Annotated in this window: 46 protein-coding genes and 2 pseudogenes (1 of these 48 running past the window's edge); 26 read left to right on the top strand and 22 right to left on the bottom strand. The window is 40.6% G+C overall.

What is annotated here, in order from left to right:
* The 3 genes from mltB to FTU66_RS06345 form a co-directional block, all read left to right on the top strand.
* On the top strand, positions 1-679 hold the 3' portion of the coding sequence (mltB, locus tag FTU66_RS06355) for a lytic murein transglycosylase B (RefSeq protein WP_096902392.1). 323 nt of this gene lie to the left of the window's left edge; only the last 679 of its 1,002 coding nucleotides appear in the window; its start codon lies off the left edge, out of view; the stop codon is at positions 677-679.
* A 294-nt stretch (positions 680-973) separates the two neighbouring features.
* Positions 974-1,582, top strand: coding sequence for a septal ring lytic transglycosylase RlpA family protein (locus tag FTU66_RS06350; protein WP_004972798.1), 609 nt, complete (start codon positions 974-976; stop codon positions 1,580-1,582).
* A gap of 231 nt (positions 1,583-1,813) precedes the next feature.
* Positions 1,814-2,269 carry a DUF962 domain-containing protein gene (locus tag FTU66_RS06345; protein WP_154320516.1) on the top strand — a complete coding sequence of 152 codons (456 nt, stop codon included), beginning with the start codon at positions 1,814-1,816 and terminating at the stop codon, positions 2,267-2,269.
* Between the two features lie 34 nt (positions 2,270-2,303).
* Here the strand turns inward: FTU66_RS06345 and FTU66_RS06340 are convergent, their stop codons facing one another.
* The 3 genes from FTU66_RS06340 to rpsB form a co-directional block, all read right to left on the bottom strand.
* Positions 2,304-2,825 carry a DUF3465 domain-containing protein gene (locus FTU66_RS06340; protein WP_180112492.1) on the bottom strand — a complete coding sequence of 174 codons (522 nt, stop codon included), beginning with the start codon at positions 2,823-2,825 and terminating at the stop codon, positions 2,304-2,306.
* A 192-nt stretch (positions 2,826-3,017) separates the two neighbouring features.
* The gene (tsf, locus tag FTU66_RS06335) at positions 3,018-3,893 is read right to left on the bottom strand and encodes a translation elongation factor Ts (RefSeq protein WP_004972793.1); all 876 of its coding nucleotides are present in this window, start codon (positions 3,891-3,893) and stop codon (positions 3,018-3,020) included.
* Between the two features lie 143 nt (positions 3,894-4,036).
* The gene (gene rpsB, locus FTU66_RS06330; RefSeq protein WP_004972791.1) at positions 4,037-4,783 is read right to left on the bottom strand and encodes a 30S ribosomal protein S2; all 747 of its coding nucleotides are present in this window, start codon (positions 4,781-4,783) and stop codon (positions 4,037-4,039) included.
* A gap of 208 nt (positions 4,784-4,991) precedes the next feature.
* On the opposite strand from rpsB, the gene map reads away from it, so the two are divergent.
* From map to FTU66_RS06310, 5 genes are all read left to right on the top strand, one after another.
* Positions 4,992-5,819 (top strand): type I methionyl aminopeptidase, encoded by an 828-nt coding sequence (gene map, locus FTU66_RS06325; RefSeq protein WP_004972787.1) that lies wholly within the window; start codon positions 4,992-4,994, stop codon positions 5,817-5,819.
* A 341-nt stretch (positions 5,820-6,160) separates the two neighbouring features.
* The gene (locus FTU66_RS06320) at positions 6,161-7,213 is read left to right on the top strand and encodes an OmpW family protein (RefSeq protein WP_180112491.1); all 1,053 of its coding nucleotides are present in this window, start codon (positions 6,161-6,163) and stop codon (positions 7,211-7,213) included.
* A 241-nt stretch (positions 7,214-7,454) separates the two neighbouring features.
* Positions 7,455-8,666, top strand: a complete 1,212-nt coding sequence (locus tag FTU66_RS06315) for an MFS transporter (protein WP_104852269.1) — start codon at positions 7,455-7,457, stop codon at positions 8,664-8,666.
* On the top strand, positions 8,659-8,793 hold the full coding sequence (locus tag FTU66_RS13645) for a hypothetical protein (protein ID WP_019836563.1): 135 nt from the start codon (positions 8,659-8,661) through the stop codon (positions 8,791-8,793). The genes FTU66_RS06315 and FTU66_RS13645 overlap by 8 nt, the downstream gene beginning before the upstream one ends.
* Before the next feature lie 67 nt (positions 8,794-8,860).
* A complete protein-coding gene (locus FTU66_RS06310) occupies positions 8,861-9,286 on the top strand; it encodes a VOC family protein (RefSeq protein WP_180112490.1) in 426 nt (141 codons plus the stop codon).
* Between the two features lie 134 nt (positions 9,287-9,420).
* Here FTU66_RS06310 and sthA read toward each other — a convergent pair whose 3' ends face one another.
* Positions 9,421-10,836 carry a Si-specific NAD(P)(+) transhydrogenase gene (gene sthA, locus FTU66_RS06305; RefSeq protein WP_042068765.1) on the bottom strand — a complete coding sequence of 472 codons (1,416 nt, stop codon included), beginning with the start codon at positions 10,834-10,836 and terminating at the stop codon, positions 9,421-9,423.
* 287 nt (positions 10,837-11,123) lie between these two features.
* Here sthA and lipA point away from each other — a divergent pair, with 287 nt between their 5' ends.
* Together lipA and FTU66_RS06295 are read left to right on the top strand one after the other, a co-directional pair.
* Positions 11,124-12,137, top strand: a complete 1,014-nt coding sequence (lipA, locus tag FTU66_RS06300) for a lipoyl synthase (protein WP_180112489.1) — start codon at positions 11,124-11,126, stop codon at positions 12,135-12,137.
* A 211-nt stretch (positions 12,138-12,348) separates the two neighbouring features.
* Positions 12,349-12,735 (top strand): carboxymuconolactone decarboxylase family protein, encoded by a 387-nt coding sequence (locus tag FTU66_RS06295; RefSeq protein WP_004972770.1) that lies wholly within the window; start codon positions 12,349-12,351, stop codon positions 12,733-12,735.
* Between the two features lie 77 nt (positions 12,736-12,812).
* On the opposite strand, the gene FTU66_RS06290 is transcribed toward FTU66_RS06295, so the two are convergent.
* A complete protein-coding gene (locus FTU66_RS06290; protein WP_180112488.1) occupies positions 12,813-13,073 on the bottom strand; it encodes a hypothetical protein in 261 nt (86 codons plus the stop codon).
* Between the two features lie 206 nt (positions 13,074-13,279).
* Between FTU66_RS06290 and FTU66_RS06285 the strand changes: the two genes are divergently transcribed.
* Positions 13,280-13,792: a tetratricopeptide repeat protein gene (locus tag FTU66_RS06285; protein WP_131261573.1), complete on the top strand. Its 513-nt coding sequence runs from the start codon at positions 13,280-13,282 to the stop codon at positions 13,790-13,792.
* A gap of 90 nt (positions 13,793-13,882) precedes the next feature.
* Here the strand turns inward: FTU66_RS06285 and FTU66_RS06280 are convergent, their stop codons facing one another.
* Complete coding sequence (locus FTU66_RS06280) at positions 13,883-14,389, bottom strand: cysteine peptidase family C39 domain-containing protein (RefSeq protein WP_096902396.1); 507 nt, start codon at positions 14,387-14,389, stop codon at positions 13,883-13,885.
* 220 nt (positions 14,390-14,609) lie between these two features.
* On the opposite strand from FTU66_RS06280, the gene ahcY reads away from it, so the two are divergent.
* The 6 genes from ahcY to FTU66_RS06250 all read left to right on the top strand — a co-directional run bounded on the left by ahcY (position 14,610) and on the right by FTU66_RS06250 (position 24,580).
* Positions 14,610-15,992 carry an adenosylhomocysteinase gene (gene ahcY, locus FTU66_RS06275; RefSeq protein WP_004972762.1) on the top strand — a complete coding sequence of 461 codons (1,383 nt, stop codon included), beginning with the start codon at positions 14,610-14,612 and terminating at the stop codon, positions 15,990-15,992.
* Positions 15,993-16,175: 183 nt separating this feature from the next.
* Complete coding sequence (gene metF / locus FTU66_RS06270; protein ID WP_180112487.1) at positions 16,176-17,012, top strand: methylenetetrahydrofolate reductase [NAD(P)H]; 837 nt, start codon at positions 16,176-16,178, stop codon at positions 17,010-17,012.
* Between the two features lie 41 nt (positions 17,013-17,053).
* Entirely contained in the window at positions 17,054-17,770 is a 717-nt protein-coding gene (locus FTU66_RS06265) for a 16S rRNA (uracil(1498)-N(3))-methyltransferase (protein ID WP_004972758.1), read from the top strand.
* A 188-nt stretch (positions 17,771-17,958) separates the two neighbouring features.
* Entirely contained in the window at positions 17,959-20,835 is a 2,877-nt protein-coding gene (locus tag FTU66_RS06260) for an EAL domain-containing protein (RefSeq protein ID WP_180112486.1), read from the top strand.
* Between the two features lie 139 nt (positions 20,836-20,974).
* Complete coding sequence (locus FTU66_RS06255; RefSeq protein WP_004972754.1) at positions 20,975-23,254, top strand: NADP-dependent malic enzyme; 2,280 nt, start codon at positions 20,975-20,977, stop codon at positions 23,252-23,254.
* 90 nt (positions 23,255-23,344) lie between these two features.
* Positions 23,345-24,580: a multifunctional CCA addition/repair protein gene (locus FTU66_RS06250; protein ID WP_004972751.1), complete on the top strand. Its 1,236-nt coding sequence runs from the start codon at positions 23,345-23,347 to the stop codon at positions 24,578-24,580.
* 170 nt (positions 24,581-24,750) lie between these two features.
* On the opposite strand, the gene epmA is transcribed toward FTU66_RS06250, so the two are convergent.
* Together epmA and FTU66_RS06240 are read right to left on the bottom strand one after the other, a co-directional pair.
* On the bottom strand, positions 24,751-25,731 hold the full coding sequence (epmA, locus tag FTU66_RS06245; RefSeq protein WP_096902381.1) for an EF-P lysine aminoacylase EpmA: 981 nt from the start codon (positions 25,729-25,731) through the stop codon (positions 24,751-24,753).
* On the bottom strand, positions 25,728-26,795 hold the full coding sequence (locus tag FTU66_RS06240) for a 4-phosphoerythronate dehydrogenase (RefSeq protein ID WP_004972744.1): 1,068 nt from the start codon (positions 26,793-26,795) through the stop codon (positions 25,728-25,730). The genes epmA and FTU66_RS06240 overlap by 4 nt, the downstream gene beginning before the upstream one ends.
* Before the next feature lie 57 nt (positions 26,796-26,852).
* On the opposite strand from FTU66_RS06240, the gene FTU66_RS13640 reads away from it, so the two are divergent.
* The gene (locus FTU66_RS13640) at positions 26,853-26,978 is read left to right on the top strand and encodes a hypothetical protein (protein ID WP_004972740.1); all 126 of its coding nucleotides are present in this window, start codon (positions 26,853-26,855) and stop codon (positions 26,976-26,978) included.
* A 26-nt stretch (positions 26,979-27,004) separates the two neighbouring features.
* Here the strand turns inward: FTU66_RS13640 and purL are convergent, their stop codons facing one another.
* From purL to FTU66_RS06180, 12 genes and pseudogenes are all read right to left on the bottom strand, one after another.
* Positions 27,005-30,841: a phosphoribosylformylglycinamidine synthase gene (gene purL, locus FTU66_RS06235; protein ID WP_179988931.1), complete on the bottom strand. Its 3,837-nt coding sequence runs from the start codon at positions 30,839-30,841 to the stop codon at positions 27,005-27,007.
* 331 nt (positions 30,842-31,172) lie between these two features.
* Positions 31,173-31,940: an OmpA family protein gene (locus tag FTU66_RS06230; RefSeq protein WP_180008701.1), complete on the bottom strand. Its 768-nt coding sequence runs from the start codon at positions 31,938-31,940 to the stop codon at positions 31,173-31,175.
* Positions 31,941-31,942: 2 nt separating this feature from the next.
* The gene (tagF, locus tag FTU66_RS06225; protein ID WP_180008699.1) at positions 31,943-32,902 is read right to left on the bottom strand and encodes a type VI secretion system-associated protein TagF; all 960 of its coding nucleotides are present in this window, start codon (positions 32,900-32,902) and stop codon (positions 31,943-31,945) included.
* Between the two features lie 37 nt (positions 32,903-32,939).
* A pseudogene (tssM, locus tag FTU66_RS06220) lies at positions 32,940-36,764 on the bottom strand (type VI secretion system membrane subunit TssM).
* Positions 36,765-36,789: 25 nt separating this feature from the next.
* Positions 36,790-38,217: a hypothetical protein gene (locus FTU66_RS06215; RefSeq protein WP_136144007.1), complete on the bottom strand. Its 1,428-nt coding sequence runs from the start codon at positions 38,215-38,217 to the stop codon at positions 36,790-36,792.
* Positions 38,211-39,212, bottom strand: a complete 1,002-nt coding sequence (gene tssG, locus FTU66_RS06210) for a type VI secretion system baseplate subunit TssG (protein ID WP_004972723.1) — start codon at positions 39,210-39,212, stop codon at positions 38,211-38,213. Before tssG ends, FTU66_RS06215 begins: the two co-directional genes overlap by 7 nt.
* Positions 39,176-40,984 carry a type VI secretion system baseplate subunit TssF gene (tssF, locus tag FTU66_RS06205; RefSeq protein ID WP_180112485.1) on the bottom strand — a complete coding sequence of 603 codons (1,809 nt, stop codon included), beginning with the start codon at positions 40,982-40,984 and terminating at the stop codon, positions 39,176-39,178. The genes tssG and tssF overlap by 37 nt, the downstream gene beginning before the upstream one ends.
* Before the next feature lie 12 nt (positions 40,985-40,996).
* The gene (gene tssE / locus FTU66_RS06200; protein WP_004972715.1) at positions 40,997-41,473 is read right to left on the bottom strand and encodes a type VI secretion system baseplate subunit TssE; all 477 of its coding nucleotides are present in this window, start codon (positions 41,471-41,473) and stop codon (positions 40,997-40,999) included.
* Positions 41,474-41,554: 81 nt separating this feature from the next.
* Entirely contained in the window at positions 41,555-42,058 is a 504-nt protein-coding gene (locus tag FTU66_RS06195) for a type VI secretion system tube protein Hcp (protein WP_004972712.1), read from the bottom strand.
* Positions 42,059-42,103: 45 nt separating this feature from the next.
* A complete protein-coding gene (gene tssC / locus FTU66_RS06190; RefSeq protein ID WP_136144009.1) occupies positions 42,104-43,585 on the bottom strand; it encodes a type VI secretion system contractile sheath large subunit in 1,482 nt (493 codons plus the stop codon).
* Complete coding sequence (gene tssB / locus FTU66_RS06185) at positions 43,578-44,081, bottom strand: type VI secretion system contractile sheath small subunit (RefSeq protein ID WP_004972705.1); 504 nt, start codon at positions 44,079-44,081, stop codon at positions 43,578-43,580. The genes tssC and tssB overlap by 8 nt, the downstream gene beginning before the upstream one ends.
* Positions 44,082-44,096: 15 nt before the next feature.
* Positions 44,097-44,756 carry a hypothetical protein gene (locus FTU66_RS06180; RefSeq protein WP_136144010.1) on the bottom strand — a complete coding sequence of 220 codons (660 nt, stop codon included), beginning with the start codon at positions 44,754-44,756 and terminating at the stop codon, positions 44,097-44,099.
* Between the two features lie 439 nt (positions 44,757-45,195).
* Between FTU66_RS06180 and tssH the strand changes: the two genes are divergently transcribed.
* From tssH to FTU66_RS06145, 7 genes are all read left to right on the top strand, one after another.
* On the top strand, positions 45,196-47,862 hold the full coding sequence (tssH, locus tag FTU66_RS06175) for a type VI secretion system ATPase TssH (RefSeq protein WP_218948408.1): 2,667 nt from the start codon (positions 45,196-45,198) through the stop codon (positions 47,860-47,862).
* 28 nt (positions 47,863-47,890) lie between these two features.
* Positions 47,891-48,982 carry a type VI secretion system protein TssA gene (gene tssA / locus FTU66_RS06170; protein ID WP_180112484.1) on the top strand — a complete coding sequence of 364 codons (1,092 nt, stop codon included), beginning with the start codon at positions 47,891-47,893 and terminating at the stop codon, positions 48,980-48,982.
* A 10-nt stretch (positions 48,983-48,992) separates the two neighbouring features.
* Entirely contained in the window at positions 48,993-50,357 is a 1,365-nt protein-coding gene (gene tssK, locus FTU66_RS06165) for a type VI secretion system baseplate subunit TssK (protein WP_180112483.1), read from the top strand.
* Positions 50,358-50,367: 10 nt separating this feature from the next.
* Positions 50,368-51,168 carry a type IVB secretion system protein IcmH/DotU gene (gene icmH, locus FTU66_RS06160; RefSeq protein ID WP_136144161.1) on the top strand — a complete coding sequence of 267 codons (801 nt, stop codon included), beginning with the start codon at positions 50,368-50,370 and terminating at the stop codon, positions 51,166-51,168.
* Positions 51,169-51,178: 10 nt separating this feature from the next.
* Positions 51,179-51,745, top strand: a complete 567-nt coding sequence (locus FTU66_RS06155) for a hypothetical protein (RefSeq protein WP_004972690.1) — start codon at positions 51,179-51,181, stop codon at positions 51,743-51,745.
* 3 nt (positions 51,746-51,748) lie between these two features.
* Positions 51,749-52,699 carry a M15 family metallopeptidase gene (locus FTU66_RS06150; protein WP_004972687.1) on the top strand — a complete coding sequence of 317 codons (951 nt, stop codon included), beginning with the start codon at positions 51,749-51,751 and terminating at the stop codon, positions 52,697-52,699.
* A gap of 690 nt (positions 52,700-53,389) precedes the next feature.
* Positions 53,390-53,641 (top strand): hypothetical protein, encoded by a 252-nt coding sequence (locus FTU66_RS06145; protein ID WP_180112482.1) that lies wholly within the window; start codon positions 53,390-53,392, stop codon positions 53,639-53,641.
* A gap of 48 nt (positions 53,642-53,689) precedes the next feature.
* On the opposite strand, the gene FTU66_RS06140 is transcribed toward FTU66_RS06145, so the two are convergent.
* Together FTU66_RS06140 and mobC are read right to left on the bottom strand one after the other, a co-directional pair.
* Entirely contained in the window at positions 53,690-56,098 is a 2,409-nt protein-coding gene (locus tag FTU66_RS06140) for a hypothetical protein (RefSeq protein ID WP_180112481.1), read from the bottom strand.
* Positions 56,095-56,532: a plasmid mobilization relaxosome protein MobC gene (gene mobC, locus FTU66_RS06135; protein WP_180112480.1), complete on the bottom strand. Its 438-nt coding sequence runs from the start codon at positions 56,530-56,532 to the stop codon at positions 56,095-56,097. Before mobC ends, FTU66_RS06140 begins: the two co-directional genes overlap by 4 nt.
* Before the next feature lie 102 nt (positions 56,533-56,634).
* Here mobC and FTU66_RS06130 point away from each other — a divergent pair.
* Positions 56,635-57,545, top strand: a pseudogene (locus tag FTU66_RS06130) (IS3 family transposase); the annotation flags it as partial.
* Positions 57,546-57,671: the final 126 nt, after the last annotated feature.

Genomic DNA, 57,671 nt, shown 5'->3' with positions numbered 1-57,671 from the left:
CAATCGTGCTGAACAGCAATTTGGTGTACCGCAATCCATTATTTTAGGGATTCTGGGTGTAGAAACAGGTTTTGGAAGCAATAAGGGCTCTTTTGTAACCCGTGATGCCCTTGCCACCTTAGGCTTTGGTTATGAACGTCGCGCGGAATACTTTAAAGATGAACTCGCAGCACTGATCGCATGGTCATATAAAGATGGTGTGCCAACTTCTTCAATTGTTGGTTCTTATGCAGGTGCTGTTGGTTATCCGCAGTTTATGCCTAGCAATATTCCAAAATTTGGGGTCGATTATGACGGCAACGGACATATTGATCTACGCAACTCGGCAGTCGATGCCATTGGCTCCATTGCAAACTACTTGGCACAACATGGCTGGCAGCGCAATCAACCCATTGCATTTGCTGCACGATATACAGGCAACAATCCTGACAGTGTCATTGCCAAAGATTTGACCCTGCCAACACCTTATGGGGTTTTAAAATCGCAAGGCGTGATGCCAATGAATCCAATTGTGCAAATAGATGACCTCGACTTGGTCAATGTCATTCAATTACAAGAAAATTATGGTCATATCTACTATATAACCTACCCAAATTTTCAGGTGATTACGACTTATAACCGTAGCCGTATGTATGCGACTGCACTGTGGTTATTGGGCACTGAAATTGCGAGTCGCTAAGTACAAATTTAAATATAAAACCAAAAAGTCAAGAAATATTTTTGACAATTTGATCATAAAACAAACCTTTTACATATAATGTTACAATATTGATTATTTTTTAATCAAACAAAGTTGTTTTTTGGTACTTTTTGTCATTATTTTCGTATAAAGACTAGACACCTTTGGTAAGGGATGAATATTATCCATTTCGTCAAATGTAGTCAAAAAAGTGAAATTACAGACAGGATTACCACTATTTCAATCAGTTAAGAGCGAAATAAGTTAAAAATTCTGTCTTCAGGAGTTCAAACCATGCATAGTTCACTTAAATACTTACTTGCACTTTCTGCAGCTGTTGCCCTAAGTCAGTCGCAAGCTGAAATGGTGCAATCATCATTCAATAATGATAATGAGTCATCTAGCCTTGCTGCACGTGTACTCAATAAAGAAGCTCAAAGTTTTAATTCACATTTCTCAAATTTAAACAGCCTTTCAATCACCGAACGTTCAGGCGACCAAATTCGTCGTCAAACGATTGCAGCGAAAATTGAAATTCCTGCAGAAGAGCCTTCAGTGATTGAGAAGTTAAACACTGTGGCTTCAAATACTGTACGTAAATTTAGCCAAACAGGTATGGCGTCTTGGTATGGTCGTCAATTCCACGGTCGTAAAACTGCAAGCGGTGAAACATTCGATATGAATGCAATGACCGCAGCACACCGTAGCCTACCGCTCAACTGTTATATTCGCGTGACCAATAAAAACAACGGCAAAAGCGTTGTTGTAAAAGTAAATGACCGTGGTCCGTTCCATGGCAACCGTGTACTTGATCTTTCTTACGGCGCTGCAAAACAATTGGGCATCACCAATGCAGGTACTGCCAAAGTAAGCATTGAGCGTATTGACGGTCCAAACTCTTAAGATTCGCTTACACGACTTCACATTTGACTTGAAAGCCACAGCAATGTGGCTTTTTTAATGCCTGTAAGATTTACAGTCATCCCATGCATGTCTGCACCAAGAAGATCCACACAAATTTTGTTGCCACTTCATTTTGAAAATATGAATACTGTTTTGACCACCTCTCTGTTCTCAGTTATATTTTAGACAGTCAAACAATAACAACGGATGATCGGTCTACAGGAGTAGTACATGAAGACAGTAAGTGAGTGGCTAGATGAATACAGCGAGAGCCATCAAAATAAAACCAATAAATTAATTCACTGGGTTTGCGTACCAACAATCTTTTTTTCGATTGTCGGTATCTTGGCACATTTCAGTGCTTTACTGACAACCTTACTTCTGGTGCTCAGTTTTATTTTTTATGCACGTTTAGACTTGGTTCTTGCAGTTGCAATGGCAGCGTTAATGTTGGTAATGGCATGGCTGATTTATGTTTTGCCTGTTGGAATGGGTTTTTATATCGCAATTTTTGTTTTGGCGTGGATTGGGCAGTTTTATGGTCACAAAATTGAAGGGAAAAAGCCTTCATTCTTCAAAGACCTCCAATTTCTCCTCATTGGCCCAATTTGGTGCATGGATGCCTATTTAGGTAAAATCCTACCCTCTTGGAAAACACGTCGTAAAACCAGCATTATGAGCGTTTAAGCGCCATATCCTATTTTCATTATCGGAAGAACCGTTATTGATAGGTTCTTCCTTGATGTTTTACCCATCCACCCACGTGTTTATTTGCTGGATCATGATGCGTCCAGTGAATCACCCCACCCTTATCTGAGTATTCATATTCACCAAAAAACTCAACAGTATCACTTTTTGCAATATTGGTAATTCGTGGTGCAAGATCAATATTATGTGCAACCAATACAGTTTGCCCATTATTCAGTTTTAAAATAAATTTTTGATGACGTGAGCCTTCGTTGTCATCTGCCAACACTGCAATGACCTGCCCACTCGCACGGACTTGTAGATTACTCTGCTTACGCTCAAACGCACGTTCAATCAGCTGAACACCCTGAGCATCATCTTGCAGCGCATCTCGCTGTACGTCTAACTGCTCTTTTTCAGTTTGCGATGTGCGAGCAGTACTTGTAGATGGTGCATTTGATGTTTCAGACTGAAACTGCTGTAAATCTATGCCAAAAAATGCAGCAATTAGCACTACAATAATTGCGCCGATGCTTAAATTCTTTTTATTTGCCATATAACCTTCTTGTTCTGATTCCGCTCTATACGATTAAGTCAATTATTCGTAACATACTGATTTAAAATTAATATCTTTAATCTTCATCTCAATATTTATGCCACGATTGCATATCGCTAAAATCTATATTCACAAAAAAGCCCCAAAATAAATTGGGGCTTTCCTTACAAAATATTTTACCTTAAGTAAAAATTATTTTGCAGCAGCTTGAGCAGCAGCAACTTCTTCAGCAAAGCTCATTTCTGCTTTTTTCTCAATACCTTCGCCTACTTCGAAACGAACGAATTGAGCAACAGTTGTACCAGTTGCTTTTAATACTTCAGCAACTTTCTTCTCGTTGTCAATTACGTACATTTGACGATCAAGCGCAACTTCGTTCAAGTATTTTTCAACTGAACCAGTTACCATCTTCTCTACGATGTTTGCAGGCTTACCAGATTCAACTGCTTTCGCTTCTGCAATTTCTTTCTCTTTAGCGATAAGATCAGCAGGAACTTGTTCAGCAGTAACAGCAACTGGGTTGAATGCAGCAACGTGCATTGCAATACCTTTACCAGTCGCAGCATCACCTGTGTAAGAAACAACAACACCGATTTTTAAACCGTGCTTGTACACAGCAAGGTTTTCACCTTCAACGATTTGTGCACGACGAACTTGGATGTTTTCACCAATTTTTTGAACAAGTGCAACACGTGTTTCTTCAACAGTTGCGCCATCTTCAAGTTTAAGTTCAGCAATTTTAGCAGCATCAGTTTCGTTTGCAGCAAGAGCAGCAGCAGCAACTTTCGCAGAGAAACCAGCAAAGTTTTCGTCTTTTGCAACGAAGTCAGTTTGACAGTTTACTTCTAAAAGAATCGCTTTGTTGCCTTCTTGAACGATTGTGATTGCACCGTCAGCAGCAATGTTACCTGCTTTTTTAGCAGCTTTTGCTTGACCAGATTTACGAAGGTTGTCAATCGCTAATTCGATGTCACCGCCCGCTTCTGTTAATGCTTTTTTACATTCCATCATTGCTAGACCAGTACGATCACGCAATTCTTTAACCATGCTTGCTGTAACTGCAGTCATGTTTATCTCCTAAAATCGGTAGAAAATGAATTCTTTTTTTAACAGAAACGGCCCAGAGGGTGTCTCTTGGGCCGTCTGCATACATGACGCTTACTTTGCCACCATCACATGTCGCAAAAATGACAAGCTTACGTCAAAACGCATTAAGCCTCAGAAGCAGGAGCTTCTTCGCCTTTTGCTTGAGCATTGGCTTGAGTTTGAGCGTATTCTTTACCAGCAATGATCGCATCAGCCATTGAAGAAGCGTAAAGTGTTACTGCACGGATCGCATCGTCGTTACCCGGAATAACGTAGTCTACGTTGTCTGGGTTAGAGTTTGTATCTACGATACCGATTACAGGAATACCTAAGTTTTTAGCTTCTTTAATTGCAATTGCTTCGTGATCAACGTCAATTACGAATAATGCGTCAGGTAAACCACCCATGTTTTTCACACCGCCTAAAGCGCGCTCAAGTTTTTCCATTTCACGGCTACGCTCTAAAGCTTCACGTTTAGTAAGCTTAGCAAAAGTACCGTCAGTAGACTGAACTTGAAGATCTTTTAAACGGCTGATAGATTGGCGAAGTGTTTTCCAGTTCGTCAACATACCACCTAACCAACGGTGATCTACATACGGTTGACCAGCGCGTTGAGCTTGTTCACGGATGATTGCAGAAGCAGCACGTTTTGTACCAACGAACAAAACTTTGTTCTTTTTGCTAGCCAATTGGTTTGCAAAGTTCAAAGCATCATTTAACGCAGGAACAGTGTGTTCAAGGTTGATGATGTGAATTTTGTTACGCGCACCAAAGATGTATTGACGCATCTTTGGGTTCCAGAAACGTGTTTGGTGACCAAAGTGTGCGCCAGCTTGAAGAAGGTCGCGCATGCTTACGTTGTAATCTGCCATTTTCTTTACCTTAAATGTTTGGGTTAGGCCTCCATATATCCGCATTCTCCACCCCAAAGGGCACCCAGAGTAATGTGACGATATATGTGCGGATTTTTAATTTCCCTTTTACCAAGCTCTTTGAAACATATTCATAAAAAGCATTTGATAAAATGGGCGGCTATTTATACCATAGTCACACACAAATTTCCAAAAGTTTTTAAAGATCATGAACACAACTTATCAAGCACCTCGTCGACTCATCAAAACCGCAGAAGATATTGAAAAAATGCGCGTGGCAGGACGACTGGCGGCAGAAGTTTTGGAGATGATCAAAGCACACGTTAAACCAGGCGTTACTACGCTCGAACTGGATACGATTTGCCATGACTATATTGTCAATCAACAACAAGCTATTCCTGCCTGCTTAGGTTATGGTGCTGCTCCGGGTCGTCCAGCATTCCAACACACCATTTGCACATCGGTTAACCATGTGGTTTGTCACGGTATTCCGTCAGAAAGTAAAGTGCTGAAGAAAGGCGATATTTTAAATATTGATGTCACAGTCATTAAAGATGGTTTCCACGGCGATACCAATATGATGTATATCGTGGGTGGTGAAACTTCCATTTTAGCCAATCGTTTATGCAAAGTTGCCCAAGAAGCGATGTATCGCGGTATGGCAACCGTTAAACCCGGTTCAACCATTGGTGATATTGGTCATGCGATTCAAAAATATGTTGAATCTGAACGCTTTAGTGTCGTGCGTGAATATTGCGGTCATGGTATTGGGACGACCTTCCACGATGAGCCACAAGTATTGCACTATGGTCAAGCCAACACAGGCATGATTTTAGAAGAAGGTATGACTTTTACCATTGAACCAATGGTCAATGCAGGCGTATGGCAAACCAAATTACTTGGCGATAAATGGACAGTGGTGACCAAAGACCACAAATTATCGGCACAGTTTGAACACACCATTTTGGTCACCAAAGATGGCTTGGAAGTGCTGACTGCCCGCCCTGATGAAGATTTATCACGCTTTACTGCATAACGTGTTTGCAGCCAAAATCTGTCATTGGCTAAAAATTTAACCCGTATGTCAAAAAGATCAGTTCCGACTGGTCTTTTTTATTAATTTCAACGCATACAATTTCTATAAAATCTTTTTATTTCAAACCAATAGAACTTTAAAGCCATCCAATAAAACAAGCATTTTCACGTATTCAACAGTTTTGGATTTAACAAAACACCTGCACACTTTTCCAGTTATTCACAAAAGTTTAAAAAAATATCTTGTAAAAACAACAGTTTTATTTTTCCAGTCCATTTCATAATGCCTTGCATAACAATGCCGTAAATAACAACAAGCAAAATTGGACATGGAGTTCCACAATGAAAAAAACACTATGCTGTTTGGCACTGAGTAGTTTGCCAGTCATCAGTTATGCCAACTCACCTTATTTTAGTTTAAAAGATGGTGATGGTTTTAAACGCTTTTCTGTTTCGGTAGGTGCGCTGCACGTTATGCCACAAGGCAAAGCACAACCTTTTCGGGTCAATACAGCCATTCACAACGGCTACACAGCCGATGTCGGTGAGGTTCAATCTCAAACTGTAAGAGATAATTTACGTGACGGTTTTGAGCCACCCGTATTATTAAGCGGAGCATTAAATTTACTGCCTACCGTACCTGCCAACATGAGTGGACAAGCCACAATTTCAGGTTTGGAGCAATGGGATAATCCCGGCACAGGTTTAGAAGCAGATGATGTCACCACACTGGGTATTATCAGCAACTATTTCTTTACCGATAATATTTCCTTTGAAGTTAAAGGCGGCATTCCACCTAAAGTTGATTTGCAAGGCAAAGGGAAAATTTATGCTCCCTTCTCCGCAATTGCACGTCCATTAGGCGGTGCGTTGGGTGAGCTAGAATTACAAAATGATATTCTCATTACCGATTTAGCAGCACATGGCCCTGCTGCTTCTGCCCGAGCATGGACACCTGCATTTGAGTTTCAATATCACTTTGGCAAAACAGGCGTAAATAAGTTCCGCCCCTATGTTGGCGTCGGTTTGATGTATGCCTATTTCAATGAGTTAGAAATTAATCCACGTACTGAGCAGGACTTAATTGCTTCAGGTCACATGATTGCCAATATTAAAGAAGGAAAATCAGGCGCATCTTTAGAAGGCAAACCAAGTTCAGCCAACCCAAAAGTTGAGTTAGATGCGACCGATGCGTTTGCGCCAGTTGCGACTGTAGGTTTTACCTATGACTTCAATGAAAAATGGTTTGCAGTTGGCTCACTATCTTATGCACACCTTAAAAATGAAACCACCATTACGGTGACCGATGCCAAACACGGCGAATTAATTCACTCTAAAGCAGATATTGAAGTGAATCCAGTGATTGCCTATGCAGGTTTTGGTATGCGTTTTTAAGCATTAATAGCAGTCTTTGATCAGTCCTATTTAAGACGATAATCCCCTTCACTTAATCCTTCTCCCACAGGGAGAAGGATTTTTCAATATCCATTTGGCTTGTAGCTCATGATCATTTTTTGCTTAGAATATTCAAACTAATATCTATAACCAAATTTTATCATTTGATGAATTTTATTTTATCGCGATCTGCGGCTGAATCGACTACCATAACAAGCTGTTAGCCATACGTGGATGCCTTATGTCGAATGCTCAATTTTCCAAACCTCTAATTTATATGTTAATTGGAAGTGCCATTATTTTGGCATTATCGCTTGGGGTTCGGCATGCATTTGGTTTGTATTTGGTACCGATGAGCCATGAATTTGGCTGGGGACATAATGTCTTTAGTTTAGCCATTGCCATGCAAAACCTGATTTGGGGTGCAGTCCAACCCATCACAGGTGCTTTTGCAGACAAATACGGCAGTAAAATTGTAGTTGCAGTTGGTGGCGCACTGTATGCACTCGGCTTATTGCTCATGGCCGTCAGCTCGACAGGCTTATTGCTAAATTTAAGTGTGGGTTTAATTTTAGGTTTGGCACTTTCTGCAACCTCTTTCCCTGTGCTACTTTCTGCAGTAGGTCGCGCTGCTCCTCCAGAAAAGCGTAGCCTTGCAATGGGTATTGCCAGTGCTGCAGGCTCGTTTGGGCAATTTATCATGTTGCCATCGACCTTATTGTTATTACAAAGTGTAGGTTGGTCGGGCGCATTAATTGTCAGTGCGATTTTAATTGTCTTGATTGTTCCTTTGGCATGGATGCTCAAAGCACCCATGTATCAAAACCCTAATGCAAGTTCAGTCAGCCAACCCGCTTTAGGCTTTAAGCAGGTTTTGGTGATTGCCAAAAATCATAAACCCTTTTGGTTTTTAGCTTTGGGCTTTTTTGTCTGTGGCTTTCAAGTGGTTTTTATTGGGATTCACTTACCTAGCTACTTAATTGATCATGGCTTTAATGCAACCACAGGCACAGTTTTTCTAGCACTCGTGGGCTTATTTAATATTGTAGGCACCTATACGGCGGGTTGGTTAGGCGGTCGCTATTCCAAACCGCATTTGCTAATGTGGCTTTACGGACTACGCGGCATTGCCATTATCGCCTTTTTAATCCTGCCTTTAAGCATCTGGACAATTTATGCATTCGGGATCATTATGGGTTTATTGTGGTTATCTACAGTGCCTTTGACCAATGGTATTGTGGCAAATATGTTTGGGATTAAGTACCTGACCATGCTCAGCGGCATTGTGTTTTTCACACACCAAGTCGGCTCATTTTTTGGTGGATGGCTTGGCGGTTTAAATCACGATCTGACAGGTAACTATAATGCAATCTGGATTGTTTCTATTGCTTTAAGTGCGTTTGCGGTCTTGGTCCATTTTTGGGTAGATGAGGAGCACGTCATTCATGATTAATTCTTTATTGAATTTTAAAGTATTGCTCACACTTGCCATCACTGCCCTTTTTGGCTTATCGATCTTTTTATGGATGCAAACGCCACAACTGTTTGAATATTTTAATCAGGCGTTTTGTGCGCATTAAAACGCGATTTCTAAAATATTAAGTCGATTTTGCTACTCAAAACTCCGCTTTAGACATGGAGCGTCTTATGCAGATTCAATTGCATCGTGGAAGATTGATTGACCATATTCATCTTGTGGTGAATGACCTTGAGGCAAGTCGGGCATTTTATACCGCCATCTTAGCGATGTTGGATATTCCAGTTATCGGGACTGCCAATGATCACTTTTGGGCAGATGAACTCTTTATCTCCTCAGTAGAAAGCCCTGCTGCACAAGGTACACTCACTGGGCGTCATCATCTCGCCTTTCAAGCTAAAAATCGTGAAATGGTCAATGCTTTCTATCTTGCGGCATTGGCTCATGGCGGTAAATGCAATGGCAAGCCTGATGAACGTGCTTATCATCCTGGTTATTATGCAGCTTATGTGCTTGATCCTGATGGTAACAATATTGAAGCTGTTTTTCATGGCGAAGCACAACGCAGTGCGGCATCAGTTGTTATTGATATTTAACGCGCTAAGTTCCACAGATCAACGCTTTCCTCTGCGCATAACGCTTCTTACAGCAAGGCAATAAAAAAAATACCCCACAAGAATGATCTTATGGGGTGTTTAAAATTTTCTATTTTGCAGTCAGCAGAATCTGCTTAAAACAAACGATTCATCCCATTCAAGGTCGCCACACGATACGCTTCCGCCATGGTTGGATAGTTGAATGTGGTTTCCACAAAATACTTAATGGTATTGTTCGGGCTGTTCATCACCGCCTGACCAATATGGATAATTTCTGCCGCATTATTACCAAAGCAATGCACGCCCAATACTTCTAAAGTGTCACGGTGGAATAAAATCTTCAATTCACCCACTGTATCACCCGTAATTTGCGCACGTGCCAAATGACGGAAAGATGCCTGACCAACTTCATAAGGAATTTTTTCTTCCGTCAATTCCTGTTCAGTTTTACCAATCGAAGAAATTTCTGGAATGGTATAAATACCTGTTGGAATATCGGTCACAGGCGCAACATTTTCTTCGCCACTCATATTTGCACCCGCGCAACGACCTTGGTCATAGGCAGCTGATGCTAACGAAGGCCAACCAATTACATCGCCCGCAGCATAAATATTCTCTACTTCGGTTTGATATTGATCATTGACTGTTAACTGACCACGGCTGTTTGGCTTAAGTTCGACATTTTCAAGACCTAAACCATCGGTATTACCCGAACGACCGTTACACCACAAAATCGCATCGGCTTTGATTTTCTTGCCACTTTGCAAATATAAAACCACGTGATCATCAAAAGTTTCTAAATGATCAATTTGCTCATTGTGGCGAATCAGCACCCCTTGCGCACGCAAGTGATATGACAAGGCATCTGAAATTTCATCATCCAAATAGCTGAGCAATTTGTGCTGAGTATTAATCAAATCAACTTTATGATCTAAACCAATGAAGATGGATGCATATTCACAACCAATCACACCCGCGCCATAAATAATAATTTTTTGAATCGAGAAATCCAAATCCAAAATTTTGTCTGAATCAAATACACGTGGATGGTTGAAATCCAACATTTCTGGACGATATGGACGGCTACCTGTCGCAATCACAATTTGCTGACACATAATGGTTTCTTTAATGCCATCTGCACCAAATACCAAGACCGTATTTTTATCTTGGATATAAGCACGACCATGATAAATCGCAATTTCATTACGGTCATAAAAGCGAGAGTGCGTTTCAACTTGCTGCTGAATAACTTTATGCGCACTTTGCAACACTTGCTTCATGGTGAACTGACGCCAATCGCCCATTTTTTTAAACATTGGGTCACGGCGATAACGGATAATATTCGACACTGTCTGACGCAATGCTTTACTTGGAATGGTACCCACATGGGTACAGTTACCGCCAAGCTGCTCACGAACATCTACAATCGCAACACGCTTACCAGATTTGGCAAGTTTCATTGCCGCGCCTTCACCCGCAGGGCCTGAACCGAGAACAACCGCATCGTACTTCACGAAAGTTCCACTAACGACCTCTTTTTTACGTGGCATTCAACGCTCCTTTTCTTTAAATCTGTCTTTTCAATGGGCTATATTATGACGTAAATCTTTTGAATTTTCTGTATTTACTGTGCATATATTACGTGATAACCACATTTTTTATATGAATATCGTTTTTACCCAATTTAAGCACAATTTCGTTATAATAACCGTCTTATGATGAAGTTAAGGTGACATTTTACTTTTGCACTTAGATTCGGTTTAATCAGACTCTATTTCACGTAAAATCTAGCCTACACTAAATCTCTCCCCTTTCAAAAACAGTGGAAAAGTTGAATATGTCTGCAAACCGTAAACCAGAACAGGGTGTCAAACTTCGTGGTGCTGAAAAAGTCGCACGTATTCCTGTAAAAGTTGTTCCTACGGTTGAAACGCCTCGTAAACCTGACTGGATTCGGGTCAAAATGACGGCACCAGAAGAAGTTCAACGTATTAAAACCACTTTGCGTCAGCAAAAATTGCACACCGTTTGTGAAGAAGCCGCTTGTCCAAACCTTCCAGAATGCTTTGGTGGTGGTACAGCAACCTTTATGATCATGGGTGATATTTGTACCCGTCGCTGCCCGTTCTGTGATGTTGCGCATGGTCGTCCAAATGCACTAGATCCTGAAGAACCTCGTCACATGGCAGAAACCATTGCCAACTTAGGCTTAAAATATGCCGTGATCACCTCTGTAGACCGTGATGACTTGTTAGATGGTGGTGCACAACATTTTGTCGATTGTATTAAAGAAGCCCGCTCTTTAAGCCCAAATACGTTGTTAGAAATTTTGGTGCCAGACTTCCGTGGTCGTATGGATATTGCACTACGCATTATGACCGAATGTCCGCCAGATGTTTTTAACCACAACATTGAAACTGTGCCACGCTTATATAAAGCCATGCGTCCGGGTTCAGACTATCAGCACTCTTTGAACTTGCTGAAAATGTTTAAAGAATATTGCCCAGATATTCCAACCAAATGCGGTTTGATGGTAGGTATTGGAGAATCTGAAGAAGAAGTTATTGCACTGTTAGATGATCTTAAAGCGCACGATGTAGATTATGTGACCATTGGTCAATATTTACAGCCATCTAAAGAACATTCGCCAATTGACCGCTTTGTAACACCTGAAGAATTTGAGCGTTATACAGCGCATGGTCAAAAGTTAGGTTTTAAAAATATTTGGGCTGCGCCAATGGTACGTTCAAGTTATTTTGCAGACCGTCAATATTATGGTGAACCTGTACCAACAGTACATCGTAAAGCCGACCCTGCTAAAAAAATTAGCGTGCAAACCATTGAAGCTTAACACTCGCTTATTTCAAAATTTGCGATAAAGCTAAAACAGCCCCGACTTTATGTTCGGGGTTTTTTATACCTTGTGGATATATTAAAAATAGATAGATGTGAATATTTTTTGATGGTCTACGACCAAGTGCGCATGGTGTCATCGCCATAAATTGTTAATCTATGCACTTAATCTATACACCGAGCTCAAACAATAAAACAGGGATAGTAAAATGTCACAACAAGACTATGACAATGGCTTAAAAGTTCGCACTGAAGTCATGGGCGAAAGCTTTGTAAAACGCGCACAGGACAACACTGTACCATTTACCCAACCTTTGCAGGACTGGATTAATGAACATGCATGGGGTTCAACTTGGCAACGTGAAGGTGTGTTACCACGCAAATATCGTTCCTTAATTACTATCGCCTTTTTAACTGCTTTAAAAAGCCCGACAGAGCTTAAAGGACATATTCGTGGTGCGCTAAATAACGGGGCAAGTGTCGAAGAAATTCAGGAAGTCTTGTTACACAGCTTGCCTTATTGTGGCGCACCTGCAACTCAGGAAGCTTTTCGCGCAGCGTTGGAAGTTTTGGCAGAACATACTGCAAATACTTAAACGCAATCTAAATCAAAAAATATAAACGCTCGACATTTCACTAAAACTATTTGGTGAAATGTCGGTAGAGTTGAGTTTTAAATCCAATACACATTAAAGCTATAAAAGAACTCATTTAACTCAAAGCGCACCTGATAACCCAAATCAGTCAGCTGTGCCGATAAATTTCGAATATCTTCTAAAGGTAAATGTTTTGGCAGCACAGTAAAAACTGCGGTATTGCCCTGCGTGGCATTATCTTCGATTAAAGACGCCAAACGCTGCTTATATAATTCAATATCTAGCTTGGCATGATCTGAATAAACTTTTGCTTGTTCAGCAGTTAAAAAATTTGCCATCTTATTGTTCTCATTATGACCATGTTTAACATTCAGCATATTGAAACTTGACGATATGGCTCAAGTGATTTTTTGTTATTGTCTGCATAAACGCATGATCAATTAACCCTAATTTTTTAAAAAAAATCACACCGAAGATGGCTTTTTCCCAGCAGACCTTTTAGGCTATCGCACAATCTTATGTTGTAATTTTGCTGGATGACATTATGTCAGAATCTGTTTCAATCTCCCCTGCGCTAATGAACCGCGCCATTGCAGGACAAGCCGATGCCCAATTTGAAGTGGCGGTGCTGTATATGCAAAGCGATTTTAATGAAGATATTGAACTTGCCGAACAATGGGCGCTCAAAGCTGCCGCAAACGGACATATCGAAGCCATGTATTGGCTTGGTGAAGGCTATACCGTATATGCCAAAGATGTTCTAGAAGATGACCCTGAAGATGCCAAACAACATTTTGAAGATGCTTTTGTCTGGCTCAAAAAAGCCAGTGATGCACAACACCCTGCCGCTATTTTAGAGTTGGCAGGCTACTACCGTCGTGGTGATGTGGTTGAACAAGATGTCGCTCGCTCTGTGGCATTGGTACAGCAAGCAGCAGAATTGGGCGAAGTACAAGCCATGCGAGACCTTGCTTTTATTTATGCAAATGCTTTGGGTGTAGATGCTGACGAAAATAAAGCTGAATATTGGACACAAAAAGCAGACGCAGCGGAGTAATCCCTTTGTCTAGCCAATCAATTGATGGGCTAGACAATTTTTTGCATGACTCGAATCGTCATTGAATAAAGCTTAGACTTTGAATAACACTTAGACTTCGACCACAATTACTTGTCTGCAAATGCCCTCTTGCTGACGCTGTTGTTCAAACACAGCCGCAGGCATCGGCTCAAAACTGTCAAAGAAACAAATTTCAGCATCATCAATTGAATATAGCAATGAGTGATTGCCCACGCCTTCTAAAGTGTCGTAATAGACAATTATAAATTTATTTTCATCAAATGCGTGCTGAATTTGCTGATAGCCGATTGCCGCCAATACAGGCAATTTAAGCTGTTTAGCTTCGGCATAACTTAACTTTTCTGCATCTTGTAAATCTGGGTCAGGGTCAGTATAAAACTGCACATTAAAGCCAAACTTTTTCAGTCCAACAGCCAAGCCAATTGTGGTTGTGCCCTGCTCTGGCGTATAACCACACACTTCAATCAATTGTTGAATATCGGCATCAATTCCTAAGTGTCGTAGCAACATCCACACTGCGTAAATCCCGCCGTTGGCTTCTAAATTTGCCAACTCTTGAGGAAGCTCTAAAGCCATCATTCAATCTCAAAAATATGTTTGTAGTGATAATAAACAAAACATGATTGGAACTGAATCAATTTCCAAGTACAATATCGCGCTAGTCGAGGGATGCTGCGACGTTTTACAGGCACGAAATGTAAAATCGCCAGGCTCGACCAGCATAGCAACGCGTTTGCTATGCAAGAAACGGCATCCGCGAACTGAATGATCAATTGTTTTTTATAAGGAGATCGTGATGAACGCGGTTAATGCTTCATTTACAGATTATAAAGTTGCCGATATCACACTAGCTGATTTTGGTCGTAAAGAAATCAAACTTGCAGAAGCAGAAATGCCAGCCCTTATGGGCTTGCGTAAACGCTACTCAGCTGCAAAACCACTTGCAGGCGCGAAAATTCTCGGCTGTATCCACATGACCATTCAAACTGCTGTTTTAATTGAAACATTGGTTGAATTAGGCGCAGAAGTTCGTTGGACATCTTGTAACATCTTCTCTACTCAAGACCATGCTGCGGCAGCAATTGCAGCATCTGGCGTGCCTGTTTTTGCTTGGAAAGGCGAAACTGAGGAAGAATATGTATGGTGTCTTGAGCAACAAATTAATGTAAACGGCACACCTTGGGATGCCAATATGATTCTGGACGATGGCGGTGACTTAACTGCACTTGTTCACGAGAAATATCCTGCATTATTAGAGCGCATTCACGGCATTACTGAAGAAACCACTACGGGCGTACAACGTCTAATTGAAATGTGGAAAGATGGTTCTTTAAAAGTGCCTGCAATTAACGTCAACGACTCTGTGACTAAATCTAAAAACGACAATAAATACGGTTGCCGTCACTCACTCAACGATGCGATTAAACGTGGTACAGACATGTTATTGTCTGGTCGTCGTGCATTGGTTATTGGTTATGGTGATGTAGGTAAAGGTTCTGCACAATCTTTACGTCAAGAAGGCATGATTGTTCGTGTTTCTGAAATTGACCCAATTTGTGCAATGCAAGCATGTATGGATGGTTACGAAGTTGTATCTCCGTACAAGAATGGCGTACAAACAGGCAATAAAGCAGACGTCAACCTAGAGCTTTTAGAAAATACTGACTTGATTGTGACTACAACAGGTAACTATCACGTGTGCGACGCAGCAATGCTAGATACACTTAAAGCAGGCGCTGTTGTATGTAACATTGGTCACTTCGATACTGAAATCGACACCAACTACTTACGTGGTTATAAGTGGGTTGAAGTGAAGCCACAAGTACACCAAGTGTATCGTTCAGAAAACGAAAACGATTATTTAATCTTGCTTTCTGAAGGTCGTTTAGTGAACTTGGGTAACGCAACAGGTCACCCATCACGTATTATGGATGGTTCATTTGCTAACCAAGTATTGGCACAAATGCACTTATTTGCAGAGAAATTTGCCGATCTTCCTGCCGATCAAAAACAAGCGGCAATTCGTGTTGAAATCTTACCAAAAAAACTAGACGAAGAAGTTGCTGCTGCAATGGTTGCTGGTTTTGGTGGTGTATTAACACAATTGACTCAAGTACAAGCGGACTACTTAGGTGTAGCTGTTGAAGGTCCGTTTAAATCGGATGCTTATAAATACTAAGTTTTTAATCCTTCTCCCTAACCCTCTCTCATAGGGAGAGGGAATGATTCATTGTTTAATGAATGTATTCGAGGGTAAGTCCTCTCCTGAGCAAGTTTAAAGCATTGCTTTTAAACCCAGCGCAAGAGAGGATTTAGGAGAGGTGAAAAAATATAAATAAGTATTTATAACAAGGATTTAATCATGACCAAACAAGTTCCTATTTCATTTGAATTTTTCCCATCTAAAACCGATGTAGGTGCAGAAAAACTCAAAGTTGTGCATCAAGAATTACAACTTTTAAATCCAGAGTTTTTTTCTATCACTTATGGTGCAGGTGGTTCTACTCGTGAACGTACTTTATCGACCATTAGCGACTTCAATGGCAAAGGCACACCTGTAGCGCCGCACCTGTCTTGTATTGGTGATGACAAAGCGCGTATTGCTGAATTGCTTGATATTTATAAAGCACAAGGCATTGACCGCATTGTGGCTTTGCGTGGTGATTTACCTTCAGGTCAAGTTGGTTTAGGCGAATTGCCGTATGCGTCTGACTTGGTGCGTTTTATTCGTGAACATTCAGGTGATCATTTTCACATTGAAGTTGCGGCTTATCCTGAAATGCATCCACAAGCAGACCACTTTGATCAAGACATTAAAAACTTTGTCACCAAAATAAATGCTGGTGCCAATGCTGCCATCACCCAGTTCTTTTTTAATCCAGATGCGTACTTTTACTTTGTAGAACGTATTCAAAAGCAAGGTGTGAATATTCCTGTTGCGCCTGGCATTATGCCGATTACCAATGCCAGCAATTTAATTCGCTTTGCAGATGGTACAGGTGCAGAAATTCCACGCTGGATTCGTAAGCAATTAGCAACCTATGGTGATGACACAGCTTCAATCAAAGCCTTTGGTCATGAAGTGATTATTAAACTGTGCGAACGCCTGATTGCAGGTGGTGCACCAAGTTTGCATTTTTACACCATGAACAACACCGAACCGACTCGTCAATTAGTGACAGATCTTGGTTTGGCTTAAGCTGTATTTTTCATATTTATTGACTTGAACGAGTAATCCCTATGCCCCGTTTTTATATTGAGGCTGAATTAGCAGTAGATACACAAGTTGAACTGACTGAAACAGTATTTCATCACTGGGTGAAAGTACTACGCGCACAAGTCGGTGAAACCGCCACCTTGTTCAATGGGCAAGGTGGTGAATATGAAGTGGAACTGGTTGAAGTTACCAAAAAAACAGCGCAAGTGCAGATTAAAAGTTTTAATCCAGACAATCGCATCCCAAGCTTTAGCGCCTTATTAGGACAAGTAATGAGCAAAGGCGATCGTATGGATTATGCGATTCAAAAAGCGGTAGAGCTTGGCGTGACTAACATTCAGTTGCTCACCTCTGAACGCTGTGAAATGCGCTTAAAATATGACCGCGATCAAAAAAAATTAGATCATTGGCAAGGCATTGCCATTGCAGCCTGTGAACAATGTGGCATGAATATCGTACCGAAAATTTTAGCCCCACTACGTTTAGAGGACTGGCTGAATAGTGACCTTCCTACCACCAAATTAGTGTTAGCACCGAATAAAGATCAAGTAGATGTGCTAAACAATGTCAGTAAAGATTTGGCTTTATTAATTGGGCCTGAAGGTGGTTTAAGCGAAACAGAAATTAGCGCTGCCAATGCGGTTGGCTTTCAAAACTGGTGTATTGGTACTCGGGTATTACGCACTGAAACCGCACCTGTGGTTGCTTTAGCTCTCTTAAATTATCGCTTGGCCGAGTAATTTATCCGTTTTTACAGAAATCGATTGCCAATAACATTGCAATTTATAAAGTACAGGATTAATCTCGAACAATATATTAAAAAATTTGCATAAAATTTAAACACAAAACAGCAATATTTTATGCATGAACGTGATGTTATTTAAGAAAATATAAATGTTGGAATCATTTAACTAGATTTTGGGGAAGTATGTCAGACGCTCAAGATGAATTGTTGCAGCAATACTTAGATGCTGCGCAAATCACCAATACCATTCGGCTTATTCGATTCTTTTTGGTCAGCATCCTGATTGTTTGCCTGTATGTGTTTTTTATTTATCAAATTTCTTTCTCACATTCATCACCCTACCTCAATATCTGGTTTATTCTCACTGAACTGACCATTGGTTCGTGTTTACTGCTCACAGCAGTTCACTTTAAAGTGGGACAATATCAACTCCAACAAGCACATCGTTGGTTAAAATTGGTGTGTTTCTTGATCGGAACAGCAATCGCGGTTGGGGTAAGTTTACTGTATTACTTTTTACCTCAGCAAAACCCTGAACTGAGCAACTATGAAGCGATTATTTTAGCGGCCTTATTAATTATTGTGAGTCAAACCTTTGCCCTCACCTTTTTAACGCAGCGCTTGAGTTATTTTTGCTGGGTATTCATTCCAGTGATTACACCCTATATTGTCGCACAGTTTTTAGTTCACTCCGAAACTTCCGCTTTCTTTTTTCTCGCGACAAATTTTGCCTTAATTACCTTACTGATTTGTGCCAATACTTCAATGCACATGCATCGTCGTTTATCGAGCGTCTATTTTAAGAACGACCAACTCAAAAAAGCCGCAGAGCAACAAGTCGGCTGGACAGATCAACTCTGCCAACAATTACAAGTTGAAATGAACAAGTCCAAAGATATTGAACTTCAACTGCAATTTAACAATCAAATGCTAGAACAAAAAGTAAGAGAACGTACCTTTGACTTAGAACAAACGCACCAAGATTTAATCAATCAACAACATAGTTTAATTTTGGCACATGAAGCCGCAGGTATTAAAGCGTGGGACTGGAATATCCGAGAAAGAAGCATTGTCTTTGGCACTGGCTCACAGCAAACTCGTTTAAAAAATTCCAAAAAGCATCTGAATAAATTACAGCAATTAATTCACCGTGATGATATTGCACACCTTCATCAAACCATGAAAGAGCATTTACGTGGTCAGACAGAACGCTATCAAGCCACTTATCGCATTCAACATAATTCAGGTCAATGGTATTGGGTGCAAGATATTGGGCGGGTAATTGAGCGTGATCCTGTCACCAATAAACCTTTACGCATGGTCGGGGTTCGCCGTGACATTCACCAAGAACGGATTGCACAAGAACGCTTAAAACTCACTGCTAGCGTACTTGAACAAGCAGCTGAAGGTATTTTTATTTTAGATGAAAACCTGCGCTATATTGAAAGCAATCCATTCTATGCACAAATGAGTGGATTTCAACGTGATCATATTATAGGTAAATATCTGTTTGATTTAGTCAAATCCAACAAAGCAAATCCACGCATGACACAAGAGGAAATTGTTCAACAATTACTCAGCAAGGGTGAATATCATACTGAAAGGAATATAAAATTCCGCTCAGGAAAAGAATTAGAAGTTCGTATGCATATCAATGCAGTCAAAGATGAGCAAAACCGTATTATTAATTATATTGGAATTGTGTCTGATTTAACCGAACATAAACTACAAGAACAGCGTTTATCCTATTTAGAAAATTATGATGCGCTGACCGATCTCCCCAATCGTTTTTATTATAATTATCAACTACATCAATATCTTATTTCACAGCAAGATTCATTGCAGCAATTGGCGGTCATTCGACTCAATATTGACCGTTTCAGACCTTTAAACGAATATTTAAGCAATAATGGTGGCGATGAATTACTCCGCCAAGTGGCGCAGCGTTTACGTATCACCAATGCCGAAGCGCTGTTTGTTGCACACTTAAATGGCGATGATTTTGCAATTGTTTATGAAATTTCTCATATTCGCCCTTCAATCGAAGAGCACTGTGAACGTATCACCAAAGCCTTTAATTTGCCGTTTAATGTACAGGGACAAGAACATATTATTACCCTATCGATGGGGGTTTCCCTCTATCCTGAACATGGACGCCAGTTGGATTATCTAAATAATTGTGCTGAACAAGCCTTGTCTGAGGCTAAGCGTTTAGGTGGCAATACCATTAAATATTACACTTTAGACAACACCAAACTGCTAGAGCAGGATGTACATTTAGAGCGTGACTTACGCCAAGCCATTAAAAATGATGAATTAATTGTATATTATCAACCTAAAATTGATTTCCATAATTATCAGGTGATCGGGTTTGAAGCATTGGTGCGCTGGCAGCATCCAACCAAAGGCATTATTCCACCCAACCTATTTATTCCTATTGCTGAACAAACCAGTTTAATTTCCGATATTGGTCGGGTTGTAATTCAACAAACTGCCAAGCAAATTCGTGAATGGAATCTGTTAGGTTTTGATCATATCCAAGTATCGGTTAATGTAGTTGCACAACAACTGCAACGTGGTCAATTGCTGCAAGATTTAGATGATGCGATTAATACCTATCAAATTTCAGGTGCAAGCTTAGAATTAGAAATTACCGAATCCTCTTTAGTGGAAAACTCCACAACCGTGAAGTCTTTATTAGATGAAATTAAACAACGTGATATTCATATCGCCTTAGATGATTTTGGTACAGGCTATTCTTCACTTTCTTACTTAACAGACTTCCCAATTGACAGTTTAAAAATAGACCGTAGCTTTGTTTCTAAAATTGGGAATACCAAACAAGAAGCCATTGTTAGTGCCATGATTGCTATGGGCAAAGCCATGGGCATGAGTGTGGTGGCTGAAGGGATTGAAACTGAGCAACAACTGCAATATTTGCAGAATTTAAATTGTGATATTGCGCAGGGGTATTTATTCTCTAGGCCTTTGCCTGAAAGTGAAGCGACCCAATTTCTAAAAGCCAATTTAGTATCGCGCGCTTATCGCTCCTTAATCTGAAACTAGACCCAAAAGCTCTAAGTTTGTTCTAAAAATAAACAGTGACGTCTGTGCTAAGGGGGCAAGTAATGGTATATTCGATAAGATTCATAAAAAAACCACCAGCATCGCTGGCCAACTTGTCACACACGAGATTCAGATGGACGATCAATCATTAAAACAGCAGGCACTTTACTATCACGAATTTCCAACACCAGGAAAAATCAGCGTTACTCCAAGTAAGCAGCTGGTCAACCAACGTGACTTAGCGCTCGCTTACTCACCAGGTGTCGCAGCACCATGTTTAGAGATTGAACGTGATCCTTCAACAGCTGCACTTTATACCGCTCGCGGTAACTTGGTTGCTGTCGTTAGTAACGGTACAGCAGTATTAGGTTTAGGTAATATCGGTCCTTTGGCGTCTAAACCTGTGATGGAAGGTAAAGGCGTACTCTTTAAAAAGTTTGCTGGTGTCGATGTATTTGACATCGAAATTGCTGAAAATGATCCAGACAAAATTGTAGATATTGTTGCAGCATTAGAACCAACTTTTGGTGGTATCAACCTTGAAGACATCAAGGCGCCAGAATGTTTCTACATTGAGCAAAAACTTCGTGAACGCATGAATATTCCTGTGTTCCACGATGACCAACACGGTACGTCAATCATTGTAGGTTCTGCCCTACTCAATGCCTTGTTACTTAACGGCAAGAAAATTGAAGAAATCAAAATCGTTGCTTCAGGTGCAGGTGCAGCCGCACTGTCTTGTTTAGACCTGTTATGTGCATTGGGCGCGAAAAAAGAAAATATCATTGTTGCGGATTCGCGTGGTCTAATCACCACCAAACGTGAAGGTTTGGATGACTCGAAAAAACGCTATATGCAAGACATTGAAGGAACGCAACTTGCTGATGTAATTAGCGGTGCGGATATGTTCCTTGGTCTTTCTGCAGCGGGTATCTTGACCAAAGCTATGGTCAAAGAAATGGCTGAAAATCCAATTATCTTTGCTTTGGCTAACCCAGACCCAGAAATCTTGCCTGAACATGCGCATGAAGTACGTCCAGATGTGATTATGGCAACAGGTCGTTCGGATTATCCGAACCAAGTTAACAACGCACTTTGCTTCCCGTATATTTTCCGTGGTGCATTAGATGTTGGCGCAACTACCATCAACGAAGAAATGAAAATTGCTTGTGTACACGCAATTGCACGCATGGCACACATTGAAGCAGATGCAGCAACTTATGGTGAAAAATCTGCATCATTTGGTCGTGACTATTTAATTCCACGCCCACTTGATCAGCGTTTAATTCTTGAAATTGCACCTGCAGTTGCTCAGGCAGCAATGGATTCAGGTGTAGCAAGTCGTCCAATTCAAGACTTCTCTGCATACCGTCAGCGTTTGTCTGAGTTTGTATATAACTCGGCATTTATGATGAAGCCTATTTTTGCTCAAGCAAAAACTGATCCTAAACGTATTGCTTATGCAGAAGGTGAAGACTTACGCGTCCTTCGCGCAGTACAAATTGCAGTGGATGAAGGCTTGGCTAAACCAATCCTTGTAGGTCGTACCTCAGTAATTGAAGCGAACATCAAAAAGTTAGGTTTACGTCTTGAACATGGCGTGAATATGGAAATAGTAGACCAGGAAAACAACCCTAACTACGAAAAATTTGCAGATGATTACTACACCATCATGCAGCGTAAAGGCGTTACACCTGAATACGCGCAGCGTGAAGCACGTCGTCGCTCTACCCTCATTGCAGCAATGTTAGTGAAGCATGGTTTAGCCGATGGTATGTTATGTGGTACTTATTCAAGCTACGACATTCACCTTGATTTCGTAAAAAATGTGATTGGTCTAAAAGAAGGTCGTACTAACTTCTTTACCCTTAACGCATTGATGCTTGAAGATCGCAACTTGTTCATTGCCGACACTTATGTCAACACAAACCCAACTGCTGAACAGTTGGCTGAAATGACACTTTTAGCGGCTGAAGAAGTACGCCGTTTTGGTATGACACCACGCGTTGCTCTACTTTCTCACTCAAGTTTTGGTTCTGACCAACAAGACTCTAGCGCACAAAAAATGCGTAAAGTCTTTGAAATCTTGAGTGAGATTGCACCTGAGCTTGAAGTTGAAGGTGAAATGCACGGTGATGCAGCATTAGACGAAAATATCCGTCATTTTGCTTTCCCGAACTCACGCTTCAAAGGTTCTGCAAACTTGTTGATTATGCCGAACTTAGATGCTGCCAATATTTCATTTAACTTGTTGAAATCGACTTCAGGTAACAATGTTACGATTGGCCCTATCTTGTTAGGTGCAGCAAAACCTGTACATATTTTGACTCCGACTGCAACGACACGTCGTGTTGTGAATATGACTGCCCTCACTGTTGCTGAAATTCAACAAACAGCACAAGTTAAAGCATAAACCTATATTTCTGAGTGACTGACTCAGAATTATAGACTTGAGAAAACCTCTATTCTGTAGCATGATTGCTTGAAGAATAGAGGTTTTTTCATGCAAGTTTATTTAGTAGGCGGTGCAGTTCGAGATCACTTACTCGGGCATCCCTATCACGAAAAAGATTATGTTGTCGTTGGCGCAACGCCCGAACAACTTTTGGCTCAAGGCTTTCAACCTGTGGGCAAAGACTTCCCTGTTTTTCTTCATCCTGAAACCAAAGATGAATATGCACTTGCTCGCACTGAGCGCAAATCTGGACACGGTTATCACGGTTTTGAATTTCATACCGACCCAAGCGTGACCTTAGAAGAAGATTTAATCCGTCGTGATTTAACCATTAACGCCATGGCAATGGATAGTGATGGCAATGTCTACGACCCTTACGGTGGACAGCAAGATCTGTGCAATAAAGTGCTGCGCCATGTTTCCAATGCTTTTGTAGAAGACCCGTTACGGGTGCTGCGTATTGCTCGTTTTGCAGCACGTTATCATGCTTTAGGCTTTGTGGTTGCACCTGAAACCTTGTTATTAATGCAAGAGTTGGCAGAATCTGGTGAGTTACATGCGCTGACACCTGAACGCGTATGGAAAGAAACTTCACGTGCCTTAATGGAAGCACGTGCCGATGTTTATTTTGAAACATTGCGTGCCTGTGGTGCTTTAAAAGTTTTATTTCCTGAATTAGATGCTTTATTCGGTATTCCACAGCGTCCTGAATATCACCCTGAAATTGACAGTGGTGTGCACACCATGATGTCACTACAACAAGCCTGTCGTGCCAATTACTCACTCGATGTACGCTTTGCAGTGTTATTGCATGATTTAGGCAAGGCCTTGACCCCTGCCGATGAATTACCACGGCACATTATGCATGAAGAACGTGGGATTCGACCTGTAACGGAAGTGTGTGAACGCCTGCGCGTACCGACCAATACCAAACAACTTGCACTTGCTGTATGTAAAGAGCATTTAAAATGCCACCAAGCATTGAGCTTAAAGCCTGGCACGTTATGGCGCTTATTACAGCGTTTGGATGTCTTGCGTCGTCCTGAGCGTGTAGAAGCCTTTGTACAAGCCTGTGAATGTGACTCTCGTGGGCGTTTAGGTTTGGAAGATCGTGACTATCCGCAAGCGAGCTATATTTTGGAAGCGATTCAAGTGGTACGCAGCATTAAGGCGCAAGACTTACCTGCCGATGTCCAAGGCCCCGATATTGGTGAAATGCTGATTGAACGACGCATTAAAGCGATTGAGCAATTAAAGGCACGTCACTTGGCTGCTACTGCTTAGGCTATTTAGGTCTATAGAACGTCATTACATGCGTTCTTTGATCTATCATTCTTAACCTATTTAAGTCAGCCTAAATTTCTGATCGAAAAGCCGTAATCTTCTAAAATATAGAAGCTACGGCTTTTTAGCTCAAATAAATCCTTCTTGAAATAAGAAACTGTCTTTTGCTTTTAGGCAAGCTGCGCAGGAAAGCTAATCACTTGCTCTAAACGCATCTGCTCAGTTGCAATCATCAATAAGCGATCTATGCCCAAGGCGATACCTGAACATTCAGGCATGTTCGGCAACGCAGCCAATAAATATTCATCAATTGGCATCACATGTAAACCAAGTTGTGCGCGTTCTGCATTATCGGCTTCAAAACGAGAACGCAGCACAGTAGCATCAATCAATTCATCATAGGCATTGGCAAGCTCTAAACCTTCGATATATAGCTCAAAACGGGCTGCGACCAATTCCCCATCATCATCTGTTCTGGTTTTAGCCAAAGATGCTAATTCAGGTGGAAAATCGGTTAAAAATACAGGAGCATCAAAGCCCAAACTTGGTTCTACAAAATGTGAAAACAATAGGTCGATGTAGCCTAGACGGTCATCACCCAAATCCAGATGCAAACCCACACGATGACAGCAGTCTTTCAATTGTTGCAGACTTGCCTGTAAAGGATTTAAATCCAAACGATCCATAAATGCGTGTTTATAACTCAACACTGTTGGACGTACTTCGCCAAAGCGTTGTTTTAACGTCAGATTAAGTAAATCTGTCACCTCAAACATAAGCTCTTTCAGGCTAAATTCGGGACGATACCATTCCAACATGGTAAATTCGCTGTTGTGTTTACGTCCATGCTCATCATCACGAAAGACTTTGCAAATTTGATAAATAGCACCACTACCACTGGCCAATAAACGCTTCATGGCAAATTCAGGTGAGGTCTGTAAATAGTGCGTATGCAATTTGCCCTGCACATGGCGCTGTGCTTGCACTGAAGCCAAATGCACATCTGTCACTCCTGCCTGTGACAAAATTGGCGTTTCAACTTCAAGTACTTCACGTTCCGCAAAAAACTGGCGTATTTGTGCATACAATTGTGCACGTGCGCGCATGCTGTTTAAGTCGCAAGTTGGTTGATATTGGAGATTTGAACTCATGCTTGCGGGCCTCCGTGTGCTGCCCATTCACGACGCAGAGGATAGGTTTTTCTTAAATGATCAAAAGCCTGCTGCTCAACTTTGCCCGCTTTGACACAGGCACGTAAATTGGCATCATCCTGTGCAATATCATAAATTTGACTTAAATGTGCATGCAGACTATTTTTCAAATCTTGGGTTTTGAAATATTGCGCGCAGCTTGGCAATTGAGTTTCAAATTGTTTTGTGGCATCTAAACCAAAATTTTCACAAAAAGCCTGATAAATCATTTGTGTGCCGCGTGCCTTGCCTTCTAGGCTATACCCTGCAATATGCGGGGTTGCCAAAGCAAGCAAATCTAATAATTCTGCAGAGATTTCAGGTTCATATTCAAAAACATCTAATACCACTAAACGCTGAGTATGTTGAATATCCTGCATTAAAGCCGCTTCTTCTACCACTGGCCCACGCGCTGAATTAATCAGAATGGCTTGAGGCTTCATACATGCCAAACGCGCTGCATTAATTAAATGATGAGTAGGATGTTCACCAGTTTCTGTTAATGGCACATGAATGGAAATTGCATCTGCCTGTTGTAATAGTGCATCTAAGTCACATTGCTGCACATTGGGCAACTGCACAAATGGATCGTATGCGATGACATCCCAACCTAATAATTGTGCCATTTTGACCAAGCGCGAGCCGACATTGCCCAGTCCAATAATGCCAAGTTTAAAGTTTTGATTGGCATGTAGTAATTCAGGCTCGAGATGAAGCAATGCGGTAATCACATACTCACTCACCGCCTGCGCATTACAACCTGCCGCATTTGACCATGCAATGCCCTGCTGCTCGATGGCTGGGATATCAAGGTGGTCTGTGCCAATGGTCGCGCTGCCAATAAATTGAAGCGCGGTCTGTTGAATCAATGCTGCATTCACTTGGGTGACGGAACGAACTAGCAGCGCATCAGCATCTTGCACATCTTGATGCGTTAGACGGCGTCCAGCCTTGTGCTCTATTTCTGCCAAATCTGCAAAGAAATAATCGGTATATGCCAGATTTTCATCTGCAATGATTTTCATAACGCCATCCCATGTGTGTTTGCTTGTTTATGATAGCTTGAGTTGTCTAGGATGACTATGATTGTTGAGATTAATGCAGAATTGTTGAACAGCAAGCCGACGATTCATTTAGGTGGAAACATGCACGTCTATATAAAAGTTGCATATTCACAGCAAAAAAATCAGCCACCCGAAGGTGGCTGACTGCTATAGATTAAGCGAGTTAAATCTTAACCAATAAATTTACGCGCATTGCGGAACATACGTAACCATGCACCATCTTCAGTCCATTCTTCAGGTTTCCAAGAATGTTGAAGCGCACGGAAATTACGTTCAGGGTGCGGCATCATAATTGTTGCACGACCATCTTTTGAAGTTACGCCTGAAATACCTTCTGGCGAACCATTCGGGTTCATTGGATAATGTTGAGTCGCATTTCCGTGGCTATCGACATAACGTAAAATCACTTGGTTGCCTGCGTTCAAGGCTGCCAAATTAGCTTCTGGTGCAACGACGCGACCTTCACCATGTGCCACTGCGATTGGTAAAATCGAGCCTTCCATATCTTGCAATAATACAGAGTTTGATTTTTCCACACGGACGTTAACGCTACGCGCTTCAAACACTTCTGAAGTATTGCGATGGAAACGTGGCCACGCTTCTGCACCTGGAATGAGTGGTGCTAATTGTGACAACATTTGACAACCGTTACAGATACCCAGTGAGAACGTTTCTTGACGGTTAAAGAATTTCTCAAACTGGTCGCGTAATTTCGGGTTGAACAAGACTGACTTCGCCCAGCCACCGCCAGCACCTAATACGTCACCGTAAGAGAAACCACCACACGCCACTAAGCCTTCAAAGTCGTCTAAATCGACACGCCCTGCAAGCAAGTCACTCATGTGTACGTCAACGGTGTTAAAGCCGACTTTGTCAAATGCTGCCGCCATTTCTACATGACCGTTTACGCCTTGTTCACGTAAAATCACCATGTTAGGACGACGTGTGTTGATGTATGGCGCTTCAACTGGCTCATTTAAGTCAAATGTCGGTTGAGCAATTAAGCCTTTGTGGTTTTTGTCTGTGATCAAAGCAAATTCTTGATCAGCAGTTTCTGAGTTGTCACGTAAACGCTGGATTTGGTGTGATACTTCACTCCAAGCCGCTTGCAAATCGGCACGTTCAAGCACCAAGCCATTTACAGCAAGTTGGTCTGTGCTATTAACTGTACCGACTACCGAAATCGCATCTTTCAAAGTAGATGCAGCAACTTCAGCAGCTAAGTTAGCCCAGTCTGCTTTAGAGATTTGTAGTACTGCACCAATTTCTTCAGCAAACAATGCCGCAACAGATTGATCTTCTAACGCCACACCTAAACGTGAAGCGAACATCATTTCTGTTACAGTTGCCAATAAACCACCATCACCAATGTCGTGATAAGCTTGAATCAAGCCACGGTTATTCCAGTCTTGTACCAAAGCAAAGAATGCTTTGAATTCGTCAAAGTTATCGACATCTGGTGTTACTGAACCAATAGCTTTATACACTTGCGCTAAAATTGAACCGCCTAAACGGAACTGACCTTTAGACAAGTCAATACGTACCAATACTGAATCGGTATTTTTCAATTCAGGGGTTAGTGTTTTACGTACATCGGTCACTGGTGCAAATGCAGTAATTACACCTGACATTGGTGAAGTTACAGATTTATCAACACCTTCGTCATTCCAAGTGGTACGCATAGACAATGAGTCTTTACCTACTGGAATTGCAATTCCTAGCGCAGGACACATTTCCATACCAATGGCTTTTACACCTTCAAACAAAGCTTGGTCTTCGCCTTTTTGACCTGCTGCTGCCATCCAGTTTGCAGATAATTTAATGTCGCTGATCTGGTCAATTTTGGCTGACATGATATTGGAAATAGATTCTGCCACTGCCAAACGCGCAGATGCTGCAGGGTTTAATAAAGCTACAGGTGGACGTTCACCCATCGCCATTGCTTCACCTGTAAAGCCTTGTAAGCTGGTAGTGGTTACTGCTGCATCTGCAACAGGCACCTGCCATGGGCCAACCAACTGATCACGTGCAACCATACCTGTAATTGAACGGTCACCAATCGTGATTAGGAATGATTTAGAAGCAACAGTTGGATTCTTGATGACACGGTAAATCGCATCTTTCAGATCAGTAACTTGAGCTGCATCAAAATCATCACCTTGACGCTCAATGCTTTCATAAGAACGGCTCATGCGTGGCGTACCACCTAACAAGACCTGCATTGGCATATCTACAGCTTTGTTATTGAACAGTGGATCTTCAACCGTTAAATGACGCGCTTCTGTCGCTTCACCCAATACTGCAAACGGACAACGCTCACGCGCACAGATTGATTCAAATAATTCTAAAGAACTTGGACGGATGGCCAATACATAACGCTCTTGCGCTTCGTTTGACCAAATTTCCATTGGTGACATGCCTGGTTCTAAAGATGGAATCTTACGCAAATCAAGTACAGCACCTAGTTCGTGATCATTCACCAACTCAGGCATTGCGTTCGAAATACCACCTGCACCCACGTCATGCACTGATACGATTGGGTTAGCATCTTCCAAACGCCAGCATGTATCAATCACTTCTTGGCAACGGCGTTCCATTTCTGGGTTTTCACGTTGTACTGAAGCGAAGTCAAGATTTTCACCCATGGTTCCGCTATCTACAGAAGATGCAGCGCCACCGCCTAAACCGATCAACATCGCAGGGCCGCCTAAAACGATTAATAAATCGCCTGGCTGAATTGGGTCTTTTTCGACATGGTCTGGACGAATGTTGCCGTAACCACCTGCAATCATGATTGGTTTATGGAAGCCTTTTACTTCACCATTCACGTTTTGCTCGAAAGTACGGAAGTAACCATTTAACGCAGGACGACCAAATTCGTTGTTAAACGCTGCACCGCCCAATGGGCCTTCAATCATAATTTGTAATGGCGATGCCATACGTGAAGGCTTGCCATAGTTTTCTTCCCAAGGCTGTTCAAAACCAGGAATATTTAAATTCGATACTGTAAAGCCTGTTAAACCTGCTTTTGGTTTACCACCACGACCTGTCGCGCCTTCATCACGGATTTCACCACCCGAACCTGTCGCAGCACCTGCAAATGGTGCAATTGCAGTTGGGTGGTTGTGTGTTTCCACTTTCATAAGAATGTGGGCAGCTTGGCTCTTATATTTATAAACGTAGTGACCTGTTGCAGCATCTTTTTTCGGATAGAAACGCTGCGTATCAAAACCAACAATCACCGAAGCGTTGTCTTTGTAAGCCGACAATACGTCTGTTGGTGATTCTTTATAAGTATTTTTGATCATTTGGAACAATGACAATGGCTGTACTTCGCCATCAATTGTCCATTCAGAACCAAAGATTTTGTGACGGCAGTGCTCAGAGTTGGCTTGTGCAAACATCATCAATTCAATGTCATGCGGATTACGGCCTAACTTGATAAATGCTTCGGTTAAATAATCAATTTCTTCATCAGACAAGGCAAAACCAAACTCACTGTTGGCTTTTACCAATGCCGCTTTGCCTTCACCCAAAATATCAATGCTATTTAAAGGTTTTGGTTCAGTTTCAACAAATAACGCTGCAGCATCGTTAATGTGGTTAAACACACTTTCGGTCATGCGGTCATGCAAAACTTGTTTTACTTCGTTTGAAACGTCTGTAATACCTTTTAAGGTAAACAAAACACCGCGTTCTAGGCGGTGTACAGGCGTATTACAGTTGGCAAAAATATCGGTTGCTTTTGATGACCAAGGAGAAATTGTGCCCACACGTGGTGTCACTAAAATTTGAACTTCATCACTTGCAGCTTGGCGTAATTCAAAAGATGCACCATCGTTTAAAAGCTGTAAAGCAGATTGCTGTTGTTGCTCGTCGAGCGCTTGGTCAAATAAATAAACCCATTGGCTATCGAAAGATTGAACAGAACTCATTGACGCTAAACGGTTTAAGAGTTGAGTTTTCTTAAAAGATGAATGTGCAGGTGCACCGGCAACGATAAACATGCTGATTTTGGCTCCACGGGCTGATCTTTTGGACCATGCCACAATGTGACTTGAAGAGAGCGCATATTCTACTGTGAAATGCCATAATCAGCTAGATGGAAAATGGTTTTCTTGGCGCGTTTCGGCAGTAAAACTTCCGAATGTTGATTTAAAGCCTCTATTTCAGATCAATGTATTCAAGATTCGTGCTTTAAATTGCACAAAGCACTCTCACTGTGGAAATTACTGAATGATTGATGCTGTTTTTATTTTCTATGCCATCTGTTTACACACAGATGCTCTAAAGATCAGGACATGACGCTCAACTTCCGCCTTGCTCAATATCAACTAATCAAAGCACCTCAAATTCAATACGTCGATTTTTCTTACGTCCTTGTGGCGTTGTATTGTCTGCGACAGGCTGATTAGAACCTTGACCTTCGGTGCTTAAATGCGTTATCGCAATACCTTTATCGATCAAATAATTTTTTACCGCGCCTGCACGTGATTGGCTTAACACTATATTTTTATGCGCATCGCCCGAACTGTCTGTATGTCCAACAATTTTCACTTTTTGGGTGCCAACTTGCTTCAATGCCACAGCCATTTCATCCAGAATTTTTTGCCCTACGTCAGTCAAAATTGCACTGCCCGATTCAAACTCAACAATCCTGTTTTTGAGCGCAGCATCCAGCATTTTTTGTTCATACTGACTCCCCGAAAGCTGTGTGTTCAAACGATAAGGCTGCTGTACCAAAGCCTGAAAATTTGCTGTCGTGGCTTGAATTTGATGAGCAGCATTCACTTTTCCTTTCAAATCAACTTGAGTCCCTTTCACACGTAACTGCCCTTGAGAAATCTTTTTTAACTCTGCTGTAATCATACGAGTGACTGAATCATCCCAACCATTCGGTGCAGCAACTGCACGGACTTGAATTTTATCTAACACCTGCGATTCACCATACACAGCTTGCATTTTCGCCAAAATGGCTTGTTTACTTGCTTCGTTTGGCACCACACCTTCTATAACAATGGGCGCTGCATAGATCAAATGACTTTGGACTAAAAAACACAAGCCAATAAGTAGACTTACGCGAATACGTTTTTGATTATTTTTCATATTTATTTATCTAAAAAAGTTTGCCTAAACAGCTTCAAGGCTTGGTTAAGATTTAACTGCCGCTGACAAAGTAATTGTTCCAATGTTGCAAGACCTGCATTTTGTTCTAAATAAGCATCAATCCAAGTGGCTTGAATTAAAGAAACCCAATGTTCACCCTGCATATTTTGAATAAATAGATCGCGCAGCGTCATGACATCAGCCCCCTGAAAATCAATGATCAAAATGGGTGCCTCAAAATGTAGTATCCCCAGCAAAATTTCAGTATGATGCGCGCCTAAAAACCGCCCGATCATGCCCATCCAAAATGCTGCGATTTCAAAGCAATATCGCGGATGATTCAGCGGTAAAATCATCACTTTGTTTAAACGACGAGTGCCATTTTTGAGGACGGGTTGCAGTAAAAGTCCCAACCCAATCATACTCTGAGCCAAGTCATTGACACTGATTTTCATTAATTGTGCCAATGAATGCGTGCTGTGTTTTTCATAAAAGTCTTGGTATTCTTCTGCACTCAAAAGTTGAACCCTATTCGGCAATTGATTCAACAGTTCAAATGACATATTGGGATCACAGATATTGCTTAAGACCTGATTGCGTTGCAATAAATCAGTCCAAATAGCTTTGTAAAAAAACGGCACAAATAATAACTTTTGACTCGGCTGTTCGACCTCAAACAACTGACCCAGTAGCATTGGAAATGCCCGCCCCGAGCTATCTTGGCTCGCCTTTAAATTAACAGCTAAAAACATTGGTTCTGCTGGATGGGCAATCAAAAAATCTAAAGCAGGCAAAGTTGCATAACGCTGTTTAAAATCTGCGCTCTGCATGGCATGTTCCAATGCATTACTAATCCACTGATCGAGCTGCTGAATGAGTTCCGATTGCCCTTTAGACTTTATAAAATCACCACGGGCAGGTATTTTTCCATAATATAAAGGTACGGTTTTTACTGCTTGCATACCCACCACGCCTTTTGCCAAGTGTTATTTCTCTTGATCATTGCGGAACGCCTCCCACTTGTGCAGACATTGTAGTTTTAGACTGCGTAACCGCTGTTTGTGCGGGACTCATTGCTGTCGTTTGTGCAGCAACCACAAGAAGTGCTTTGGTCGTGGTGACTTGATCGACCAACTGCAACCCCACATAACCACGACTTGAACCAATATTGCCCGAGCTATGTCCGCTAATGAGTCGGAAATTCACTTTTAAAGATAAAGATGGTTCCGTTTTACTGACCCAAGTCATTTCAAAGTGACCGTTTTGCTCTTTGCGCTGTGCAGCATCAATTAAACGGTTAATGCCATATTCGCCCGGTGCTTCAAAAATAGTATGCGACTGACCTTTTAAATCGAGTGCACTAATACGCACGCCGGGAATTGCGCCTGGATTGGGCCACACAAAGTTGACCCATTGTTGAATTCCATTTTCAAACTGCATTCGCTGACCATCAATATCGATGCTATACGATAAAAATTGTGGGTGCTGTAATGGATAAAATTGGAAATTGGATTGATTTGAAACAGCAGATGTTGCAGGCTGATCTAAACGTCCTGTTGCCATACCATGAATTGGCGCAACATATTGCGGAAATGCCATCACAAACTGAGGATTTAAATTTAAGCCTAAACCTTTCCATGTTTTTGAAGTTAAGACATAACCACGACGAATCAACAACGGATCTAAAGTGTCTTTGACAAAGCCAGCAATACTTCCTGTTTCACCAAAAATTTGTCCCATTTCCTGACTGGTTGCCTGTAAAGTCCCCCCTGAATGAAATGGATATTTCTAACCTAAATGTGTTGCAAACGGTTGATAGGCTTGAATACGCCATAATTTATTAACTTCATCTTGTGTCGGTACAATTAAACTTGCAAAAGATTGAGTTAGCGGTGTCATCAACAGTTTTTGTAATAATTGTTGGTCAGCCTCTTTTAAACCCACCATCATTTTTTCATCGACATATTTTTGCGTTGTATTAAAGACCGAGTTTTGATCATGGATGGTTTGTTTGAACAATGCCATTGCACTTGGTCCAATTTCCCCTGCCGTTTGGAGATCATTTAACTTGCTGCGTACCTGTGCAAGGTTGTTCATATACACATCAAACAGAGATTGATCCTGTAAATCATCACGTTTACGCAGCAATTGATAAAACATTTGGTATTCTTGGGAAATCGCACCTTGCGCTTTTAGGGTCGCCTGTGCTGCAGCTTTGTCATTAGACTGACGCAGCACTTTGTCTTTAAACCACGCCATAAATCCTTGTTCAGGCACAGCAAGTTCAGCTTGCACAATTGGATTATCCCAATTGGTTTCCACTGCAATACGTTGCAATAACTTACGAATTGGCGAGTTTTGCGGCTCTCCCAACAGATCAAGCTGTTTCACTTGCTGATTGAACTGATCTGTTTTTGCATAATGGATGCCATTTAGAAATTTCTTCCATTCACTCACATATTCTTGCTGATACAAGCTCAGCAATTGTTTACGGATTTGTTCAGGACTTCCTGAAAAAGTTAGATCATCCGACTGATGACTATTGAGCACCCAATCTTTGCTGTCCGTTGGCTGATTGGCTACCTGATCAATGGCTTGTTCGACATATTCATTCCACGCCTGCTGCGTAAAAATACCAGGCAAAGCATGACTGCCTAAAACAATGCGACTGTGTTGCTCCCCCACAATTTGACTGACCGTAAGTGCAGGAAAACGTACTGCTGCACGCATTTTTATTTCGTTATATACCCGATCTCGTGCAGGCATTCCCTGAATGACCGACAACAGCACTTGACGAGTTTGATCGACCATTTGTGCATCGCTTTCCAGTAAAGGAAAATCGTCCTGATGAGCGAGTGTCATGGCATAAGACAGGATTTTTTCTGCCTGCTGAATCATGTCCGTACGTGGCATTTCTCCACGATGGGCATCCAACCAAGTGCGCCAAAAACGTGAAATCTGATCACTTAAATGACTGCTCTCCCGATATTCAGGATTCGTCAGCATTAAATAAGCCTTTAACGCATTATAAGCATCTTGCGGATTTTGCACGGAAGGCTCTAAATATGGTTGAGTTTTCGCAACTTGCTGCGTTTTTGCATGTATATGATGCGCTTTGAGTGTTGCCGCATCTTGTTGGACACGCTGTAAGTATTGCGCGATATTTTGCTGGGTTGGCAACAATACAATCTGCTGAACGCCTTTTAGATATTCAACTTTGAGCTGTTCGCGTAACTTCTTGCCCTGATATAAGCCAAAACTGAACTTAAGTGGACGTTGTTCGAAAAACCCATCCAACTGTTGCAGACGTGCTTGTAAAATTAATAAGCTTTCCAATTGCGTGGATAAAACCTGCCCAGAAGTTTTTTCCAAACGTACAACTTGATCTAAATCTGCCTGAACATCGGCAATGAGTTGTTGATTATGGCGATATGACCATACCCAAACACTGAGCAACAATCCAACACCAAGCAATGCAGCAGTAAATGCCATATAACGCTGACGTTTTTTCGCAGGATTAATATGTTGTTTCACCAAATGCTGATCTCGCAAAATCACATTGGAAAACAGACCTTGTAAAAAATAGCCATGATTTGGGGCAATCGAACTTTTTTCTTCGTCCTGAAAAGGACTTGCAATCTGCTGCAGTTGAAATTCTTGTGCGATACTTTCTGTCATCGGGCTTTCGATGCTGCCTTCCTGTAACGCACTGGTAAAGTAAAAACCTCGAAAAACAGGTTGGAATTGATACGGATTATCTTCAAATAAAGTCCCAATAAAACTTTTTAATGCTGGCTTTAAAGTTTTAAATTCCAATGGAAATGTCATGACACTCGGCGAAATATTTTGAGCATGACGGCGACTTAAATGTGTGGTGCTCACGCTTTTTAAGCCATCATATAAAATGTTGTAATGTTTCTCGAACAATGTCACGGCATGCTGCGATGAGTTTTACTCATAAGGCAAAGTCGCGCCCCAAGCCTGATTATATTCTTGCGCTGCATAACAATTGAAAAACTCGGTAAACCCTGCAATTAAATCCATTTTGGAAAATACCAAATACACAGGAACCACAACTTCCAGTCTTTCGGTTAAATCCTGAATTCGGGCACGTAAATTTTTAGCAAGTTTCAACGAATGTTCGGGGCTTTGACTGATTAATTCAGCAATACTCACGATCACAATCAAGCCATTTACAGGGGCTTTGGCTCGGCTTTTTTTAAGAATATTTAAGAAGCCAAGCCATTCCGCATGATCTTCTGCATACACCGAATAACGTCCTGCTGTATCTAGCAAAACGCCTTGGGTAGAAAAAAACCAGTCACAACTTCGGGTGCCGCTTAAACCAGCTGACACCATTTTTTGATGAGTTTCTTCAAATGGAAACTTCAAGCCTGAGTTATAAATTGCAGAACTTTTACCTGCAGCAGGATTACCAATCACCATATACCAGGGCAATTCATATAAGGCAGCATTGCCCTTTTTATCGCCAAGTTTAGATTTACGAATCAACTGGATTGATTCTTTCACTTGTTGTTGAATTGATTGTAATTCTGCCTTGTCTTTATATTGGGTAGAAACAGCCTGATGGCTTTGTTCAATAGCATGGGCAAGTTTTTCACCTTGTTCCGCGTGCTGTTTGCGCTGGATGAGCCAATAAATAACATAGGCAATGACACTCAGCGCATAACTGACTACCAATATCCAAAATATTTTGCGGGGTAGCACTGAATATGTGGATAGCAAGGCAATGAATAAAGATAAAGCAATCATCGCTTTAGGATTACTCATGTACTGCCACAAATAAGCTAAAATAATATGCATGGAATTCTCTTATTATTGTTGTTCATTAATCAGCAAATGCTGCACATGCTCGCTCTGCGGGAATCTCAGAAAAAGTTTGGATGCATGCCTGTAAATTTTGTGTATAAACCAAAGCGGCTTGATGACTTGGGAGCAATGCTCCCAACATCAACCCAAATGGTTTGGCTAAGTTCAGGGTATTTCCGACAGCGGGTTTACAATATAAATAGTGATACGGCTCGACAGGACTTTCTGCGAAAAACTGTTCACATTTTTTCATTGCTTTACGATCCGTAGCATCTTCAAGCATGAATACAAAAGGCGCTTCGGCTTGGTCTAGTGCCAACTCACGCAGTTTTAATATTTCAAATATTTGTTGCACATGAGCTTGATCGGCAAATAGATTAAAAGCCTTGATAGGTCGTTGCTGTTCTAGTTGCACAGCAGTATTTGCAACACACCAACTACTAATAAATTCGGCAGGGAGATAGCTGCTATTAATCCAACATTTTTCATCAATCAATACTTGATCAATTTCAGAATCCACCACAATGATCAAAGCAATTTCATGTGCTTGATGCTGAATACGCTCAAATAATTCCTGTAGTTCCTGTTCGGCAGATAATGCGCTTAGATAATGATATTCAAGGTGAATTTTTTCTAAAATGATGCCCATTTCATCTAAAATACGCTGAATAGCCGTATTACTGTGTGAATCATCCCAAACATCTACAAGCTCTGCAGACAATAAAATATGTAGATTCAGACGATCTAAACGATAGACCTGTTCAAGCTGAGCAAGCTCACCCTGTTCAGTATCTGCCAAACTTAAATCTGTCCATGCAGGATGCATACGATATTCATGTAAATGCTGGCTTTCATAAAATAAACTTGAGCATTTTAGCTGCGCTGAGATCAGACTCAAAAGCGTAATGTGCTGTTCAATTTGCTGTTGAATTAATGCCATGATGCGCTGCTGTCGAAGTGACAAGCATGATTCATCTTGCTCATGCGCACTTCCATCACCGTGCTGTTGATCTAAATCTTCAATGCGATACGAAAGCATCGGCAGCCCATGTAAATTCAGTAAATTTCGATCTAACTTTGGACTGGTAAAATGCTGAATACCTTCCAGAATTGCCTCATTTTCACCTAAAGCACTATATGCAGCTGCTGCATACACATGCAATTTCAAATATTGAGGGTCAACATGAGGCATGGCTGTTGTGAAAAACTGCGCTGAATCAAATTCAGTCTGTGAAGCTTGTTGCCGCTGCATTTTGTAGTGCTGATAAACCTGATAAATAAACCAAGGTGCAAACAAAGCTGCACTGATCAGCATCGGTACAACCAAAAAATATGCAATCAAATCTGTCAATTCAGGTTGATATTGAATATCACGCCAATAATCAATCGCGCCCCATCCAAACAAAATAAAACAGGCAATCCATGTTGCTAAAAACTTCTTCAACATGGCGCACGTCCTATTAAGGCATAGCAAGTTTCAGCATGATGGTCTAATGTCTTAGTAGGCATTAAAAATGCACCTTGCCCCAACCCCATCTCATGTTTTGAATCTAAACACATCGGCTGAATTTCTGTTCGACCTAAAATCAAACGCAAATCAATATGCAAACTTGGATCACACCATGTTTCAATCAGACGTTTTAATTTGTGGCTTAAAGGTTGATCTGGCAAAAAAGCGAGATATTGCGCTCGGCATAAAGGCCCAATTTGAATCTCAATTTTGCCATCCATTTGCTGCATAGTACTTCCACAAAACGTATTCAGCCCGAGCAAACTTGGATTCTTGCCACCTAAGCAGGATTTTTGTTCATCCTGTAACTGAAACTTTTCTTTTACAAATTCCCGAATATGTATTTGCTGCGCAAAAATGCAGGACAAGACCGTTTTTAAGGCATGTGCAGTGTTATTCTGCCCCTGCATGAATCCAGAAAACTCGGCAAAATATTCATCTAAATCAGGCTGTTCATGATGAGTTCTCGAATAACCACTTAACGCATGCAAAATATCGAGATAATCATTTTTGTGTTCTATCTCATAGCGGATGGGCAAGTGATATGCCAAAGTCGCATCGACATATTTTGCGGTCAGTTGATGATTAAATAAGCCTAAAAATGCTTGCGCTTCCAAACGCTGTTGACGCAAATGCTGTTTTAACTGATGCGTATAACTATAAGGCAAAGCCCCTTGTATACCAGTCAGTCCGATCACTAAATTGCTTAGATGAATACGTTGATCCTGATAATGCAACGATTCAATTTCCGCTAATGGAAAACTCAAGCGAAATGAAGGTTCAAAATAAAACGCTGCTGACCAATGGTATTGACCTTGCACTACAGTCGAATGACGTAATAAGCGCGTCGATTGAACAAATTCAAATGTGCCTGGCTGTTTAAAGACTTGATCAATTATAGAAGTGTCTTGCCACCAACGTTCTGCACGCATGGGTAGATCTCCTGTTGATTCAGACTGTCTTTAATGACGACATCCACAAAACTATTGATTTGAACTTTCAGATTAAAAAGATGACTTAATAATTGGCTAAAAATATAAAGACTGTGTCCATGAAAAACACGTGGATCTATACAAAGCTCAGCTTTCACACCCCGAAAAAACATAGGAAATGGCTGTGTATTCACTAACTTATGTGTTGTGGAAAAACTGAGTTGTTTGATTGCATCAATCAATACAATATTGTCTTTCGACTGCGGCAAATTGTATAAAGTTAAAAGCTCTTTCACGTGACTCAAAGCATCACCTTTCATTAAAGCCAAAGTATTGAGTGAAAGATGCGAAATAATGCGCCATTGTTGCTGACTATTTTGATCAAATGAAACCGCCAAGGTAGGTCGTTTTAGAATATTGGCACGCCTTGCCAGACGACTGTCATTTAAATGTAGAACATGATTGCTCTGACTTAGCGCTTCATGCGCCAAATCACCGTTGGAACACAGCAAACGTGTACTGATAAAATCCGATTTAACTTCATCTGGCTGCAACTGTTTGGAAATAATCGAATAGCTGATTGGCATCATTTTATTTTGCACAGGCTGATAATGCAGCGTATAAAAAAATTGAGTTTGATCTGGATGATAATGACTCATGGCAAAAAATGGCAAAACAGGCAAATGAGTTGCAGCCTGCCGAGTCTTTTCGCGCAGCATATTCATTTCGATCACTGCATAAACTTGATATAACTCAGGGTGATGCACATCTGTAATCAAGGGATAGTGTAATTGTGTATGTAAAATCTTTTGCGGTTCTGCCTGCTTTTCAAACAGGTTAATTGCAGGTGTACTAAACAATTTAAAATTTGCGACATTCAATGCGGAATAATTGCGTAGAAGTGCCTGATTATTCAAATTCAGTTTGAGATGAATCAATATTTCAAAACTATTTTGCTGCTGCAAGTGTTCATTTAAAACACTCAAATCAAAGTTTAAATAATGAAACTTTTCAGGAAAACAAAAATACTCCATCAATAAACGATAAGCATGATGCGTGTGTTGATCAATCGGCAATAAACTCTCTTGTTCGCTAAATCCCATCACGGTAAATGGGTTGCGAATATCAGTTACGCTTTGTCCAACACGAAGGGAAAAAGCTGTTTCCTGACGAAAAATACCATCTAAAACTTGTAGGGGAAAATTAGAAAGAGCATCCAAATAGATCGGTAGTTTTTCATCTAAAATCCAGCTGTGTGCATCATTAAAAATTTCAAATTTCAGACTTAAAGTTGCATTCTGATTCAAATTCAGATGTACACTTGGTGAGGTCTGAAATGCCAAATCCGTTATTGCAATCGGCAATAAACGCACATCTTGACTGGTGTTAAATTCACATTGTACGCCTTTAAAACTACGTGACTTTAATGTAGTTTTTGCTGGAATTAACTGTGCTGCAGTCAATTGTTTCAATTTATCGCGCTCATCAAAACTCACCACCGTACACGCGGGAAAATGACGTAGATACTGCGGAAACATCACCTCAAACAAAGAATAAGTAAAAACCTCATAACTGTCTGCTAATTTTTTATCAATACGTGCAGCAATAAAGGAAAATGCCTGAATGAGACGCTCGATATGCGGATCATCAATTTGCTCTTGATTTAACGCGAGTCGCTGTGCAATCTTCGGATATTTCTCTGCAAATGCTCTAGATTGTTGACCGAATTCTTGTAATTGTTTTTCATAATACGGTAAAAGTTGCTCTATCACAGTGGACTCCCACTAAGCTCGGGCAGAAATAACATATTGTTGTGTTGTGGGTTTGAGTAAGGCATCAAAAAAAACAGGCTCATACAATGGGTGAATATTTAAATAAGCTTGAATACTTAAACAAAGCGCGCCCATGTTGTGTCCATCAAATAGCATGTCAACTTTAATCTGCTTCAATCTTGGTTCGTGCGCTGTAATGGACTGCTCAATCGATTGACAAATTTTATCGCGATCTAAAGGGTTCGCTGTCGACAATCCAATAAAGTCAATAATGCCAAACTGCAAAATCGATTTTTTAACGAGTGGGAACTCATCCATATTTCGATCAAACTTTGCAATTCGACTATTCAGCAAATCTTCTAAATCACGTGCAACTGACTCGCGCAATTGCTGAATCGACATCCCGCTTAATCCGTTTTCTTGTTCAGCGAACAAACGATCAAATAAAGTTGATCTAAAACCATAAGGATATAAATGATCTAAATTCATGATGATCACGATAATCTTTGAGAGATTTTGAGAAATTAGAGCTGAGGTGCTATGACCTCAGTCTAATCACCCCATGCTTGATTAAGCAGCGTATGAAGCTGTGTTATTGGACAACGACCACTTTTTCGTCACTGCACCTTTTGCAGTGCCATTAATGTCTTGTTGGTTATACGTCCACTCAACTGCTGCATATTTCAAACCAAATGTTTCAGCCGGAACGCCCTCTTCATTTACAGTAGGCGTCACACTTGAAACCAAAACATGCTTCAATTTGATTTGTAAGTACTTGATTCGCTTATCGCCATTGGCACGATAATAATCAATTTGCACTTCATCGAAGGTATAACCCGCAGAACACGCTTCCCATAATTTAGGACTGGTTGCATCTAAGTCTTTCACAAAAATCATATCTGAATGTTCAACTCGTTCAGCGGTATGACCACCAACGCTACTTGAGGTCGCAGATTTAGGTTGACGAATGTGATGTGACCAAGAGTTCACTTCAAGCCAACCTTTGTGTTCAGCATCTCGTGATTCTCCATCGACTTTGTACTTGCCGCGAAACTCAACATATATATCTTTCATTTATAATTGACCTCTATTTTTATATTTAAAGTTATGATTAGGCTCTTAATGTGAGGACTGAGGTAATTCAGTCACGAGTCGCAAAGAAACAGACAACTCGTCTAGCTGGAAATGTGGTCTTAAAAACACCACAGACTTGTAATGACCCGGTTGAGCTGGATCTTCTACAACTTTTACAGATGCCTCTCGAAGCGGATATTGCGCTTTTGCTTCTTGAGATGCACCATCATCAAGCAAGACATACTGCGAAAGCCATTCATTTAAAAAGGCCTCCACATTGCCTGCAGATGCAAAACTTCCGACTTTGTCGCGCATCATGGCTTTTAAATAATGTGCGATACGTGACACCGCCATGATGTATTGAATTTGACTCGACAATGCAGAGTTCGCATTGGCTGTATCATTGTCATATTTTTTAGGTTTCTGTGCAGATTGCGCACCAAAAAATGCTGCATAATCGGTATTTTTACAATGAACCAAAGGAATAAAACCTAGATCGCTGAGTTCTTTTTCACGGCGATCTGTAATGGCAATTTCAGTCGGGCATTTAAATACCACTTCACCATCTGAGGTTTTAAAGGTGTGTACAGGTAAGCCTTCTACCAAACCACCACCTTCAACCCCACGAATCGCAGCACACCAACCATGCATATCAAAAGCATTGGTTAAGCGCGTGCCAAAAGCATAAGCAGCATTCATCCATAAATAATCATCATGCTTTTCGCCAGACACATGTTCTATAAAATTAAAGCCTTCTGTGGCTGTGCCATCTTTGGGATGGTAAGGCAGGCGACCCAACACATGCGGCATAATTAATGCAACATAGCGTGAATCTTCACTCTCTCGAAATGAACGCCATTGCACATATTCAGCCGTTTCAAAGATTTTTGAAACATCACGCGGGCGGTCAATATCCGTGAATGATTCAAGTCCTAACATGCTCGGACTTGCAGCCGATACAAAAGGTGCGTGTGCCGCTGCAGCCACATGCGAAATTTGTTCCAATAAATACATATCTGACGGGGTACGATCAAACTCAAAATCGCCAATCAGTGCCGCATAAGGCGCTCCACCAAACGAGCCATATTCTTCTTCATAAATCTTTTTAAACAAAGTGCTTTGGTCAAAATCAGTTGCCCCCTGAAAATCTTTGACCAATTCTTTTTTTGTCGTATTTAACATACGAATTTTGATCATGCTATTCGAGGGTGTTTCTTGACAAAAATAGTAAAGCCCCCGCCAAGTTGATTCAATTTTTTGAAACTGCGCATGCTGCATAATCTGGCTGAGCTGACTGGAAATTAATGCATCAATTTCGGCAATACGCTGATCAATAGACAGCGTCATATTCTCAGAAACAGTAATTGTTCCCGCCATGACTTCTTTTGCCAACTCACCAATCAAACTTTTGGCACGAATCTGCTCATCCGCATTACGCGCAATACGGCTTTGCTCAATAATTGAATCCAATAAACCTACCGATTCTACTTGCTGATTTGATGCAACTGCTGTTTGTAAATTATTCACGTTCAGCCTCTGCACTCAATTGACGAATTTGATCGGTATTGTTCAGCACTTCATCCAGTAAATCTTCTAAACGTTCGCTATTAGAAATTTTATTACGCAAATCCGTTAAACGCTCACGCGCTTCTAGCAACTTACGCAGCGGATCCACTTGTTGTACGACCTGTTCTGGACGAAAGTCTTCCATCGAGTTAAAAATGAGATCAACGGATAGTTTTCCACCTTCCGCAGTCAAGGTATTTTCCACTTGAAAAGCCGCACGCGGTGCTAAAGATTGCATCACTTCATCAATATTATCTAAATCGACATTAATGAATTTTTTGTCTTTTAATTTGGTCTTTTCTACTTCGGATGCCGCTGAAAAATCCCCCATTACTCCAACCACAAACGGTAATTCTTTAGATGCAATACCATCACCAACCTCAACATCATAAGTCAGCTGAACACGCGGTGGACGTATGCGTTGCAGTTTCTTCTGCACGCTTTCTTTTTTAGCCATGAGTGATTCCTTTGGTTATTTTTTTAAAGTCGCAAATGGATTTGTACTACTTGGTGCAACAGCAAGTTGAACCATTTTTACAGGTTGAGTTGTTACGGTTTTTTCTTTTTTTGGTGATTTTGCAGTCACTTTAGATATTTGCTTTTTAGGTTTAGGTTTAGGTTGCAGTGATTTTTTTGACGATTTCTTGACGTAACTAGAAGCCTCTTTTACCGCTAAAACAGGTGCAGGCTTTGCTTGTTCAATTGCATCGACCAAGTTTTTTGCTGCTGGATAAGTCTGTTCTTCACTTAAATAGCGAACTTCATTACGACGCATTTGCTCAATCGCTGAAGATGCCATTTGCGTACTTGCCATAAATTGCACATCCGTCAATGCAGTACTTTGAATATCTTGCTCGTGCAAATGACTGATCAACTGCAATGCTTTAAAATTCTGTCCAAGCTGCTGATGTTGCTGTGCGGCTTGAATGAGTAAATTATTTTTATTTTGACGATTTTTCTTGTCACAAATCTGCGCATAAATACCACGCAAAGCAAGGTCTGACTCCCCTTCCATCCACGGATATTGTTGGATACATTTCTTTTTAAGCTTCACTTCTGATGTATTTGCAACCACATGCTGATTGAAAGTAAAACCAGACAAAATTGTGATAAAAATAACGATTCTTTTCAAGACAACCTCTTATTTATTTGTTATTTGAACTAATTTCTAATCATTTTTATTAAAATGAGTTTCTCTTAATTTTTGTAATTCAACTGGAGTCAAAATTAACTTTTATTTTGATTATTTCCAGTTCAAATATAGTTATAAAATAATTTAGCGAGCGCATTTAACTAGAACATGAATAGATAAGTCAAGTCATACGTGAAAATTCAGTTAAGTATTCCAATATATTTTGTTGTGAGTGAATTACAACATTTAAAAATATTAAAATTTAGTTTGATTTTATTTTTTGATTTAAATATGATGCGGTGTCCCAAGACAGGAAAGCAATCGTTTTTGTCGCAAAAATAAAAGTAAAATATATTATTTTCAATAATTTAAATAAAAATAGAACGATTAGATTCATTTAAAACTAAAAATTTTCTTACGATAAAGTTAGAGCCAGATAATGAACAACCTAAAAACACTCATTACAAAACTTTCGCAACCGACTAAAACAGCATTAGAAAAATCTGTAAACTTTTGCATAAGTCAAAGTCATTATGAAGTCGAGATTGAACATCTTTTATGTGAATTATTAAAGGAACAATCCAAAACTGATCTTTCTATATTATTTGCTAAATATAAAATATCAAAATCCAAATTTATTGATGATTTAAATAACAGCCTTACAACACTGTCTAAAGGAAATACACGTACACCTATTTTCACAAAATCAATTATTCTTTTATTAGAACAAGCTTGGTTACTCGCTGCTGCAGATCAACAGCCGATTATTCGCAGTGGTCATTTAATCATTGCCTTATTAACTTCTGCCGATTTATATCAAGTGGCAATCCGTGCCTCAACTTTATTTGAAGCATTTCCCATTGATACCATGAAACATAAGTTTCTAGAAATTTGTGCTGAAAGCTGTGAAAATTTTAGCCAAACAAATCAAACATCATGTGCAGAAAACACGAATCAACTTCAAGCAAAAACATTAGCACCCAAAACCCCTGCATTGGATCAATACACCATCGACCTGACCCAAAAGGCACAAAATGGTGAGATTGATCCTGTCATTGGGCGTGAGTTTGAAATCCGTTTGCTGCTTGACATCTTAATGCGACGTCGTCAAAACAACCCAATTTTGACAGGTGAGCCAGGTGTTGGAAAAACAGCTGTTGTAGAAGGTTTGGCATTAAAAATTGCCCAAGGTTTGGTACCTGATGCCTTAAAAAATGTGCATCTGCATGCCTTAGATTTAGGTCTGTTACAGGCTGGTGCCAGTGTCAAAGGTGAGTTTGAAAGTCGCCTAAAGCAAGTGATTCAAGAAGTTCAATCTTCCTCTCATCCGATTATTTTATTTATTGACGAAGCACATACTTTAATTGGGGCAGGTGGTCAAGCAGGACAAAATGATGCCGCAAATTTACTGAAACCTGCCTTAGCACGCGGAGAATTAAGAACGATTGCCGCAACAACTTGGAGCGAATATAAGCAATATTTTGAAAAAGATGCTGCGCTTAGCCGTCGGTTTCAAGTTCTCAAAGTTGCTGAACCTACAGAAGCTGTCGCAATTGACATGCTACGTGCCATGATTCCAGTCATGCAAACACATTTTAATTTACAAATTGATGATCAAGCCATTATCAGCGCAGTACAAGCATCTAATCGCTACATCAGTGGTCGTCAACTTCCAGACAAAGCCATTAGTGTTTTAGATACTGCTGCGGCACGAGTGGCTTTAACCCAAAATGCACAACCTGTTGTTTTGGATCACCTCAAAGCACAGTTACACAATCTACAATTAGAACAGCAGCTTATCACGCAAGAACATCAACAACTCCCGATTTATCAGGAACGATTATCACAACTCAAACAACAGCTCGTTCAGCTAGAACAAGAAATTGCCGATACTGAAAAACGGTGGCAACAAGAGTTGAATTTGGTTCAGCAGATTCAGCAGCTCAATACGCAAAACGCCTCAGATGTTCTGGATAAAGTTACGCAATTAAGAATCCATTTAGCTGAATTACAAGGTCAAAATCCTCTAGTTTTTGAACGTGTTAATGCACAGATCATCCATGAAATTATTTCTGATTGGACGGGTATTCCTGTTGGCGAAATGCTCAATGATGAAATCCAGAAAATTCTAAAGTTAAAGGTCAAACTGAGCCAACGTGTGATGGGACAGGAGTATGCCTTAACTCAATTGGTGCATGGGATTCAAACTGCCAAAGCAAAATTAGAAGACCCACAAAAGCCTCAAGGTGTTTTCTTATTAATTGGTCCAAGCGGTGTCGGTAAAACTGAAACAGCGCTCGCCCTCGCCCATGAACTCTATGGCGGTGAGCAACATCTCATCACTATTAATATGTCTGAATATCAGGAAGCACATACCGTTTCTACCTTAAAAGGCGCGCCACCGGGTTATGTCGGTTATGGGCAAGGCGGTGTCTTAACCGAAGCCGTGCGCCGCAACCCTTATAGTGTCGTGTTATTGGATGAAATTGAAAAAGCGCATCCCGATGTTCAAGAATTATTTTATCAAGTCTTTGATAAAGGCATGCTGGAAGATGGTGAAGGTCGCAGCATTGACTTTAAAAACACCACGATTTTACTGACCTCAAATACAGGTTCGAGTGCAATTATGCAAGCCTGTTTAAATCAACCTGTAGAAAATTGGCCTACTGCAGAAAAGTTAATTGAGCATTTAAAAACAAGTCTATCTCAACAATTTAAACCTGCATTTATTGGGCGAATGCGCATCGTACCTTATTTTCCGCTGCACGATGATCTTTTGGTTCGTATTATTCAGCACAAACTCGAAAAAATTATTACGCGTATCGAACAACAGTATGCAATACAGGTTCAATATTCTGATGATGTGATTGAATTAATTTTGCAGCGTTGTACTGAAGTAGATAGTGGCGCACGCAATGTCGACCACATCTTGAACGCTACCATTCTACCTACTTTAGCCACGCATATTTTAGTTGCTTTGGCAGAACAGCGCCTACCGAAGTTGATTTTGATGCATGTCGTCAATGATGAAATTCACTATCAACTAGATCCAGCAGAACCAACAACCAAACAAGCCTCCAATCCAGAACCTCAAGCTGCGGTTTAAAACTTTAAAATTGAGTTAATTTAGCTATATGGATATTTTATCTTTACTTGCACCTATTCAAGCACAATTGCCTTGTGGCGAAGATTATTGTTTTTCAAATGAATTTCATGCAATCAAACTCGCTAGAACTCAAGATGATACTTTACTGGAACAAGGGGATTGGGTCACTGCCCCCAAACAGGCAGATTGGGACTTTGTTGCAAATACAGTAATACATTTACTGCAAACGAAGACTAAAGATATTCGTTTGCTGACTTGGCTTGCTGAAGCATGGGCGAACTTATCTGGTTTTGAAGGGATCAGTAAAAGTCTGGAACTCAGCCATCGCCTCATCGCGCAATATTGGATAACGCTCCATCCTGAAATTGAAGATGAAGATTTAGACCAACGAATTGGACTATTACAAGGACAGATCAATCAATTGCCCGTCTTGATTAAAAAAGTTCCCTTGGTCAATCAGGCGCCTTTTTATTGCCTACTCGACTATGACAATTTTCTTTATCAGGAAAACATGCTTCGTAAGCAAGGCGATGATAGCAGCGTGGATCATTCCGCGGAATTGGCTCATTTAGAACAAGCCGTATTGGAGCTAAATCCAGACATTCAGCGCCAAAACTATCAATATTTTACAGAGATTTTACAGCACTGGACGACCTTAAAGCAGGTGCTAGATCATGTGCTGGGTTTAGATGCGCCAAGTTTTGCTGCAATTGATTCAAGCTTCAATAGCATTCATCTTAGTCTGAAGAAAATTTATAAAGTAGCATCACTTGAACAAAGCCCAGTCACTGCACTTACAGAAGTGACAGCTTTATCGCCCTCTATTTCACCTCCAGTCAGCATTCAATCGTCTACTGCACAACAACTGTCATTTCAACCACAGCAACAGTCACATCTAGAAAATCGTGAACACGCCATGCAAGTTCTGCAGGAAATTTCAGCATATTTTCAAAAAAATGAACCGCATAGTCCTGTCAGCTATTTACTGGAAAAAACCATAAAGTGGAGCCAAATGCCCTTGCATGAATGGCTAGCGCAGGTGATTAAGGATGAACATCCATTGAACATGCTACAAGACACGCTTGGCGTTCAATCCAACAATCAATACCAATCAGAATAAGTGAATCACCATGTTTAAAGCAGAAAAAATCCTTTGGGGTGAAGGCTTATTTTTACGTCCTCAGCATTTTCAAGTTCAAGATCGCTACCATGAACAGCGTTTGAATCACACCATCCGTGCCATGATTCCTCATGCCTATGGCATACAAAAATTAAAATTTGATGAAGCACAACTTGCAACACATATTCTTGCACTGCAAGAGGTACAAATGATTTGGCAAGATGGTGAAATTTACCATGCACCTGCACAAGACTTGCTACCTGCACCGTTGTTATTGGATGACCTGAATTTAAACACAGAGATGATGCTGTATCTAACTCTTCCGATTTTGCAGGCCAAGCAAAAAAATATAGCAGATGAAACACAGGCAATACCGAGTCGCTATCATAATTTTTTGCAGGAAACCCATGATTTATTTACCGATGCCAGCCCTGCTGAACTCAATTTTTTACATCGCCGCGCAGCATTTAAGTTATTAGAGTTGCATGTTCAGCCCAGTCAAAATCTGGATGGTTTTCTATACCTACCGATTGCGAAACTCAAACGCCATAGTTCAGGCAGTTTTGAGCTAGATTACCAATTTATTCCACCACTTTTGCATATTTCAGCTTCAGAAGTCTTAATCAATCACTTAAAACGTAGCCTAAACATCATTAAGGCGAAGATAAAAACCATTCAGGGCAATAATCGTGAAAATGAACAAAAACTGATTGAGTTCCGTTCAGGAGATATTGTTTCCTTTTGGCTAATCAATGTCTTAAATACAGCCTATGCCGAATTAAACCACCTATTACACTATCCACAGATTCATCCAGAACGCTTATTTTCAGAATTATTACGTCTAACTGGCTCATTACTGACGTTTTCAACTGCTTATAGTGTGGAGCATCTTCCACAATACCGACATTGCCAATTACAAGAGAGTTTTCAGCAGCTTGATCTCATCTTAAGAGATTTACTCGACACAATTATTTCCAATCGTTACTTCAGCATTGCACTGAAAGAAACCCGCCCATCATGTTGGGTCGGTAGCCTTGAATCTGACAAGATTGACCGTGATACGCGACTGTATCTTGCAGTTTCTAGCAGCTCAATGCAAACCCATGAATTAATTCAAGTCGTGCCTTTACGTTTTAAAGTGGGCAGTACCTTTGATGTAGAGCAACGTGTCATTGCCGCACTACCCGCAGTTCCATTGCAGCATTTAGTCCAAGTGCCAAGTGCAATTCCAGTACGTTCTGGGGTCAGTTATTTTGAAATTGAATCACATCATGAGCTTTATCAACCAATGCTGGAATCCACAACAATTTGTGTGTATATGCCCGCAGGCTTCCAAGATATCAGCATCGAACTGATTGCAGTACTTAATCATTAAGAGAAAAATTATGACTCAACCCATCGGCATGCCCTCTTTATTTGATGATGAAGAAATTGGTTCAGACTTATCTCACCTGTCCTTACCAACAGCTCAAACCACCAGTTTAATTGACCTCTTACATGATGGCTTTTATTTAGTTTTTCTGCTGCGTAATCATTATATCCCTACCCATCCGAGTGAGTTTCGTGAAAAGATTCTGGATGTACTCAGTCATTTTGAGCAACAGGCAAAACGCTTACAATTTTCTGCCGATGATATTCACAACGCCAAATATGCCTTTTGCGCTCTGATGGATGAAACCATTGCCACACAACAAGATAATGCCTATTTTGACTTGCAAAATACATGGCTCATCAGTCCTTTACAATTGAGTCTGTTTGGTTCGCAATTGGCAGGCTATCGTTTTTTTGAAATTTTGGAACAGTTGCGTAGTCGCGGTAAAGAACATTTAGCAGCATTAGAAGTATTGCATTACTGCCTGTTACTGGGTTTTCAAGGGAAATATCGACTGGAATCGGTGGAAAATTTAAATCATCTTGTTGCCCGTGTTGGCGATGAAATTGATTATCTCAAAGGGAAAAAAGCGGCATTTTCTCCATTTGCTGCCATTCCAGATCAAATTAAGCATCTGATTCATCATGAATTACCTTTTTTCTGGATTTTAATTTGCCTCTGCATGTTTACGGTACTGACTTTCGCTGGCTTAACATTCATGCTTTCTCAACAGAGCCAGAATGCCTTAAGTCCCTATCAAAATGTGATTTCGATACCTGTAGAAGAAGCACATATCACAATTCATTTACCCTAGTGGATGATGTATGGCACAGGAAAAAAAGACTTCTTTACGCATCTTACAACATAAGAAAAAGACCTTAGCTTCTCGCTTTTATGTACTGATCGGTTTTATTGCAGGTTTGATTGTTTCTACCCTGATTTTCTTATTATGGGTGAACAACTTTAATGGCTCTAATCTACAGACCTCGCCAATATTAGATGAATCAGAAAAGAAACAAATGCATCCATCAATCACGGTTCATGCTCCATGGGTTGATGAGGTTGTAACAGATGATCATGAAACTTCTTTATTAAGTGAAGATCATCATTTCATTCAGCCGAAGGACAAGGATTTAAATAAATTCTTTGAGCGCCCGACATCCAACAACACACCATCAAACGGCGCTCCAACGCCGCCTGCACAGCAAGTTGCTCCCTTTGAAAATACCGCACAGCATCCAGTAAAGCGCATCACGAAAGTTGAGAAAATTAATCCAGCAACAACGAAATCCACAACATCGACACAATCAGAAGCTGAAACAGCAACGCCTGAAGCAACACTAAAAATTACGGTGACACAAAGACCATTGGCTATAGATGAAGATCAATAACCTATGATTTTTGTGATTTTTTTCTGCTTTGTTGCTATTGCACTCGGATTAATGCTGCTCATGTCTTATGAGATACAGCATACATGCAGGCAGCGTTTACGGTCTTTATTGCCACAAAGTAAAACTAAAATAATCAATTTTTTGCACGTTATTCATCATTTATATCAGGCTGCTTCACCCAACAAACTACAATCACATTGGTATGTGCAGCAATGGTGGATTTTAATTGCGGGGCTAATTTTATTGACCAGTGTTCTGACTTTTGCTTTTACCCAACCCATTCATTCCACACGAATTGAAGCTGAATATTTAAAAGAAACTGACCCACAAATTTATGCCTTACTTCAGGGAGAAATGCTCAGTCCTCCCCCAGAAGAAGATGCTATTTTGATTCAAGATGCAATCATAGAAACGACTCAGCTTGAACAAAGCTATCAAGCACAACATTCCGCCGAGGGCAGCGTGGATGCTGCTCGTATTGAAACGCCCGTTTTTCATAGCCATGCACATTTAGATTCTGCTTTACTGGATCGTAAATGGGACAAAATCAACCCACGCTATAAGCAACGTCTGCTGATGGTATTTAAAATTATGCGAGAACAACACGGTTATGAACTGGTCTTACTTGAAGGTTATCGTAGTCCAAGTCGTCAGAATATGTTGTCGACTAATCCAAATACTACACGCGCCAAAGGCTATCAGAGTTATCATCAGTTTGGTTTAGCTGCCGATATTGCTTTTAAACGTAATGGTAAAATTGTTATTTCGGAACGTGATCCTTGGGCAATGCGTGGCTATCAACTGTATGGTGAGGTGGCTGAATCGGTAGGTTTGACTTGGGGTGGTCGCTGGAAATCAATCCAAGATTATGGTCATACTGAATACCGTATGCCTGGTTTAAAAAAGACCAAAGAAATGGCTGAACAGTTAATTGCAGAGGGTCAATTGCGATAGTTGAGGGGTTGTAAAAACAAAAGCAACTCAATTTTCAGCCTCTATACCAAGTTAATCATATTTAACTTTTTCAGATATAGGTCATAAGTGAAATAACAAGACATAAAAAAGACCCTTGAAAATCAAGGGTCTTTTAAAAATTTGGCGGAAGCGGTGTCCGTCAAATTAAACCACTATCTATATGTTTTATATTATATATAATTAATTATATTTTTTCTTACTACAATCCTTACTACAAAAAATTTTGTTACATTTAGCCTGATTTTTAGGACATGACTTATACCATTTATCGGTTTATCAATCGTATTTAATAGCGAGGATAAAATAGATTAAGATTTTAAGATATTGAATTATTTAAACATTAAAAATAAAGAATGACTTTCTTATAGACTAGCCTTAGCTGATTTGATGTAAAAGCTTATTGACTCATTTTTTAACCACTGATAGCGTATTTATTACACAGCAAAATCTGTGTTCAGGCGTGGAAACCTGATACGATCTAGGTGCATAAAATGTCGCACTTGCGGCTATTTTTTTGCTTACTGTTTTATGCAGTCTTTATGGCAGCATGACAGGGCAACTTCGTGTTGGCTGATCCTAGATTCAGTATTTCCACCCCTGTCTGTTGCCACCTCAGCTCTGTGGAAATGAGTTGTGGTGGTGTATATCCCAATCTAGGAGTGCATCATTATGCAAAATCAAATTTCAGCAAAGCGTATCGTCACACAGTTGATCCAAAACGTTGCCAAGAAAATCCCAACCGAAGATCTGCAACGTCTTACAGATCTTTATGTTCTCATTGAACGCTTAGAAGATCAGACTCAACCAAATGACAGTCATACCCCCTACACGACTCAGCCTAAAAATGTAGCCACACAGTATCCTGAAATGTGGTCAAAACGCACTAAGCTACATCCTAAACGATCTCATTTTAAAAATTAAGATATTAGGCTGGGAATGTTTTGATCAAGCATCAAAGCATTCCCTTTTTTAGAATTCAAAATCTTGTAAATTATTTCTCTTCGGTTCTGGTGTTTTAGGCACAATTTTCATGTCTTGTTTACGCTCAGTTTCCTCATGAGGCTTCTTGTGATCATAAGGTTCTAGGTAAGATCTAAGTTCGTCCATGCAGTCTTTGATATCAAGCCTTGAAGCATCATTCGCATTGATTAAATGTGAATTTGTGTCATTAAGATATGGTCTAGGATGATTGAGATCGATCATCTGCATGTAATGATCCATGGTGTTTAAAAATCCCAAGATATTTGGATCATCTTTTTTAAATAGATGGATATTTTGAATGAGTTTTTCCGTACACAACCTAAACTCTTGAGCAAATTTTAGTTTTTCCTCTGTTGGATAGCGATTCCCTTTTTTGTTTTCATCTATTAAGAAACGGATATGATCTGTGATTTGATCATCCACCCTTTCCGCATAGACCCTCATCATGGTGAAGTCTTGGTCAGGATGTTGTTGCACGATGTTATTGATGAAATGACTCAAGCGGTATTTAGGAAAAATACGTTGTATCGACCAATCTAGCGCTGTTGATATAAATTGATGAGCTTGCTTAAATCGTTGCTCATATTCATGACTTCGCTCAGCACATTGTCTAACTCTTTTTCGATGCTTTTCTCGGGATATTGCAAACTTGACCAGTTGATCGTATGTAGCATCTCTAAACTGCTCGAATAACTGCTGAGCCTTGCCTCGATATACCTCTGACACTGCATTTGAAACTGTTCTGATTGGAGATAGGTATTCAGAGACTCTTTCAACAACGGCACCAAGATATTGGATAAATCGGTTTGATTTGGTACGTCGATGTTGCTGGATAAATAATTCTGATACTGCTGGATCTGCTGATCCTTGTGCTGTAGCTCGCTGTTCAATTGTTCGATCAATTGTTGCAATTTTTCTTGATAAGCTTGCTGCAATGCGATGGTATTGTTGGCTTCTTTGATCTCGTCCTTCATCTCTTGCAAGTAACTTTTCAAAGCTTGATTTTCTTGTTGTAACAATTGCAGTTGTTGCTGAGTCAGGTGTTGTAACTCGGTATGGAATTCGGGCATTTAGATACCTCTTATGCTGTTGTAAATTAAAATAAGACTGTTGCTGAAAGTCAGTATCAGCAATAGCACTAAAATGAAGGTAGGTGTTTTGGCGATGCCCTGCTGAATCTCCTCTATGGTATTGAGATCGGGCTTCATCTTGAGTTGTTGATTGATCTCCTTGAATCGTGATTCGCTTGAGATCGAAGAATTCAAAACCAATTTTTTGATTTTCTCTATCGTCTCTAAGATCTCCAAATGTGATTGTTGATGACTTTGCATCTGTAGAAGAATTTCCCCCATCTGATTGTTCTGCTGTTCGTTCTCCTCCTCGAGATGGATCTTGTAGCGTTGTAACTTCTTCAACTGCTGACTCAACTGCGTATGTGCTTCGTTGATCATGACCAATTGCTGCTGATAGTGGTTCAGGGTCTCGATATGTTCGTTCATTGTACTGCTGGCGTTTTGTTCGTACGTCTTGAATGCGTTGCTCAGCTTCTCGCAATGCTCGAGTCCGTTCTGTAAGCTTTCTTGAATCCTTAATTGATGGAGATCCAAGAGTGTCTCTTCTTCTTTGATCTTCAAGGTAATCTGAGAGGTAAAACTGTTCGTCATAATATGCAGCCTTTAATCTGTCTGTACCTGCTTCGGTACGAAGTGAAATATAGTTTTGTCCGACCCGTGTGATCGTACCGATTTCAGAGAGTGCTTGTAGAACGGTAGGACGGTCATAGACCACGCCTTGCAACATTCGGTGCTCGATAAATTGATTAATCAACTCAATGCGTGTTGCCTTAGGCTGTTCAATCAAATTGGCTCGTAAAGCAGCCGCATTCTGCTTAAGTGCATGGTGTTGGAGCTGTAAGCTTCTCGCTCGAGCAGGATCGTCAGGTCTTGCCCAGTCATATTTATGGTTGAAGTAATCTCGCAGTGGATCGAAGTAATGCCGATGCCCAAGCGGTGCAATATTGAGAGATTTCTCAGTGCTAAGTTCAAGACGAGGAATCAGGACATGGATATGTTTCGATCGATTCTCTTCTTCGTGCATCACAGCCGTCATGTGATACTGATGTGGCTTTAAGCCAGCAAAAGCATGCTGTTCAAATGCATCAAGTACCTCGTTGATTTCATCGATACCTACTTCATCTTCTGCGGCCCATGCAATCACCACTGAGGTATAGCGATATTTATGCGGTGAGCTTTGTGCAATCGAAGCAAAGGTCATCGGATCACCACGAAGTACTTCTACACCCGTACGTGGCAAATTCAGATGATCCTTATCATCCATCACATAAGCAGCAGCACGAAATGGATCACCTTTGCCATGGGGTAGAAACTTAATAATCATGCTTCTTCCCTTTGGGTGGTCACATAACGTAAAGCCTGTTCTTTCCGACGTTCAACCTGATATTCAGAGCGTGTGATGATGGGTAAAGGATCTAGATGCCGATGGAGCAGTTGTTGAATATTTTCTAAGACAGCCAAGCATTGGATATATGAAAAATCCATCTTCTGTTTTTGTTGGCTCAGACAAAGGATATTCAGAGATTTGGCGATTTGATTGATGTTATTGCCAATCCGCCCTAGCTCTCTAAGAAACTCAGGATCGAGTTTGCAATAGGATGTGGCTACACGACTGACTTTTGTGGCTACATTCTTCACACGTACGATGCTGTTTTGAGATTCGATCTCTCGCGGGACATAGGGCTGACTCGTTGCATACTCATGTGCAATAAGTGCATGGACTAGGTCGGTAAAACTAATGCCTTTCCACTCGAGCAACTGTTCAAGCTGCTCCGCCTGTAGATCTAAAGGTAATCCTCCCTAAAAATAATTGAGTTTAAAAGTAGAAAATCGAATAACCTTGATTTAAGGAGATTTTCTATGAAAACATCTAAGTATTCAGACAGCTTGATCATGAGTATCTTGAAGCAAGCTGAAGCAGGAACACCCATACCGAACTTGTGCCGCGAACATGGTATGAGCTCTGCTACATTCTACAAGTGGAAGTCCAAATATGGCGGCATGGATCTTTCAATGATGACGCGGCTTAAAGAACTTGAGGCTGAAAATGCCCGTTTAAAACGCATGTATGCTGATGAGCGGCTAAAGTCAGACATCTTGCAAGATGCACTTTTAAAAAAGTTTTAAGGCCTGTTCAGCGAAAGTCACTTGCTCAGCAAGCTACTGAGCAATTTAAGATTTCAATCAGCATGGCCTGCTTAATTTTTAAAGTCAGTCAAACGTGTTATCGCTATAAAGCTCGTTTGGATCAGGAGAATATTCAAATCGCAGATTGGCTGATTAAACTGACCAATGAACATAAGACTTGGGGCTTCAAACTCTGCTTTTTGTATCTGCGTAATATCAAAAACTATCAGTGGAATCATAAACGTGTCTATCGCATTTATAAGGAGCTTGAGCTTAATTTAAGAATCAAGCCTAATAAGCGGATTAAACGAGAACAGCCAGAACCCCTTGCAGTACCGACAGCTAAGAATGAATCATGGTCAATGGACTTTATGCATGATCAACTCAGTGATGGACGTAGTTATCGAGTTCACAACGTGATTGATGACTATAATCGCAAGTCATTGGATATATTGATTGACTTTTCATTGCCAGCAGAACGTGTACTGAGAGGACTTGATCAGCTCATTGAATGGCGAGGCAAACCTAAACGCATTAGAACCGACAACGGCCCAGAGTATATAAGTGAGCTGATGGAAAAGTGGTGTGATCAGCATGGTATTGAGCATGTATTTACTCAACCAGGCAATCCACAGCAAAATGCGAGGGCGTTCAAAATTCTGTGTCAGTAAATTTGACTAGATTTTAATTATATCATCTAATCGACCTTCAAAGTAAATGGATAATTGAGTAATCGTTTGTCCCCATTCCTGAATAGGCATTGTCCATTT

This window comes from Acinetobacter sp. YH12131, assembly GCF_013418635.1.
Lineage (GTDB): Bacteria > Pseudomonadota > Gammaproteobacteria > Pseudomonadales > Moraxellaceae > Acinetobacter > Acinetobacter towneri.
Note: the sequence above shows the minus strand (reverse complement) of the source record. Positions and strands in the feature narration are given on the sequence as shown.

Bases quoted from the DNA above. Each gene is read 5' to 3' on its own strand.
- FTU66_RS06350 (WP_004972798.1), top strand. From the start codon at position 974: ATGCATAGTTCACTTAAATACTTACTTGCACTTTCTGCAGCTGTTGCC.
- FTU66_RS06345 (WP_154320516.1), top strand. From the start codon at position 1,814: ATGAAGACAGTAAGTGAGTGGCTAGATGAATACAGCGAGAGCCATCAA.
- FTU66_RS06340 (WP_180112492.1), bottom strand. From the start codon at position 2,825: ATGGCAAATAAAAAGAATTTAAGCATCGGCGCAATTATTGTAGTGCTA.
- tsf (WP_004972793.1), bottom strand. From the start codon at position 3,893: ATGACTGCAGTTACAGCAAGCATGGTTAAAGAATTGCGTGATCGTACT.
- rpsB (WP_004972791.1), bottom strand. From the start codon at position 4,783: ATGGCAGATTACAACGTAAGCATGCGCGACCTTCTTCAAGCTGGCGCA.
- map (WP_004972787.1), top strand. From the start codon at position 4,992: ATGAACACAACTTATCAAGCACCTCGTCGACTCATCAAAACCGCAGAA.
- FTU66_RS06320 (WP_180112491.1), top strand. From the start codon at position 6,161: ATGAAAAAAACACTATGCTGTTTGGCACTGAGTAGTTTGCCAGTCATC.
- FTU66_RS06315 (WP_104852269.1), top strand. From the start codon at position 7,455: ATGTCGAATGCTCAATTTTCCAAACCTCTAATTTATATGTTAATTGGA.
- FTU66_RS13645 (WP_019836563.1), top strand. From the start codon at position 8,659: ATGATTAATTCTTTATTGAATTTTAAAGTATTGCTCACACTTGCCATC.
- FTU66_RS06310 (WP_180112490.1), top strand. From the start codon at position 8,861: ATGCAGATTCAATTGCATCGTGGAAGATTGATTGACCATATTCATCTT.
- sthA (WP_042068765.1), bottom strand. From the start codon at position 10,836: ATGCCACGTAAAAAAGAGGTCGTTAGTGGAACTTTCGTGAAGTACGAT.
- lipA (WP_180112489.1), top strand. From the start codon at position 11,124: ATGTCTGCAAACCGTAAACCAGAACAGGGTGTCAAACTTCGTGGTGCT.
- FTU66_RS06295 (WP_004972770.1), top strand. From the start codon at position 12,349: ATGTCACAACAAGACTATGACAATGGCTTAAAAGTTCGCACTGAAGTC.
- FTU66_RS06290 (WP_180112488.1), bottom strand. From the start codon at position 13,073: ATGGCAAATTTTTTAACTGCTGAACAAGCAAAAGTTTATTCAGATCAT.
- FTU66_RS06285 (WP_131261573.1), top strand. From the start codon at position 13,280: ATGTCAGAATCTGTTTCAATCTCCCCTGCGCTAATGAACCGCGCCATT.
- FTU66_RS06280 (WP_096902396.1), bottom strand. From the start codon at position 14,389: ATGGCTTTAGAGCTTCCTCAAGAGTTGGCAAATTTAGAAGCCAACGGC.
- ahcY (WP_004972762.1), top strand. From the start codon at position 14,610: ATGAACGCGGTTAATGCTTCATTTACAGATTATAAAGTTGCCGATATC.
- metF (WP_180112487.1), top strand. From the start codon at position 16,176: ATGACCAAACAAGTTCCTATTTCATTTGAATTTTTCCCATCTAAAACC.
- FTU66_RS06265 (WP_004972758.1), top strand. From the start codon at position 17,054: ATGCCCCGTTTTTATATTGAGGCTGAATTAGCAGTAGATACACAAGTT.
- FTU66_RS06260 (WP_180112486.1), top strand. From the start codon at position 17,959: ATGTCAGACGCTCAAGATGAATTGTTGCAGCAATACTTAGATGCTGCG.
- FTU66_RS06255 (WP_004972754.1), top strand. From the start codon at position 20,975: ATGGACGATCAATCATTAAAACAGCAGGCACTTTACTATCACGAATTT.
- FTU66_RS06250 (WP_004972751.1), top strand. From the start codon at position 23,345: ATGCAAGTTTATTTAGTAGGCGGTGCAGTTCGAGATCACTTACTCGGG.
- epmA (WP_096902381.1), bottom strand. From the start codon at position 25,731: ATGAGTTCAAATCTCCAATATCAACCAACTTGCGACTTAAACAGCATG.
- FTU66_RS06240 (WP_004972744.1), bottom strand. From the start codon at position 26,795: ATGAAAATCATTGCAGATGAAAATCTGGCATATACCGATTATTTCTTT.
- FTU66_RS13640 (WP_004972740.1), top strand. From the start codon at position 26,853: ATGATTGTTGAGATTAATGCAGAATTGTTGAACAGCAAGCCGACGATT.
- purL (WP_179988931.1), bottom strand. From the start codon at position 30,841: ATGTTTATCGTTGCCGGTGCACCTGCACATTCATCTTTTAAGAAAACT.
- FTU66_RS06230 (WP_180008701.1), bottom strand. From the start codon at position 31,940: ATGAAAAATAATCAAAAACGTATTCGCGTAAGTCTACTTATTGGCTTG.
- tagF (WP_180008699.1), bottom strand. From the start codon at position 32,902: ATGCAAGCAGTAAAAACCGTACCTTTATATTATGGAAAAATACCTGCC.
- FTU66_RS06215 (WP_136144007.1), bottom strand. From the start codon at position 38,217: ATGTTGAAGAAGTTTTTAGCAACATGGATTGCCTGTTTTATTTTGTTT.
- tssG (WP_004972723.1), bottom strand. From the start codon at position 39,212: ATGCGTGCAGAACGTTGGTGGCAAGACACTTCTATAATTGATCAAGTC.
- tssE (WP_004972715.1), bottom strand. From the start codon at position 41,473: ATGAATTTAGATCATTTATATCCTTATGGTTTTAGATCAACTTTATTT.
- FTU66_RS06195 (WP_004972712.1), bottom strand. From the start codon at position 42,058: ATGAAAGATATATATGTTGAGTTTCGCGGCAAGTACAAAGTCGATGGA.
- tssB (WP_004972705.1), bottom strand. From the start codon at position 44,081: ATGGCTAAAAAAGAAAGCGTGCAGAAGAAACTGCAACGCATACGTCCA.
- tssH (WP_218948408.1), top strand. From the start codon at position 45,196: ATGAACAACCTAAAAACACTCATTACAAAACTTTCGCAACCGACTAAA.
- tssA (WP_180112484.1), top strand. From the start codon at position 47,891: ATGGATATTTTATCTTTACTTGCACCTATTCAAGCACAATTGCCTTGT.
- tssK (WP_180112483.1), top strand. From the start codon at position 48,993: ATGTTTAAAGCAGAAAAAATCCTTTGGGGTGAAGGCTTATTTTTACGT.
- icmH (WP_136144161.1), top strand. From the start codon at position 50,368: ATGACTCAACCCATCGGCATGCCCTCTTTATTTGATGATGAAGAAATT.
- FTU66_RS06155 (WP_004972690.1), top strand. From the start codon at position 51,179: ATGGCACAGGAAAAAAAGACTTCTTTACGCATCTTACAACATAAGAAA.
- FTU66_RS06150 (WP_004972687.1), top strand. From the start codon at position 51,749: ATGATTTTTGTGATTTTTTTCTGCTTTGTTGCTATTGCACTCGGATTA.
- FTU66_RS06145 (WP_180112482.1), top strand. From the start codon at position 53,390: ATGCAAAATCAAATTTCAGCAAAGCGTATCGTCACACAGTTGATCCAA.
- FTU66_RS06140 (WP_180112481.1), bottom strand. From the start codon at position 56,098: ATGATTATTAAGTTTCTACCCCATGGCAAAGGTGATCCATTTCGTGCT.